54 protein-coding genes and 1 pseudogene (1 of these 55 only partly in view) are annotated in these 57671 nt (G+C 41.4%); 41 read left to right on the top strand and 14 right to left on the bottom strand.

All coding sequences use genetic code 11. The features are described 5' to 3' along the window. Positions 1-75: 75 nt before the first annotated feature. Genes ABWV45_RS12865 through ABWV45_RS12835 form a run of 7 tightly spaced genes read left to right on the top strand, consistent with a single transcriptional unit; the run spans position 76 to position 8470 of the window. Positions 76-1098 carry an efflux RND transporter periplasmic adaptor subunit gene (locus ABWV45_RS12865; RefSeq protein ID WP_353352115.1) on the top strand — a complete coding sequence of 341 codons (1023 nt, stop codon included), beginning with the start codon at positions 76-78 and terminating at the stop codon, positions 1096-1098. After that, positions 1095-4151 carry an efflux RND transporter permease subunit gene (locus ABWV45_RS12860; protein ID WP_353352114.1) on the top strand — a complete coding sequence of 1019 codons (3057 nt, stop codon included), beginning with the start codon at positions 1095-1097 and terminating at the stop codon, positions 4149-4151. Before ABWV45_RS12865 ends, ABWV45_RS12860 begins: the two co-directional genes overlap by 4 nt. Before the next feature lies 1 nt (position 4152). Further along, a complete protein-coding gene (locus ABWV45_RS12855) occupies positions 4153-4677 on the top strand; it encodes a sugar O-acetyltransferase (protein WP_353352113.1) in 525 nt (174 codons plus the stop codon). A 37-nt stretch (positions 4678-4714) separates the two neighbouring features. Next, on the top strand, positions 4715-7522 hold the full coding sequence (locus ABWV45_RS12850) for a CHASE domain-containing protein (RefSeq protein ID WP_353352112.1): 2808 nt from the start codon (positions 4715-4717) through the stop codon (positions 7520-7522). 50 nt (positions 7523-7572) lie between these two features. After that, positions 7573-7815: an RNA recognition motif domain-containing protein gene (locus ABWV45_RS12845; RefSeq protein WP_353352111.1), complete on the top strand. Its 243-nt coding sequence runs from the start codon at positions 7573-7575 to the stop codon at positions 7813-7815. A gap of 19 nt (positions 7816-7834) precedes the next feature. Continuing rightward, positions 7835-8053: a hypothetical protein gene (locus ABWV45_RS12840; RefSeq protein WP_353352110.1), complete on the top strand. Its 219-nt coding sequence runs from the start codon at positions 7835-7837 to the stop codon at positions 8051-8053. A 48-nt stretch (positions 8054-8101) separates the two neighbouring features. Continuing rightward, a complete protein-coding gene (locus tag ABWV45_RS12835; protein WP_353352109.1) occupies positions 8102-8470 on the top strand; it encodes a YkgJ family cysteine cluster protein in 369 nt (122 codons plus the stop codon). 46 nt (positions 8471-8516) lie between these two features. Here the strand turns inward: ABWV45_RS12835 and ABWV45_RS12830 are convergent, their stop codons facing one another. Next, positions 8517-10079 carry a sodium:solute symporter family protein gene (locus ABWV45_RS12830; protein ID WP_353352108.1) on the bottom strand — a complete coding sequence of 521 codons (1563 nt, stop codon included), beginning with the start codon at positions 10077-10079 and terminating at the stop codon, positions 8517-8519. 107 nt (positions 10080-10186) lie between these two features. Then, positions 10187-11164 (bottom strand): NAD(P)-dependent alcohol dehydrogenase, encoded by a 978-nt coding sequence (locus ABWV45_RS12825; protein WP_353352107.1) that lies wholly within the window; start codon positions 11162-11164, stop codon positions 10187-10189. Between the two features lie 64 nt (positions 11165-11228). Here ABWV45_RS12825 and ABWV45_RS12820 point away from each other — a divergent pair, with 64 nt between their 5' ends. The 3 genes from ABWV45_RS12820 (at position 11229) to ABWV45_RS12810 (ending at position 13599) form a co-directional block, all read left to right on the top strand. Beyond that, on the top strand, positions 11229-11915 hold the full coding sequence (locus ABWV45_RS12820) for a TetR/AcrR family transcriptional regulator C-terminal domain-containing protein (protein ID WP_353352106.1): 687 nt from the start codon (positions 11229-11231) through the stop codon (positions 11913-11915). A gap of 762 nt (positions 11916-12677) precedes the next feature. After that, entirely contained in the window at positions 12678-13172 is a 495-nt protein-coding gene (locus ABWV45_RS12815) for a hypothetical protein (RefSeq protein WP_353352105.1), read from the top strand. Between the two features lie 130 nt (positions 13173-13302). Beyond that, positions 13303-13599, top strand: coding sequence for a hypothetical protein (locus ABWV45_RS12810; RefSeq protein ID WP_353352104.1), 297 nt, complete (start codon positions 13303-13305; stop codon positions 13597-13599). Positions 13600-14106: 507 nt separating this feature from the next. Here ABWV45_RS12810 and ABWV45_RS12805 read toward each other — a convergent pair. Then, positions 14107-15102, bottom strand: coding sequence for an alpha-amylase family glycosyl hydrolase (locus tag ABWV45_RS12805; protein WP_353352103.1), 996 nt, complete (start codon positions 15100-15102; stop codon positions 14107-14109). A gap of 244 nt (positions 15103-15346) precedes the next feature. Here ABWV45_RS12805 and ABWV45_RS12800 point away from each other — a divergent pair, with 244 nt between their 5' ends. Continuing rightward, a complete protein-coding gene (locus ABWV45_RS12800) occupies positions 15347-16246 on the top strand; it encodes an HNH endonuclease (RefSeq protein ID WP_353352102.1) in 900 nt (299 codons plus the stop codon). A gap of 164 nt (positions 16247-16410) precedes the next feature. On the opposite strand, the gene yghU is transcribed toward ABWV45_RS12800, so the two are convergent. Together yghU and ABWV45_RS12790 are read right to left on the bottom strand one after the other, a co-directional pair. Further along, a complete protein-coding gene (gene yghU, locus ABWV45_RS12795) occupies positions 16411-17277 on the bottom strand; it encodes a glutathione-dependent disulfide-bond oxidoreductase (protein ID WP_353352101.1) in 867 nt (288 codons plus the stop codon). A 333-nt stretch (positions 17278-17610) separates the two neighbouring features. After that, entirely contained in the window at positions 17611-18240 is a 630-nt protein-coding gene (locus ABWV45_RS12790; RefSeq protein ID WP_353352100.1) for a carbonic anhydrase family protein, read from the bottom strand. Between the two features lie 332 nt (positions 18241-18572). On the opposite strand from ABWV45_RS12790, the gene ABWV45_RS12785 reads away from it, so the two are divergent. Together ABWV45_RS12785 and ABWV45_RS12780 are read left to right on the top strand one after the other, a co-directional pair. Next, entirely contained in the window at positions 18573-19109 is a 537-nt protein-coding gene (locus ABWV45_RS12785; protein WP_353352099.1) for a DUF924 family protein, read from the top strand. 4 nt (positions 19110-19113) lie between these two features. Beyond that, positions 19114-19719, top strand: a complete 606-nt coding sequence (locus tag ABWV45_RS12780) for a class I SAM-dependent methyltransferase (RefSeq protein WP_353352098.1) — start codon at positions 19114-19116, stop codon at positions 19717-19719. Between the two features lie 10 nt (positions 19720-19729). Here the strand turns inward: ABWV45_RS12780 and ABWV45_RS12775 are convergent, their stop codons facing one another. Further along, a complete protein-coding gene (locus tag ABWV45_RS12775; protein ID WP_502914680.1) occupies positions 19730-20395 on the bottom strand; it encodes a DUF2238 domain-containing protein in 666 nt (221 codons plus the stop codon). Positions 20396-20752: 357 nt separating this feature from the next. On the opposite strand from ABWV45_RS12775, the gene ahpC reads away from it, so the two are divergent. Together ahpC and ahpF are read left to right on the top strand one after the other, a co-directional pair. Beyond that, positions 20753-21310: an alkyl hydroperoxide reductase subunit C gene (ahpC, locus tag ABWV45_RS12770; protein ID WP_353352096.1), complete on the top strand. Its 558-nt coding sequence runs from the start codon at positions 20753-20755 to the stop codon at positions 21308-21310. A gap of 357 nt (positions 21311-21667) precedes the next feature. Next, positions 21668-23248: an alkyl hydroperoxide reductase subunit F gene (gene ahpF, locus ABWV45_RS12765; RefSeq protein ID WP_353352095.1), complete on the top strand. Its 1581-nt coding sequence runs from the start codon at positions 21668-21670 to the stop codon at positions 23246-23248. Between the two features lie 37 nt (positions 23249-23285). On the opposite strand, the gene ABWV45_RS12760 is transcribed toward ahpF, so the two are convergent. Continuing rightward, entirely contained in the window at positions 23286-23858 is a 573-nt protein-coding gene (locus tag ABWV45_RS12760) for a GIY-YIG nuclease family protein (RefSeq protein ID WP_353352094.1), read from the bottom strand. A gap of 320 nt (positions 23859-24178) precedes the next feature. Here ABWV45_RS12760 and ABWV45_RS12755 point away from each other — a divergent pair, with 320 nt between their 5' ends. From ABWV45_RS12755 to ABWV45_RS12740, 4 genes and pseudogenes are all read left to right on the top strand, one after another. Continuing rightward, positions 24179-27139 (top strand): sensor histidine kinase, encoded by a 2961-nt coding sequence (locus ABWV45_RS12755; RefSeq protein ID WP_353352093.1) that lies wholly within the window; start codon positions 24179-24181, stop codon positions 27137-27139. Then, complete coding sequence (locus ABWV45_RS12750; RefSeq protein WP_353352092.1) at positions 27127-27963, top strand: hypothetical protein; 837 nt, start codon at positions 27127-27129, stop codon at positions 27961-27963. The genes ABWV45_RS12755 and ABWV45_RS12750 overlap by 13 nt, the downstream gene beginning before the upstream one ends. A gap of 168 nt (positions 27964-28131) precedes the next feature. Next, a pseudogene (locus tag ABWV45_RS12745) lies at positions 28132-28718 on the top strand (IS256 family transposase); the annotation flags it as partial. Positions 28719-28824: 106 nt separating this feature from the next. After that, positions 28825-29058: a TIGR02647 family protein gene (locus ABWV45_RS12740; protein ID WP_353352091.1), complete on the top strand. Its 234-nt coding sequence runs from the start codon at positions 28825-28827 to the stop codon at positions 29056-29058. 53 nt (positions 29059-29111) lie between these two features. On the opposite strand, the gene ABWV45_RS12735 is transcribed toward ABWV45_RS12740, so the two are convergent. From ABWV45_RS12735 to ABWV45_RS12720, 4 genes are all read right to left on the bottom strand, one after another. Beyond that, positions 29112-30452 (bottom strand): outer membrane protein transport protein, encoded by a 1341-nt coding sequence (locus ABWV45_RS12735; RefSeq protein ID WP_353352090.1) that lies wholly within the window; start codon positions 30450-30452, stop codon positions 29112-29114. Positions 30453-30736: 284 nt separating this feature from the next. Further along, positions 30737-32377, bottom strand: a complete 1641-nt coding sequence (gene cysN, locus ABWV45_RS12730) for a sulfate adenylyltransferase subunit CysN (protein WP_353352089.1) — start codon at positions 32375-32377, stop codon at positions 30737-30739. Further along, positions 32377-33303, bottom strand: a complete 927-nt coding sequence (gene cysD / locus ABWV45_RS12725; RefSeq protein ID WP_353352131.1) for a sulfate adenylyltransferase subunit CysD — start codon at positions 33301-33303, stop codon at positions 32377-32379. The genes cysN and cysD overlap by 1 nt, the downstream gene beginning before the upstream one ends. 142 nt (positions 33304-33445) lie before the next feature. Next, positions 33446-33820, bottom strand: coding sequence for a ZapG family protein (locus tag ABWV45_RS12720; RefSeq protein ID WP_353352088.1), 375 nt, complete (start codon positions 33818-33820; stop codon positions 33446-33448). 129 nt (positions 33821-33949) lie between these two features. Between ABWV45_RS12720 and ABWV45_RS12715 the strand changes: the two genes are divergently transcribed. Both ABWV45_RS12715 and zapE read left to right on the top strand, forming a co-directional pair. After that, complete coding sequence (locus ABWV45_RS12715) at positions 33950-34588, top strand: alpha/beta hydrolase (protein WP_353352087.1); 639 nt, start codon at positions 33950-33952, stop codon at positions 34586-34588. An 85-nt stretch (positions 34589-34673) separates the two neighbouring features. Next, on the top strand, positions 34674-35786 hold the full coding sequence (zapE, locus tag ABWV45_RS12710) for a cell division protein ZapE (protein WP_353352086.1): 1113 nt from the start codon (positions 34674-34676) through the stop codon (positions 35784-35786). Positions 35787-36047: 261 nt separating this feature from the next. On the opposite strand, the gene ABWV45_RS12705 is transcribed toward zapE, so the two are convergent. The 3 genes from ABWV45_RS12705 to ABWV45_RS12695 all read right to left on the bottom strand — a co-directional run bounded on the left by ABWV45_RS12705 (position 36048) and on the right by ABWV45_RS12695 (position 38242). Next, a complete protein-coding gene (locus ABWV45_RS12705) occupies positions 36048-36620 on the bottom strand; it encodes a hypothetical protein (protein ID WP_353352085.1) in 573 nt (190 codons plus the stop codon). Between the two features lie 572 nt (positions 36621-37192). Then, entirely contained in the window at positions 37193-37327 is a 135-nt protein-coding gene (locus tag ABWV45_RS12700) for a hypothetical protein (RefSeq protein ID WP_353352084.1), read from the bottom strand. Positions 37328-37462: 135 nt separating this feature from the next. Then, positions 37463-38242 (bottom strand): inositol monophosphatase family protein, encoded by a 780-nt coding sequence (locus ABWV45_RS12695; protein WP_353352083.1) that lies wholly within the window; start codon positions 38240-38242, stop codon positions 37463-37465. A 174-nt stretch (positions 38243-38416) separates the two neighbouring features. On the opposite strand from ABWV45_RS12695, the gene ABWV45_RS12690 reads away from it, so the two are divergent. The 20 genes from ABWV45_RS12690 to der all read left to right on the top strand — a co-directional run. Then, positions 38417-39178 carry an RNA methyltransferase gene (locus ABWV45_RS12690; protein WP_353352082.1) on the top strand — a complete coding sequence of 254 codons (762 nt, stop codon included), beginning with the start codon at positions 38417-38419 and terminating at the stop codon, positions 39176-39178. A gap of 48 nt (positions 39179-39226) precedes the next feature. After that, complete coding sequence (gene cysE / locus ABWV45_RS12685) at positions 39227-39991, top strand: serine O-acetyltransferase (RefSeq protein WP_353352081.1); 765 nt, start codon at positions 39227-39229, stop codon at positions 39989-39991. A gap of 224 nt (positions 39992-40215) precedes the next feature. Further along, entirely contained in the window at positions 40216-40701 is a 486-nt protein-coding gene (gene iscR / locus ABWV45_RS12680; RefSeq protein ID WP_353352080.1) for a Fe-S cluster assembly transcriptional regulator IscR, read from the top strand. A gap of 36 nt (positions 40702-40737) precedes the next feature. Then, positions 40738-41874: an aminotransferase class V-fold PLP-dependent enzyme gene (locus tag ABWV45_RS12675; protein WP_353352079.1), complete on the top strand. Its 1137-nt coding sequence runs from the start codon at positions 40738-40740 to the stop codon at positions 41872-41874. A 21-nt stretch (positions 41875-41895) separates the two neighbouring features. Then, entirely contained in the window at positions 41896-43341 is a 1446-nt protein-coding gene (sufB, locus tag ABWV45_RS12670; protein WP_353352078.1) for a Fe-S cluster assembly protein SufB, read from the top strand. 187 nt (positions 43342-43528) lie between these two features. Then, positions 43529-44278, top strand: coding sequence for a Fe-S cluster assembly ATPase SufC (gene sufC / locus ABWV45_RS12665; protein ID WP_353352077.1), 750 nt, complete (start codon positions 43529-43531; stop codon positions 44276-44278). A 2-nt stretch (positions 44279-44280) separates the two neighbouring features. Then, on the top strand, positions 44281-45624 hold the full coding sequence (gene sufD / locus ABWV45_RS12660; RefSeq protein ID WP_353352076.1) for a Fe-S cluster assembly protein SufD: 1344 nt from the start codon (positions 44281-44283) through the stop codon (positions 45622-45624). Position 45625: 1 nt separating this feature from the next. After that, positions 45626-46843 carry a SufS family cysteine desulfurase gene (locus tag ABWV45_RS12655; protein WP_353352075.1) on the top strand — a complete coding sequence of 406 codons (1218 nt, stop codon included), beginning with the start codon at positions 45626-45628 and terminating at the stop codon, positions 46841-46843. A gap of 35 nt (positions 46844-46878) precedes the next feature. Then, entirely contained in the window at positions 46879-47238 is a 360-nt protein-coding gene (locus ABWV45_RS12650; RefSeq protein ID WP_353352074.1) for a HesB/IscA family protein, read from the top strand. A gap of 154 nt (positions 47239-47392) precedes the next feature. Further along, positions 47393-47926, top strand: coding sequence for a putative Fe-S cluster assembly protein SufT (sufT, locus tag ABWV45_RS12645; RefSeq protein ID WP_353352073.1), 534 nt, complete (start codon positions 47393-47395; stop codon positions 47924-47926). Positions 47927-48201: 275 nt separating this feature from the next. After that, entirely contained in the window at positions 48202-49923 is a 1722-nt protein-coding gene (locus ABWV45_RS12640) for an AMP-binding protein (protein WP_353352072.1), read from the top strand. A 106-nt stretch (positions 49924-50029) separates the two neighbouring features. After that, entirely contained in the window at positions 50030-50467 is a 438-nt protein-coding gene (locus ABWV45_RS12635; protein WP_353352071.1) for a SufE family protein, read from the top strand. A gap of 132 nt (positions 50468-50599) precedes the next feature. After that, positions 50600-51025, top strand: a complete 426-nt coding sequence (ndk, locus tag ABWV45_RS12630; RefSeq protein WP_353352070.1) for a nucleoside-diphosphate kinase — start codon at positions 50600-50602, stop codon at positions 51023-51025. A gap of 117 nt (positions 51026-51142) precedes the next feature. Then, positions 51143-52270, top strand: coding sequence for a dual-specificity RNA methyltransferase RlmN (gene rlmN, locus ABWV45_RS12625; protein WP_353352069.1), 1128 nt, complete (start codon positions 51143-51145; stop codon positions 52268-52270). Between the two features lie 11 nt (positions 52271-52281). Beyond that, positions 52282-53058, top strand: coding sequence for a type IV pilus biogenesis/stability protein PilW (pilW, locus tag ABWV45_RS12620; protein ID WP_353352068.1), 777 nt, complete (start codon positions 52282-52284; stop codon positions 53056-53058). Positions 53059-53069: 11 nt separating this feature from the next. After that, the gene (gene ispG, locus ABWV45_RS12615) at positions 53070-54188 is read left to right on the top strand and encodes a flavodoxin-dependent (E)-4-hydroxy-3-methylbut-2-enyl-diphosphate synthase (RefSeq protein WP_353352067.1); all 1119 of its coding nucleotides are present in this window, start codon (positions 53070-53072) and stop codon (positions 54186-54188) included. 36 nt (positions 54189-54224) lie between these two features. Next, positions 54225-55505, top strand: coding sequence for a histidine--tRNA ligase (gene hisS, locus ABWV45_RS12610; protein WP_353352066.1), 1281 nt, complete (start codon positions 54225-54227; stop codon positions 55503-55505). Positions 55506-55607: 102 nt separating this feature from the next. Continuing rightward, entirely contained in the window at positions 55608-56252 is a 645-nt protein-coding gene (locus ABWV45_RS12605; protein ID WP_353352065.1) for a YfgM family protein, read from the top strand. Continuing rightward, positions 56252-57460 (top strand): outer membrane protein assembly factor BamB, encoded by a 1209-nt coding sequence (gene bamB, locus ABWV45_RS12600; RefSeq protein ID WP_353352064.1) that lies wholly within the window; start codon positions 56252-56254, stop codon positions 57458-57460. The genes ABWV45_RS12605 and bamB overlap by 1 nt, the downstream gene beginning before the upstream one ends. 144 nt (positions 57461-57604) lie before the next feature. Beyond that, positions 57605-57671, top strand: the start of a protein-coding gene (gene der / locus ABWV45_RS12595; protein ID WP_353352063.1) for a ribosome biogenesis GTPase Der. Its footprint extends 1394 nt past the window's final position; 67 of the gene's 1461 nt are visible here — the first part of the coding sequence; its start codon is at positions 57605-57607; the stop codon falls past the right edge of the window.

Raw genomic sequence — 57671 nt, 5'->3', positions numbered from 1 at the left:
TGTATTCTAGTATCTTTTCACGGCGAACAAAATTCAGGGCAAGGACTTGCCTGTAAATACATCCAGAGGACTTCCATGGGTATATTCAAAACGATTTTAATCAGTGTTCTTTTCGGCTTAAGTCAGCAGGCTTTAGCGGATTCGGTTGTAGTGCGTGTGGCACCAGTGCTCTTTAGTAATCACGCTAAAACCATTGTTTCTAGCGGTGTTGTAAGACCTGTGTCAGAACAAACCCTGAGCTTCAGAGTCTCTGGTTTTTTAAAGAGTGTGCGGGTGCAAGAAGGGCAGCGTGTAACAAAAGGGCAGCTATTAGCCTCGCTGGAATTAGAAGAAATTGATGCTCAAGTAGCGAAAGCAAAAGCCATGTTAAAAGATGCACAGCGCAAACTTAATCGCCTTACTAAGCTAGAAAGCCAGCAACTTGCCTCTAACGAGCAAATTCGTCAAGCGAAAACCCAAGTAGATATTGCACAATCAGAGCTAACCATTGCGTCATTTAATCGTAAATATGCGCAAATTCATGCCCCGGCAAATGGTCGAATATTGTCACGCCATATTGAAATCAATGAGCAAGTGAATACAGGTCAACCGATATTTGTGTTTGCAGATGAAGAGCAAGGCTGGGCAGTACGCTTATCCGTAGCCGATGTGGATGTGGTAAAACTGAATATTAATGATCAAGCAGAAGTATTATTAGACGCATATCCGATGCAAGTTTTTAAGGCAAAAATTCGTGATATTTCAGGTAAGGCACATCCTATCAACCAAACTTTTCAAGTGGAGTTAGCACTGCAAAGTGAGCAAAAGCTTTATTCAGGGTTAGTGGCGCATACACAAATCACACCTAGCCTACAAAGCCATGTAGCTAAAATCCCCATGGGTGCATTGATTCAGGCAACGGGACTTCAAGCGAAGGTATATGTACTGAATTTCAATCAAGAAGCAGTACTAAAGGATATTCAACTGGCTTACTTTGATGAAGACAATGCCTATGTGCAACATGGGTTAAGTGACCACGATCAAGTCGTAGTAGAGGGTGGTGCATTTATTAGAAATGGCAAAGACATTGCTATCATTAACTTGCAGGAACTACGATGAAACTTCCTGAAATCGCCATCGATAACCATCAAATAACCTACCTTATAATCAGTATTTTAGTACTTTTGGGTGTGGTTTCATTTTTGACTATGCCAAGAGCAGAAGACCCTCAGTTAGATTTTCCTGCGGTTTCAATTGTCGTTGTTAACCCCGGTACAAACCCTCTGGACATGGAGTCGCTAGTAGTAGATCCAATTGAGTCTGCGGTAAATGAACTTGAAGATATTGAAAAAGTAAAAACTAATATTGAAGATGGTTTAGCGAGATTTGAAGTAGACTTTATATATGGCTCAGACCCAGATGAAAAATACGATGATGTATTAACAGCGGTCAATAATATTCGCAATCAATTGCCTAATGGCATAGTAAAACTAGATATTAAAAAAATATCCCCAAGTGAAGTGGGTATTTTGCAAATAGCATTACTTACCAAACAATCTAACTTCGTGGGATTACGACCCATTAGTGAACAACTTGAAAATAGATTAAAACGAGTTCCCGGTGTAAAAAGAGTTGATGTTGAGGCCATACCTGATTTAGAAGTACAGGTACTGTTACAGCCAGCTAAGCTTCATGCCTTAAATTTAAGCTGGCAAACGGTTTATCAAGCGGTTAATAGTGCTTCGCTTAATATTCCTGGTGGTCATGTGCATGCAGGAGAGCGTCGTTTTAGTGTGCTAACCAGTGGTGACTTTAAAAACCTTGAAGAAATTGAAAACATTGTTGTCGCGTCAATTGATAATCAGCCAATTTATTTAAGGAACGTGGCAAAAATAAAATTAGGTGAAGCGCTTCCTAGCTATCGTGGATTTTATAAAGGTCAGCCTGCTATCTTTTTAAGCATTATACAGCGTCATGGCAGTAATATTTTTAATGTAAGTGAGAAAATAAAACAGGAGTTAACCGATTTTGAATTAGATATGAACGAAGAGTTTGGTATTCAAATTGTTAATGATCAAAGTATCAGTGTGAAATCTCGAGTTGATGGGTTTTTTAATAATTTATTTCAAGGCTTAGTATTAGTGGCGCTGGCTTGTCTTTTAGTACTTGGTCGAGGTCCTAGTTTTGTTGTTGTGCTGGCCATACCTATTTCTATATTTATTGCTATTGGCTGGTTGGATTTATCTGGTTTTGCCATTCAACAAATGTCCATTGTAGGGTTGGTTATAGCTCTTGGTTTATTGGTCGATAATGCCATTGTTGTAATCGAAAACGTTATGCGTTTGCAGCGTACAGGGTTGAGCCCAATGCAGGCGGCTAAAAAGGGCAGTACCCAAGTGGCTATGGCTATTGTAAGTGGAACATTGACAACAATATTATCATTTGTGCCTATGCTTTTGATGCAAAATGGATCCGGTAGTTTTATTCGGTCTATGCCGGTGACAGTTGTATTGACTCTTATAGCCTCTTTATTTATAGCGCTATTATTAACGCCTTTATTAAGTACACGCTTACAATATAAAAAAAATACAACGACCAAAACTCAAACTCTATTAGATAAACTAAGTACAGGTCGTTATGCTCGCACATTGAAATGGTCGTTATTACATCGTAAATCTGTGATTGCAATGGCATTAGTTGTATTTATATTTGCTATTGGCTTGTTTCCGTTTATTGGCGTTAGTTTGTTCCCAAAAGCAGAAAAACCTATGTTGCTGGTGAATATTGAATTACCAGAAGGAGGTAGCTTTTATCAAACTCAAGAACATGCCATTCGTATAGAAGAGAAATTATTGGGTTATTCTATTGTTGATGATGTGGTAATGAATATCGGAAGAGGTAATCCTAGAATATATTATAATGTTAGCCCAAATAGGCAAACGCCTAACTTCTCTCAGCTATTTGTTAAATTAAATAAAAGTGAGCTTAATATTGTAGAGCCGTTTGTTGAGCGCTTAAGGCATGAGCTTAATCAACAAGCTGGTGTGCGGGTATTAATCAAAGAATTTCATCAAGGCCCCCCTGCCGAGGCTCCTATTACTGTTAGGGTGATAGGTGATGAATGGGAAAGCATTAGACACATAGCCAAACAAGTGGAATCTATAATGGTGAATCACGCTGGAACGGTTAATGTGGATAACCCAACAGGTAAAAACAAAATAGATATAAAGTTGAACATTAATCGCGACAAGGCTGCGATGCTGGGGTTATCAGTAAGTACCATAGACCAAACCGTTCGTTCAGCTCTGGTTGGTTTGCCTATGGGCACATATAAAGATCAACTTGGTGATGAGTTTATTATCACCTTAAAATCGTCCGATTCATTGGAGCCTCAGCTTAGGGCATTTGATACGATGCAACTACAGTCTCCGTCTGGAGCGATGATACCTTTAAATCAAGTAGCTTCATTGCAGATGGCAAATAGTATTCCAGGTATTCAACATCATAATTTAAAGCGAATGGGGCGAGTAACCGCTGATGTTAAAAGTGGGTTTAATATTGCTAATGTAACATCAGAGTTATCTCAAGAATTGAATTTACTATCATTACCTAAAGGTGTGTCGTTAAATTTTGGCGGTGAACAAGAAAGTCGACAAGAGTCTTTTGGTGGTATGGCAAAAGCACTGATTATTGCTATGTTAGGTATTTTTTCAGTATTAGTAATGCAATTTAAATCATTTAAACAGCCACTTATTATTTTTAGTGCAATTCCTTTTGCGGCAACAGGTGCTTTCTTTGCATTATTTATAAGTGGCCATACATTTTCATTTACTGCATTTGTAGGGCTAACGTCATTGGTAGGGATTGTGGTTAATAATGCAATTATTATTGTAGATTATGCTAATCAAAAAATTCATGAAGGGATCGATATCTTTGATGCTATTTTACAAAGCGCCCAAGTAAGGATGACACCTATATTATTAACCACTGTTACAACCATAGGTGGTTTATTGCCCCTGACACTGAGTGGCTCTAGTATGTGGTCTCCAATGGGGTGGGCTATTATTGGTGGGCTAATCGTTTCTACATTACTAAGTTTATTTGTGGTGCCCGTCCTATATGTGATTTTTACGACACAAGCGGATGTCGTAAAAAATCTGAAGGCGGCCTAAAGTGATAGCTGAAACATCAGAAAAGCAAAAAATGCTAAACGGCGATTGGTTTAATCCAGTGGCATTGGAATTGCGATTAATGCGCGAGCAAGCTAGGCAAGCGTGTGCAAAATTTAATGGTCATCCAAGTAAGGGAAACCTAAAGCATATTACTCGTCTTTTTAACGAAAAAGGAGAGCAACTTGTATTAGAGCCTGGTTTTCAATGCGACTATGGAACACAAATTACAGTTGGAGAAAACTTTTTTGCTAACTTTAATTGCGTATTATTAGACAGTGCTAATATTGTATTTGGTAATGACGTACTGCTAGGGCCAAATGTACACATTTATACAGTGGATCACCCTCGCGATACGGTAGCACGACGCAATGGGCTGTGCATCGCAAAACCAGTGGTAGTGGGGAATGATGTATGGGTGGGGGCAGGTGTTAAGATTTTACCTGGCGTCACGATTGGGGATGGTGCCATTATTGGCGCAAATGCCCTTGTTCGCCATGATGTCGCATCGAATGCCACCGTGTATTAGGCTATAAGAATTTAAAAACCGTCTACACTCAGACTATATGAAGGGGCTAAATCCATTTTATAGTGCGCTGAGTGTCTATTGCATCGCATTCATCAGTTACTACCTGTCAGGCTTATTTGGTTTGGGATTAGCTATACCCCCAGGTTTTGCTTCTGCCGTATGGCCTGCTTCGGGCTTGGCTCTTGCCCTTGCGATTATCTTCCCCATGCCTTGGATTGCTTTAGGCGTATTCTCTGGCTCATTTCTATTAAATTTTGGTCAGGCCACTAACCAATTTGAATTCTTACAATGGTCTATGACCGTTGCACCTATTAAAATAGCATCAGGTGCTACGTTACAATTAATAGCAGGTTATTGTTTATTTAAAAAACTAGTGGGCACCAGTAACTTGGTTGATGTTCCAAAGTCTATTGTTCGATTTTCCCTGATTGTTACGCCAATTAGTTGTTTAATCGCCAGTACCTTTGGAACAAGTGCTTTATTAATCAATGGAATAATCACCAACGAAGAAGTAATGTTTACTTGGTTAACATGGTGGATAGGTGACGCCATTGGTATATTATTATTCACCCCGATGTTGATTGTATTATTTTCATCGACTTCTATATTCTCTAAAAGACGTAAGTTACAAGTCATTTTACCTTCATCAATTATCTTCATTGCTACTTGTTTGTTATTTATCTGGTCACAAGAAAATAGAAAAATTCAAGTTGACGATGTTATTAGTGATTATGCAAATCAATATTCTCATAAAATTAATGAACAGTTATCTATATCAAAAAACAAATTATTATCATATCAAGCGTATTTTCAAGGCAGTAATTCAGTCACATTTAAAGAATTTAACAAATTTTCATCAGTGCTATTGGGTGGTAGTTCTATATTGCATGGAGTGGGTTGGACGGAAATAATTGAACATAAAGATAGAGCATCTAAGGAAAAAGAACTTCAACTACAAGGGTATAAGGACTTTTTATTTAAGCAGCCAAATAAAATTAAAGAGATGATTCCTTCGCAAATAAAAAATATTTATTACCCAATTATTTTTATTTTTCCATTAAAGACTAATGAAAAAGCACATGGCTTAGACTTGGGAAGCCTGCCTGATAGATTGAATATTTTGAAAGACGTTCAGCGTACTTCAAAAGGTCAGGCTACACCTCCCATTCAGCTTGTACAAGGTAATGAATCGCAAGCAGCCACTATATTGTATTTACCAGTGTGGAAAAAATATCCAGATAATACTCATTTATTGGGATATGTCAGTGGAGTGTATATTTTTAATAATATAGTAAGGCCAGTATTGGATTTAGCAGAAAAAGAAGAAATCACATTTAAAATGAGTGATATCACGAACGCAAGTGATGTCAAACCTATAATTCAAACTAATGTCGATTTACATCGGACTTATTCTGGGGTGTCAAAAACTGTTTCGTTTGCTAATCGTGATTATCTATTAGAGTTTTATCCCACAAGTCATTTTGACCTAGGATCAAAGGACTGGGTGAGCTGGTTGATATTAATTATAGGGTTTATTTTATCAGCACTTTTTCAAGCGTTTATATTAATGGTAACTGGAACAATTGAATACACTAGTCGTATGGTTGAGAAAAGAACTAAAGAATTGAGGGTTTCTAAAGAAAAATCTCAGTTTGCAAGTAAAGCAAAGTCCATGTTTTTAGCAAACATGAGTCATGAGTTACGCACCCCTCTTAATGCAATTATTGGTTTGATAAATTTGTGTTTAAAGACAAACCTTAATGATGTTCAATCTAGATATTTAGAGCAATCGAAATTAGCATCTGAAACATTGATGTTGTTAATTAATCAAACATTAGATTTTGCAAAGATTGAATCTGGTAAATTAGAACTTGAATCCATTGAATTTGATTTATCACTTTTACTTAGCAAACTTCATGCGATATTTAGTATTCAATCTAAAAGTAAAAATGTTGAATTCAATTTACAGGCAGATTCTAAGCTTCCAGTTACATTGGTAGGCGATGCCTTAAGGTTAGAGCAGGTATTACTTAATTTATTAAGTAATGCGTTTAAGTTTACAGATAAAGGCAGCGTCAGCTTAAGTCTTAGTGTGGATGTAGTGAATGATGTGGAATTATTAAATTTTTCTGTAAAAGACACGGGAGTAGGTATATCGTCTAGCCAACAAAAATATATTTTCCAATCATTTAGACAAGCCGATAATTCAACCACACGTAAATTTGGCGGAACAGGGTTAGGTTTAGCAATAAGCAAACAAATTATTGACTTAATGGATGGTTCTATTGAATTAATAAGTACAGAAGGACATGGATGCGAGTTCAAAGTCAGCATACCATTAATTACACCTAAGGCTAGTGCTGCATTTACCGTTGAAGATATGTTGGTGCAGAACACAGGGAGTAAAAAAGCAAATAAAACGATAATTCAAAAGGATTCGCTAAAGGGTATTAATATACTGCTAGTTGAGGATATACAGTTAAATAGAATGATTGCAACTGAGCTTTTAGAGAGCCATGGTGCATCCGTCACGCAAGCGGTTGATGGTCAAGATGCCATCAATAAGTTAGAAGCTATATTAGGGTTTAATATTGTACTCATGGATATTCAAATGCCTGTATTAGATGGTTATGCGGCAACCGCTATTATTCGCTCCAATGAAGACTTCCAATATTTACCAATCGTTGCAATGACCGCCAATGCGATGCAAGAAGATATTGATAAGTGCATGGCTGTGGGTATGAATGGTCATATAGCCAAACCCATTGATGAAGAAAACATGCTCCTTACCATTCTATCCGTAATAAAGTCCCATGCAATAGATTGGCATGGGGGAAACCATTAAAACCTGTTATTATAGTCCGAAAATATCTGCTCTATTCTACTGGATCTCCTATGAAATTACTTGTTCGAAACCTAGCTCGAACCACTACCCAAGATGAAGTACAAAGTTTATTTGAGCCTTTTGGGTCTGTTCAGTCTTGTACTTTAGTTATTGATAGCTCTACTGGCGAATCTAAGGGGTTTGGTTTTGTGGAAATGCCAAAGCCGGGTGAAGCCAAAGCGGCGGTTAAAAACTTAAATGGTTTAGAAGTGGCCGGTAACAAAATTCGTGTTAAAAAAGCCGAAGATAAATAGTTACATAACGAGATTATAAATGAGTATTCAAGAAATTAGTGTGAGTAATAATCAAAAGAAAGCACTGAAAAAAGCCTTAAAGAAGTCAAAAGCGCTAATTGAAGAAGAAAACGGAGACTTGGTGTTAGACCAAGATACTTATTACAATTGGTGCGATGAGTCTGGCAAATACCCTTTGGAAGATGTATTACCAGATGAAGACTTCGATGACGAAGCAGAGTTCATTGTATTTACCTAATGGCGAGAAAGCGAATTGGCTAAGGTAAAAAAGATTAAAGCTGTGAACGTGGATAATTTATCCACTTGGATTAAATATAAAAATGGCTTGTGCGATGATTGTAATGCTACCTGTTGCACGTTACCTGTAGAGGTAAGGCTGAGTGATTTGATTCGTATGGAACTCATTTCTGAGTTTGAAGCCGAGAATGAACCTCCAAAGCAACTTGCAAAACAATTAATGAAACAAGGAGTGGTAGAGCATTTCAACTTCAAGACAAGCATCTATACCTTAACACGGCTATCGAACAACGATTGCTTGTATCTACATAGAGAAACGCGTCGATGCACAATCTATAACAAGCGTCCAAAAACTTGTCGTGAACACCCAAGGGTGGGGCCAAAACCCAATCATTGTGCGTACATAAAGCGAGTATAAAAAAACGGAGCCATAAGCTCCGTTTTTTTATACTGAGATTATATGGTTATTTAGTTTTTGGCATATCCCAAACCGTTAATCCCGTTAGGTCTTTACTGGTTTTTAATATTTTGCTGGCTACTACATAAGTCACAATAAACATGATTACATTACCTACAAAGCCAGTGTAATACAGGTCAAACGGTACACTGATTGAATCGGGCAATAGTTGGTTTTTACTTAGAATTGTCCAGATAGTAAAAACCATGGTGCTAACTAGGCCAGCCCAAGCGGCTCTGGCATCGCCTTTTTTGGTGAAGAAACCAATCATGTACAAACCTAATAAGCCGCCGCCTAAAATGCTGGTTAAAATGGTGGCAGTATCTTGTAGGGTTTTTGTTTCAGCATTGGCTAAATAAATGGCTCCGCCGATCATTAATACTGCACTAATAGAAGCAATTACCCATGCCGCTTTCAAATAATGTTTATCGTTTTCATTGGGCTTTAAATGGCGGCGATAAATATCCACAACAGAAACCGTTGAAATAGCATTGATAGAGCTATCTAACGAGGACATGGCTGCAGCTAAAGCAGATGCAATGACAATTCCTGCAACTCCTGCTGGTAAGTGGTTACTAATAAAATAGGGTAAAATTTGTTCGGGGGCGCGTTCGCCATTAAGCATTTCAGTGGCTGCCACAGCAGGAAACTCTTGGAAGAATACAAACAGAGCAGTACCTAAAAACATATAAAATGCCCAAATAGGCAATGAACTACATACAGCCACTAACATGGCTTTACGCGCTTCATGGGTCGATTTAGATGCACAATAACGCTGTACTGTATTTTGGTTTGACGAGTACTCGGTTAACCATGCAATTAAACCAATAAACAGCATCATGCTTATGGTTTTTTCATCAAAGCGAATTTCCCAGCCCACCGCCTGTAAATTGCCGTTTTCTAACACACTAAACGATAGTTTATCGAATTGATTGGCCACTTCAAAAATTTGACCAAGACCACCGGGTAGAGCATCAATTATCACCCACAGGCACAACAACCCGCCTAAAAGCAAAACCATGGTTTGCATAACATCTGTCCAGATAACGGCATCAATACCACCCACTATGGTGTAAATGGCCACAATGATACCGCCAATTAAAATACAACTTGTGGCGCTTAATCCTGTCAGTTCTTGAATAACTAAAGAGAGTAAAAATAAAATCATACTAACACGCACAATCTGCGCGATGATAAAGGCAACGGCACCGTATACACGCACGCTAGGCCCAAAGCGATCTTCTAAATATTCATATGCTGAGGTGACTTTACCGCGACGAAAAAACGGTAAAAACAAATAAGCAGCAATGAGTATCCCTAAAGGCAGCATTAGGTTAGGTACAAATCTAAGCCAGCTGGTTTTAAAGGCATCCCCAGGGTAAGCCAAAAACGTAATTGAACTGATTGATGTGCCCACTAAAGATAAACCAATCACCCAACCACTAAAGCTGCGTCCGCCGACAAAGTATTCTTCTGTGTTGGTATTCTTGCGGGAAAAATAAAAGCCGATACCTGTGATGATCAGCAAATAGCCAAATAGGGCTAATAAGTCTAAGGGTTGTAATGACACGGCGGGACCTTCAATGGTAACTTTTGATTATTATAAGCCCCACACCCAATGGGCATGGTAGCCCGCCATAGTAGCAAAATTCCCCAAGATGCCCAAATGGAGCATACCTAGGAGGCTAAGTTAATCACCACACTGCCTTTTTTATGTTGCGTGTCTACATGGTCATGGGCTTGATGAATAGCATCAAGTGGGTAGATTTTTTCGACAAAAGGTGACAGTTGTTTTTTCTCGATAAGTGCCTCTAATTGAATAAGCCACTCATTTAATAACCCTTTGTCGGTCAATCCGGTCGCGGAAAATTTGGCCTTTTTATTCCCCCAAATTACGCTGAGTAACATATGCCCCAATAAAGAAAGGCTCAATACCGGCGATAAATACATTCCTGTTGATGTTAATGCGTGTTTACAGCATTTGAAGCTACGCTTGCCCACAGTATCAAATATTACATCGTACGCACTCTTGTTTTGAGTAAAGTCTTCTTGGTGGTAGTCGATCACTTGGTCGGCCCCCAGTTTGGTGACCCATTCATGGTTCTTTTGGCTGCATACGGCGATGACATTTGCTCCTTTGGCTTTTGCAATTTGCACCGCAGCGTGGCCAATACTTCCTGAGGCGCCATTGATCAAAACGGTTTGTTGAGGTTGGATATTAGCCATATGGACAAGAAAGTTATATGCCGTTAATGGGCCATCGCACAAGGTACTGGCTTGTTCAAAGGCGATGCTTTTTGGTTTTTTACGGATCAATGCATCGCTGGGTAGAATAATGTATTGAGCATGGCAGCCAAAAGAATCAGCGCTTTCCCCATATATCTCATCCCCTACATTCAAGTGAGTTACTTTATCCCCAATGCAATCGACCACACCCGCTAACCCAGTACCGGGAATAGGGTGTTTAGGCCGCAGCAGACCTAAAAATAAACGGGCAAACCTTGGCGTGCCTTGACGCATCATTGTGTCCGCTTGGCTTACTGGGCTGGCGTGTAGTTTTATACGTACTTCATCGGCTTGAGGTAAGGGAGTACTTACATCTTGAAGTGCCAGTACAGCACTGCTGCCGTATCCGTTTGCTATAACCGCTTTCATTAGTTACCCATCCGAGATTAATCTTTAACTTACAGTGTAAGTTAGCTTACACTGTAAGTATAAATTGTCAATAGATCAAATTCTAACCATGCCTGATGATGTAAAGCCCCCGTTAAGCCGAGAGAAAATTCTAGCCGTCGCCATGAATATGGCAGACGAACAGGGGTTGCAAGGTTTGTCCATGCGTAAGCTGGCGGATGAGTTGGGGGTTAAGGCCATGTCCCTTTACAACCATGTTAAAAATAAAGACGACTTGATTGATGGCTTAGTTGAGAAAGTAGTGGCAGAGATTCCAATCCCTGACATAAGTAAGCCTTGGAAAGCCGAGCTGGCTAACCGCGGGATGAAGGCTCACCAAGTGTTAATGCGACACCCTTGGGCCAGTGTCCCCTTAGTATCTCGCGCCAATGTAGGCCCCAATATGATGAGCTATGTGAATGCCACGTTAGGGTGTCTGATAGAGGCTGGGTTCAGTCCTGCATTGGCGGATCATGCTTGGAATGCCATGGATAATTACATCTATGGGTTTACGCTACAAAGTTTAAACTTTCCGTTTAAAGAAGGGGAATACCAACAAGTGGCCCAGCAATATTTACCCAGTTTACCTAAAGCGCAATGGCCGTATTTGTATGCGTTATCAGAAAAGGTGGCCATGGGGGAGCATGATGGGGTGAATCACTTTGAATTTGGGTTTGAGTTTATTTTGGATGGATTAGAGGGGTTGTTAAATAGGACGTTAAATTCGGAATGATGTTTTGTTACCGGACAGAGTGGCCCACGGGTTTGTTTTTTGTCGGTGCTGCAAAATTGTAGGAGCGTGCTCGCGCGCGATAAACGCATGTGCGTTATCTATACACCGCTAATTATTTAGATATTGGAATTCAGGCAAAATAAAGCCAGCACGGTTCTTTCTCTGGGGTACGAAGTACGCGAACGCAGTGAGATCCCGGACCCTGCTTCGCGGCAACCCACGAGCCGCTCGTTTATTATGGAATAATCGAGGCGCTTTGGTTGTAGCGGCCCGTGAATGCCGCATTTTTGTTATCGTTATCGTTATCGTTATCGTTTCGTGTCTGGTTTACGGTTGGTGCTGAAACATTCTTTAATAGCTAATTTTCGAAATCACTGAGCTTGCATTAATTGCCTAATACAATCTAAAAAAGGAGCTTTTAGATATGATCATTTCCCGCAGTAATTACACTGTATAAATAAGCAGTATATTTTCAATGAATTAAGGAATCCATGCGTGTTTTTACATTTAAATATAAAAATAGTGCGTGTTTTTACTGGTGCCCTGAATTTAAATCGTGCAATATCAACGACTTATAAAAATGAATACCTAGATTGCGAGAACCCGCAATTAGGGTAATACCGCGCATGCGCGTTTTTCCTGAGAAGCCGAAACGGAATTTGGTCTACAGCCCAGTAATGGCGAGTATTCCAGACGTTTTTCCCTTCAATATTAGAACTGCAAAAACGCGCATGCGCACGATTAAAATGTTATAGGTTCATTATGAAAACTCTACCAAGTATTTTAATATCGATGCTTTCTTTCTCTGCTTTTGGGGGCGAGATATCCATCAATACGTTGATCACTACGTTCGAAAAATACGGAGTTAAAGCAGCGAATGATTTTTCGGTAAGGAATTCAAATTTGGTAGAAGGACATGCTGTCGTAAACATCTCAGACCTGGCATATTCGATAGGTAATAGTGAAGTGGTAGATACGACTTGGTTCTATGCAAGTAAATCAGATAAGAGTTTTACCATTTACTCGCCAATTTCCCAAAGGTATTTTAAGGGAGCTGATTTGTTTTCTAAGCGCAGCTTTACTGAATGTGGCGGTAGTGGAGCTACTGCTGGGGCAATGTACCTCTCGTTTAAGAATGAAGATCATGTGTTCTATACGTACTCAAGTGGAAGTATGGGAGCGTCATATTCATTTGCATTTATTAACGAAAAATATGAATCTTTAGAGAAAAAATGTAAGGCTGCGTGGCGTTCATGAACTATAACAAATTGCTGCACGCGGACACATACTGCTACGCTCGTTTTAGTGTCTGTCGCTTCGCTCCATTTTTACACAAAAACGCTCTCCGCAGTATGTGCCGGTGAGCAAGGCGTTATAGGAATTAATTATGGAAATCGCTAAGTTACTTTTTATATTTGCCCCAATAGTATTTTGGTTTTTATATGCAATATACTTAATGCTGCGGGCAAACTACCGCAGAGAGTCAAACCTTTGTCATCATTGTGGCTGCCATCTCAGTGAAGGCAATAAAAACACGGATGACTTTGTAGATGGTTATGGCTCAAGTTATAGTAGATTCTCTTGCAATGATTGTGTGGGTAAAAAGTTCACGTTTACAAAATGGCTTTGGCCAATTGCAGGCTGGCAAAATAATTCAGACACCCATTATAGCGGCATTAAATAAATATTTGCGGATCGCGTAAATATCTAAATTGTTATTTGAGGTGAGTTTGGATGGCTAAAAAACGTGTACAGGTTGAATTTCAATACTTAAAGTAGAGATCACCGTTAATGACAGGCAGGGGGTTGCCGTTTGAGTTGGCATTTGCAGTGAAAACTCAGGTGGTTACCTAGGTTAAAAGCATTTCGCAGTTTTTGAAGGCGGGTCTTCGTTTTCGATTAAGCAACTTGGTCGCTTTATTAAGGATATTAGGTTCGCCCACCAAATCTTTAAAGTTCTTTTCAAGAAAAATTCAGACACCCACGATAAATCAGTCTTGTTTCAGTGCTCACATTTAAAATTCGAGGGTTCTAACTATTGCTTTTAGCTGTATTTGGGCGGAACCCTTTAGAAAGAGCCTGAATTTTCATAGTTGGAAAACCTACGTCGAAATTTTAAGGCATTTTCTTGAATAGCAGGCAGGAAGTTACCGTTTAGGTCTGTAAAGTGTTGAGTTTTTCACGTTTCGCTTTAAGCCAATAGCCTATCGCAGTTTTTAAACGCAGGCCGTCGTTTGCGTTGAAGTAGTTTGACGGTTTTATCCAGAATCGTTGGGCTTCCGACTAAATCTTTAAAGTTCTGTTCAAACTCTTGTGTCATGGTGAGCCAGTTTTCAGGTTCAATGCCTAAACGGTTGAGAATATCAGGTAGGTTCTTCTCAATATGGCCCCGTTTATCTTCACGAATGGCTCGGCCTGTTATATCAATTAAGGCTAAATAATCGGTTAACCGAAAGGGTAGTCCGTCAGGCATGTTGTTTCTGGGGTTGCCTACAAACGGCATGAGTTTAGATACTTGTTGTTTAGGGTGGTTAGGTTGATGGGCGAGTTTCGCATTTTCAGCTCGAGCTTTTACCGATGTATGTTCTGATGTTTCAGGTTTTTTTGCCATTTTAGCGCGTACGGGATTCAAATCGACATAAGCCATACAAGCGGCGAGGGCTTTTTCATCAAGTAGGGCTTGTGATTTAAAACGACCCTCCCAGAAGCGACCAGTACATCGATCTTCATAGTTGGCTTGCCGTGCTATTTTTTCATTAAGACGACCAATAAACCAACCAATGTCCATTAATCGCGCTCGCCATTTTTCTATAAATTCTTGGAGTTTTTCGAATTCCGCTTTTGAAAAATTAGGGTCACTTAAATAACGCTGGCTGAGGACATTGCCTTTGTACAGCTTATGCCAGCGATCAATAACCTCATCAATATCCCAGTGCTCAGCTTGTTTTTGATTTATGTGTAACACCACATGATAGTGATTGGACATGATGACGTAGGCTGCAATATCAATGGCAAAGACTTGAGATTGGTTTAATAACTCATTTTCAAGCCAAGCTCGCCTGTGTTCGTAGCTCACTTTATCATGGCTGTTATAACCACATAAAAATGCTTTACGTACACAGCGAGATACGCAGTGATAATAAGGCGTAGCCTCAAGGCTCACTTGTTCCTTCCTTGGTTTTGGCATATTCACTCCTCCGATAATTTAAATATGATGGAGCCGTTGATGATTGTGAATACGAAGTTTGTATGAATGATCAAATATCGGCCTATACGAACTAGGTATAATTTCTTATCATGGGTGTCTTGATAATTTTTGGTGTCTTGATAATTTTTTCTTGATAATTTTTTCGTGGCTTGGACGGCTTTTCCGCTCGTTCCTCGCTACAAAGCCGCCGCAAATGCGGGCGTTATGTGCCTAGAGAAACCATATGAAAATACTATTTTGCAATATTGGCTGGATGCAAAAATACAATGGAATTAAAGGCGATTCAATTGAGCGTGGTGGTTCATATAATAAAAATGAAATAGGCCACGAGGTATGTAATTTTAGCGCTATTCGAGGGAATGTTTATGGTTATGTTCAGCCAACTGGGCAAATAAAAATAGAAAAACTTGGCGCAGAAAAAGAAGATGAATACATTTCTGGAGTTACGGTCGTTTGGACAGCCGGCCCTGAAACTGGCGGAACGGCTGTGGTTGGGTGGTACAAGAACGCAACAGTTTACCGTGAGTATCAAGCATTACCAACACAAACAAAACTACAAAATGATAACGGCGTTAATGGCTACCGTGTAATTGCATTAGCTAGCGACGCAACGTTACTGCCTCCTGAAGAACGAACCCTCTTAATTCCAAGGGCAGTCAAAGGCGGTATCGGGCAAAGCAATGTCTGGTATGCGGATTCTCCTGAAAGCAAGAAGCATGTGGCTAGAGCTTTAAAGTTAATAGATAAGGGATTTCTTGATGAGTTGCCGGACGTTGACAGATACTTGTCAGGTCAAGAGGGAAATCCACGGCTTGTTACTCATTTAAAAAGAGAGAGAAATCCTGCACTTGTAAAAGCAAAGAAAAAAGAGGTTCTTAAAAAGTCAGGAAAACTGTGTTGTGAAGTTTGCACTTTTGACTTTAAAAAAACATATGGTGAATTTGGCGAAGGGTTTTGTGAAGTTCATCATTTAAAGCAACTTTCAAAAGCTGATGGCATAGTTGAAACAGAACTTAAAGATCTGGCTGTTGTTTGCTCAAACTGTCATCGCATAATACATAAAAAAAATCCAATGCTAACAATTGAGCAATTGAGGCAAGTAATAAATGCACATAACAAATAGCTCCAGCGGACAATTTAAAGTGTCTCTTGTTTTGCATTCGCAAAAACGTGCCACCTTAAATTACCGCTGAGCAAGGCGTTAATAGTCTCAAAACAAAAAACGCTCAACCAGTCCCCTGTCACAAATACGAACTTAGGTTGAGCGCACGTCTAAATCAAGAATAGCTAGCCATTGAGTTTATCTTGAGTCCTCAATTCAAAATCACTGGCATCATGGCGTTCATGTAATTGATTCTCGGGCTTGCCCCAAGTACAGTTCACTTTTTTTCCGCGTTGCACTGCGGGCCTTGCTTCAATGAGTTTTGTCCAACGTAATACGTTCTCGTATTTATGAGCCTCAATAAATTCAGCCGCTTCATACACGCGATTGGTTACAAGCATGCCGTACCAAGGCCAAATAGCCATATCCGCAATGGTGTATTCGTCGCCGGCAATGTATTCGTGTTTGGCCAGTTGTTTGTCGAGTACATCCAGTTGACGTTTAATTTCCATGGTGAAGCGGTCAATAGGGTATTGTAGCTTTTCAGGCGCGTAGGCATAAAAATGGCCAAACCCACCGCCTAGTATCGGCCCACTACCCATTTGCCACATGAGCCAAGAAATACACTCTGCTTTTTTAGCCGGATCAGATGGAATGAATTGGTTAAACCTTTCAGCTAAATATAAAAGAATGGAGCCCGATTCAAACACTCGCGTAGCTGGCGTGGTCGTGGTATCGAGTAGGGCTGGGATTTTGGAGTTGGGGTTTACATCAACAAAACCACTACCAAATTGATCACCTTCCATTATATTAATTAAGAAGGCATCGTATTCGGCTTCTTTAATGCCAATAGCCAATAGCTCTTCAAATAATATGGTGACTTTAACCCCATTAGGGGTTCCCACTGAATAAAGCTGAAAGGGATGCTTGCCCAGTGGCAGAGTTTTATCATGAGTAGCACCCGATACAGGGCGATTAATATTACTAAAACGGTTCTCAGACTGACCGTCATTGCTCCAAATTTTGGGCGGGGTGTAGTTATCGTTGCTCATTTAGACTCCTTAATATTCTATTCAGTGTATGTGACTATGTGCCTATTGTAGAGTATTAAGCCCTTACGAATTATATTGTTCCAAATAACCTAGTAGATTAGAGAATGGCAACGACAGGTATATTTTCTTATGGTTTTCTCAGTGTTTTATCTTTAATTTAATATCCGTATGAATTTAAATGAACGCTTAGATCCATAGGTTAGCCGTTCAGAACATGTTCCCCATATTTAGGTGAGTATTTCAGTAATGTACTATTGCCCCTATTACTTTGACTTCATAGCAAACTTTTTGGCAAAGGCAACTTCCTTGTAGCATGGTATTCCCTGTTTTGAATTATGGGTTTTCGTAAAAGGTCACTTCGCCTGTGGCAATATCATGCATGCCGCCTACTAGCATAATTTCGTTGTTCTCCATCATTTCTTTTAAAATGGGGCTGCGCTGCATGATGTTTTTCATAGTACGCTTAACATTGATGGATGTAACTTTATCCACAAATTCATTGTTTGACGATGTTCTGTTGTCCGTGATGGTTTTTTCATCGTCTACGGCTGGTCTGATTTTAGCTAGTAGATTAGTTAAGTTCCCCATCTCCACATGATCGCAAGCCCCTTTAATAGCCCCACAGTTGGTGTGGCCTAAAACCGTTATGATTTTAGAACCTGCTACTTTGCAGGCAAACTCCATGCTGCCCAAAATATCTTCGTTGACAATATTACCAGCCACACGTGCACTGAATATATCCCCAAGCCCTTGGTCAAAAATCAGTTCGGCAGAGGTGCGGGAGTCAATGCAGCTTAAAATAATAGCAAATGGGTGTTGGTTATCTGAGGTTTCGTTGGCTTGTTGTAATAAATTACGGTTGGCTTTTAAGTTGTTAATAAAACGCTTATTGCCTTCTTTTAAAATATCCAGTGCCATTTGAGGGGTAATGGCTTCTTGTAATTCTTTGGTTAAGGTTTTCATAAGCAATTTACTCACAAAGTAAAGGGGTTGTGCTTGTTATAAAAGCAGATTCTAAGATTGTCAGTAAGTATAAACTGAGTATTCCATTGGTTAAAAGATCAAACGGTAACAATGTGAATTGCCGCTGATACATAGAATCAAAGTACCTAAAAGCGCCCAGAGATGATGCGTTTTTATGGTGAAAACCCTATAAAAATCAGGGAGATAAATGTATTGGTAAGTCAACATGGTAACTAAGAGGGTATAAACTAAATCTGAGCTAAGAATTGAAGTGGCTGATATGCTAGGCTCAGTTGCATCATACTCCTTTTATTTGGAACGCGATTCTCATTATGCATAATATTATTATAGATTTTTGGTTTGACGAGATAGAGACAAGTCAATGGTGGAAAAAAGATTTAGAATTTGACGCTCTAATTCAACGCCGATTTGGAGAGTTACATCAAAAAGCCAAGGCAGGGGAGTTATTTAAGTGGCGAGAAACTGCTCTTGGAAGCTTGGCAGAAGTGATTATTTTGGATCAATTTTCACGAAATATGTTTCGTGATCACAAAGATGCATTTTCCAGTGACGAACTTGCACTGGCACTAGCACAGGGAGCGATTTCAAAGGGCTTCGATACACAAATCAGTTCTACCATGCGTAGCTTTCTTTATTTACCATTTATGCATAGTGAATCGGCCATTATTCATGCACAGGCTGTTAAATTGTATGAGTCATTAGGTAACCCCAATAATTTAGAGTTTGAACATAAACATAAAGCGATTATAGATCGTTTTGGACGCTACCCTCACCGCAATACTATTTTAGGTCGTGAATCCACCATGGAAGAAATAGAATTTTTAAAACAGCCTAATTCAAGTTTCTAATGTTATGAGTTTTTTTAGGGTTTGGTTAAAAGCGAATGCTGCTGATAAAGCGTTAGCAACATTGCGATATGAATTAGTTGAATTACTGGATGACCATTCCTGTGTGTTAGATGTCGGTTGTGGCACCGGTGACTTACTATTTAAAGCTGCTAGTAAGATCCGTAACGGTGTAGGTGTGGATTTAGATGCAGACTTAATTGCATATGCTCATAAACAAACCAGTTGCAAAGGCGTTACTAATTTAATATTTGAGCAAAGTGACATTTTAAATATCACGACCACAAATTTTGATGTGGCAACCAGTACCTTATGTATTCATGAGCTTGATAAACAAAAGGCGTGTGCCGTGTTATTGCACATGGCTCACACCTCTAAGCGTTTGCTGATTGCTGATTATGCCTCCCCAAAATCGGTGCTTTCCCGAATTGGGATTGAATTAGATGAGATGATTTCCGGTCATTATGGTCAATTTACGCGATATAGAAGGTCAGGACGAATACCCGCATACGCGCAATTGTGCGGTTTAGAGGTTGTTCAAGCGATACAAAGTTCAGTAGACGGCATTGTCATTTGGGAGCTCAAAGGAAAATCACAACACGCTAACGATTAATACAGGGTAGTTACTTTCGGTTAGGAAATAGCCGAGGATTTTTACGAATGAAATTATGGATACCTCGCTCTAAAAAAGATTTGTTTTTTGCTTTTTTTAAGTATCCATAGCCCATAATACTAATTATCAGAGCCCCAAGGCTGTCCACGATTAAATCCCACATGGTATCAGTTAGGCCAGATGGGTCACCCAGCATAGCTTTTTGCATGTTCATGCCAAACAGCTGGTCCATGGCAAATTCGTATATTTCCCAGATAGTGCCAATACCAATGGCAAATAAAAATGCAAATAGCGCCACAAAACCGGGTTTCATATATACGCCAATGTGTTTGGTTTCGTTAAGCACATAGACGAGTACAAATCCGATCATGCCCAATAGAAACCCTGAACTGGCGTGCAGTACTAAATCCCACCACCAAAAGCGGGTATAAAACCCACGGACTTCCCCTAAAAATAACGATGAAAAGACAAATAACATGGTCAGTAATACAAATTCAGATGGGATATAAACATGCCAAAAGCGTTGTAAAAAAAATGGAGCCAAGGTGATCACTAAAATACCAATAGTGACCACAGCGGTTAACCACTGCTGTTGAAAAATGGTCACTATTATCTCAAGTATCAATATTGCTTGAAGAATAAAGGTTATGCGTTGGTGAATCGAAAGAGATGCCATCTGAGTTTAATTATCTGAATTCGTTTTTAAGTGTACATGGATTAATCGAATTTATGAAAGAAGTTGTTTTTATGGGTGTTTATTGATCAATACAAGAGGGGATTATAGTCATTAACTTAGTATTATTTATCAAGACCTTTATTTTTTAGTAATAAGCCCCATTTAGCCTCTCGAAAGGAGGACAAATCCAGTTTTGCGGTTTAATCTCTCCTTACTATTTAAATAGTGTCCGATAGTATTTAGCTATTGTTATTATAAATATTATCAATTTCAACTATTTTTAACGGTGCAGCATAATACAACTATGAATTCGAAAGTGAATTCAACCTAGAAACCAACCATCAATAGGATAGTCAAATGATCAACACTGAAATTAAGCCGTTTAACGCCACAGCCTTTAAAGAAGGCCAATTTGTAGATATCTCTGAAAAAGACGTTAAAGGTAAGTGGGCGGTATTTTTCTTCTACCCAGCAGACTTCACTTTCGTATGTCCAACTGAGCTAGGCGACGTTGCTGACAAATATGAAGAGCTTCAAAAGCTAGGTGTTGAAGTATTCTCTGTATCTACAGACACTCACTTCACTCACAAAGCATGGCACGATGCTTCTGAAACCATCGCTAAAATCAACTACTACATGGTTGGCGACCAAACTGGCAACATCACTAACAACTTTGGTGTGATGCGTGAAGGTCAAGGCCTTGCTGATCGTGCTACTTTCTTGGTAGATCCAGAAGGTGTTATCCAAGCAATGGAAATCACTGCTGAAGGTATCGGCCGTGATGCAGACGACCTAATGCGTAAAGTGAAAGCAGCTCAATACGTTGCTAGTCACCCAGGTGAAGTATGCCCAGCTAAGTGGAAAGAAGGTGAAGCGACATTAGCGCCTTCTCTTGACCTAGTAGGTAAAATCTAAAATTCGTTAACTGCGTTGATGTAACGGCGTTAAAAATTGAATTTTATTGCTCATGTATAAACCACATACACTGCGCATCAAACTAAATTTTTGCCTTGTTCCATCTGCCTCGCTAACACGAATTGCTTGAATTGACGGTCTTGTTTAAACCGTTGATTGAAGTTGAGGAAATAAAGGTGTTTATTTCCTCTAGAAAACTTCTGTGATCTTGCTATTGCAAAAAATTGCGGAAGTTTTTTATTGCCTAAAATAAGGCGATATAGACAAGAATTGAATGAAATTTGGCCTCCACCTTAGGAGAGAACGTATAAAAGTGGGATCAGCCCCGATTGTTAATAGATTAAAGAAGGTATCACTATGTTAGATCAAAATATGAAAACCCAGCTTAAAGCGTACTTAGATAATTTGAAAAGCGATGTACATCTAGTATTAAGCCTTGATGAGAGTGATACCGCACAAAAATTGAAAGGTCTTGCGGATGACATTGCATCACTAAATGACAAAGTAAAAGTGATTGATAATGCAAATGCCTCAAGCCGTAAACCGATCATGCAGGTGGTTAATCCTGCGAAACAAACTGCTTTAGGGTTTGCGGGTTTGCCAATGGGCCATGAATTTACCTCACTTGTGTTGGCACTGCTTCATAGTGGTGGTCACCCAATGAAACTAGAGCCAGAGGTGATTGAACAAATTGCAGCCCTAGAAAGCGAAATGAACTTCGAGATATTTATTTCCCTAAGCTGCCAGAACTGTCCAGATGTGGTGCAGGCATTAAATATGATGGCGGCCATTAACCCTAACATTAAAACCACCATGATTGATGGCGCGGCGTTTCAAGATGAAGTGACTGAACGCAATATCATGGCGGTGCCAAGTGTTTACTTAAACGGTGAGCACTTTGCTTCTGGGCGTATTTCACTAGCCGAGATACTTAAAAAAGTAGACAGTGGAGCGGAGGCAAAACAAGCAGCTTTATTAAATGAAAAGGCCCCATATGAAGTATTAGTGGTCGGTGGTGGCCCAGCGGGAGCATCAGCGGCTATCTATGCCGCGCGTAAAGGCATTCGTACTGGCGTAGTGGCCGAGCGTTTTGGTGGCCAAGTTATGGATACCATGGCCATTGAAAACTTTATCTCAGTGAAAGAAACCCAAGGCCCTAAATTGGCTGCAGCACTAGAAGAGCACGTTAAAGAATACGACGTGGATATTATGGCTGAGCAAAAAGCGGATGCTGTGGTGAGTGCTGAAAAAACCGAAGACGGTTACATTCATGTCTCCCTTGAAAGTGGCGCAACGCTAAAAAGCCGCAGCGTGATTCTTTCAACGGGGGCGCGCTGGAGAGAAATGAACGTACCGGGTGAACAGGAATACCGTAACAAGGGGGTGGCGTATTGCCCACATTGTGACGGCCCATTGTTCAAAGGGAAAAAAGTGGCGGTAATTGGTGGCGGTAATTCCGGTATTGAAGCCGCCATAGACTTAGCGGGTTTGGTTGAGCATGTGACGGTTCTAGAGTTTGCGGACACACTTCGTGCGGACAAAGTATTGGTGGATAAAGCCAATAGTATGGGCAATATTGAGATAATCAAAGAAGCACAAACCACTGAAGTAGTGGGGGACGGCACTCGCGTGACGTCGTTGAAGTATACCGACCGTGCAACTGGAGATGCCAAAGAAGTCGAGCTGGCGGGTATTTTTGTACAAATCGGCTTGGTGCCAAACAGCGAGTTCTTAAAAGACAGTGGTATTGAATTGTCGCCACGTGGTGAGATAGAGGTATCTGCTAAGGGTGAAACTTCATTATCAGGCGTATTTGCAGCAGGTGACGTGACCACGGTGCCTTACAAGCAAATCATTATTGCCATGGGTGAAGGCTCTAAGGCCAGCCTAGGAGCATTTGATTACTTGATTCGTACTCCAACCCCAGTAAATGCATAACGATTAGCCCCCAGCATTTAAAGCTGGGGGCTACTGGTTATCTTTGCTTGTTGGCTGTGGAGCCGCGAGAATCTAAGCGGGCCATAATCGCGGCCATTTCATCCGCTTGCTCGCGTACTTGTTTTAACTTAGAGGCTTCTCGGTTGGCCTTTTCTTCGGCCAGCTTTTCTTTGATCAATTTTTCTTTTTTTACATTGCCTGTGCGACCGGATGCTAGCTTTTGAGTGGCGGCCGGTTTAGCGGCTATTTTAGCCCCAGTTGAGCTTGGAGCCGTCTTTCGTTTGACCCCACCAACGCTAGGCTTTAACGGTGATGCATTGGCAATACTGGTCTTGCCTAATGTGGTTTTTACACCCACAAGAGATTTTCCATTATAGGTCTCCATTGCATCTTCAAAGATGTCTTTTAGCTCTTCTCTATCATAAGCTAAGGCATAGTCTTCAACAGTGAAGTTTTCTACACCAAAGTCCCGTAAGTCTTTGTAAATCTGGGCTTTTATCCCTAAAGCCATGGCTTCTTGCAGCTGCATGAAACGTTCATCACTGCTGTCTTTACAGGTACCGACCCAAACGTCGCCTGTGATGTTATTGGTTAGGGTGTATACAAGCATGGATTACCTCTGTACAACTATTGGCAAAAAAATGAGTGGAAATAAACTGCCAAGGGCCGCGCATTGTAATGATGAATAATGAAATGTGTAGGCTTGATTTTTAGATATTTTTTTTAAAGCGGGCTTTTGGGAAAAAACAGCTGATATCATCGATATTCTGAAGATTGTCAAGGGGGGATAACGGGATTTTTTATTCCGATTCGTCACAAAAATGGAGTGAATAATGGCACGATGTTCACCTTGGATAATGTGAAATCCGAGCTTTATCTGTACATATTTGATCTACACTTGAAGTATATAGATCAGTAAAATGGATTGTTGTGTCAATCTTATCCAAGTTGAACTCATACTTTAATACATTAGCGTTTAAAGTCCCTATGCTATTTATCATCATGCTGCTATTGATGATAGGTGCTTTTCTGTGGGTAATGGAGAAAGAAGGGCGCCCTGCCATTAAAGAGGTAGAGCAGCAATCCCTAAGGCAAACTGGTGAGGCCACTATGGCATTGCTCACTGAGTACCTAGAAAACGCCGCCACCTTATCTATGTCTATGGCAAATACAGCTGAAAGCTTGCCATTGGATAAAAGCCTATTTAGTCGCGTATTCCATCATGCACTTGAACACAATAAAATCAGTGATTTTGTTGCAGGTGGAGGTATTTGGCCGGAACCGAATGCATTTAAAGCGAACACGGAACGTTTTAGCTTCTTTTGGGGGAAAAACCAGCACGGTAAGCTAAGCCCATTTGATGATTACAACAAACCTTCGGGCAGCGGATACCATCAAGAAGAATGGTATATACCGGCAAAACATATCCAGCCGGGAAAGGTATATTGGTCACGTTCTTACGTGGACCCATACACCTTAGAACCCATGATTACCGCAACATCGCCAATTTATCGAGATGAAACGTTTTTTGGCGTAGCGACAGTGGATATCATGCTGTCGGCCTTGAATAACCTACTTAAACAGCAGTCAAAACGATTTGGCGGTTACGCCTACGTCTTAGATCGAAGTGGCACGTTTTTATCATTTCCAGATGACGCCATCAGTAAACGAAAAGTGAAAACTGAGAATAATCAAGAAAAGCTACAGTATATTTCAATACAACAGGCGGCACAGGCAACACCATTTTTACCGGTAATTGATGATGCTTTAGCTGCAATGGATGGTATCTCTAGACTGAATCGAGAATTGTCCATAACAGCACAAACACTTGCCTTAGAGAGCTACCAAATCACGCTAGATGAAGGGTTTCGTATCGCCAGTGTTATTACAGACCCGCTGGCAAAGAAAAATATAGGTAACAGCTTCATAAAACAAATAGACCAAGACAATGACCCCATATTAAAAGAGCCTGTATCACTTCAGGTATTTCATATCCCTGATCTGTACGCAAAACTTATTTTAGTTGTACCTAAGCGTTTGTTGAATTTAAAAACCGATAACATCGTGGGTTCTGTATTGTGGGTGTTTACATTAGTCATTGTCTTCGGTTTGGTTTTAGGACTGTTATATTTGGAATGGATTCTATTATCGCCACTTAAACGGATGCGTGAACAGGTAATGAAGTTTGATCATTCACATGATATTCATGTTGATAACCAAGGTGAATTAGCTGATTTAGCTAAGCAGTTTAATCATCGAAATCAACAACTGCTTAATCTCAATTCAAGTTTAGGTGAGTCTGTAAAACTAGCTCAACAAGCAAGTCATTCCAAGAGTCAATTTTTAGCAAACATGAGTCACGAGATCCGAACACCTTTAAACGGTGTTTTAGGCATGATTGACATCGCTTTAAGAAAAGAACCCACCACTGAAATTAAGCACTTTTTAGGGGTAGCAAAATCCAGTGCAGAAAGTTTATTAGTGCTCATTAATGATATTTTGGATTTCTCAAAAGTTGAAGCCGGTAAGTTAGATATACAAAAAATTGATTTTAATCTGCGCCGTTTATTGTCAGATATTGTGGATACCATCCGTCATAATAGTAGCTCGTATGATGTTGAGATGGTATTAGATTTAAACGAATTGGAATCTAACTGGGTAAAAGGGGATCCTGCGCGTATTCGTCAAATATTCACCAACTTAATTGCGAATGCATTAAAATTTACCGAAGATGGTGAAATTGTCATAAAGGTAGGATTAAAAGATATTCCAGATAGAGGGTTTATTTTATATGGTTCAGTAAGGGACACAGGAATAGGGATTGCTAAAGAAAAAATATCGGAATTATTTCAATCATTTTCACAAGTTGATGTCGCATCAACAAGGCAATACGGTGGTACAGGATTAGGCTTGGCTATATGTAAACAGCTATGTGAGTTAATGGGCGGTTCGATAAGTGTACATAGTAAAATTGGAGAGGGGAGTCGATTTGAATTTACTATTCTGTTAGAAAAGAGTGAATATGACAATAAATCTAGATCAGTCATAGACCTTTCTGACTTAAATATACTCGTAGCGGATGATAACGAAAGTAGTCGGTTTGTAATTAGTGAATCATTAAAAATATGGAAAGTAAATGTTACTGAATGTTCTGATGGTGAGGAAGCTTATGAGGAAATATTAAGTAACTACCATATGTATGATGCAATTATTTTGGATATGTATATGCCAAGTATGACTGGCGCTGAGCTTGCTAAAAAGCTACGCAGTCAGCGACAGTTTGATGAAATACCATTAATTATGATTTCCTCATCTGATAACGAGGGGACAGCTGAAAAATATGCAGCGATTGGGTTTCAAGCGTTTTTAGTGAAACCATTCATGCCTGAAGATATTCACGATGCAATTAACTTGTGTGTTCAGAAAGACCCTATTTTAGATAAGGTAAAACCGCTATTAACAGTTCAGCACTTACAATCAATGAGATCGTCAAATGAAGATGAAAATATACCTGAAAAAAAATACGAAGGGCATGTGTTGTTAGTTGAAGATAATAAAATCAATCAAGAGGTGGCAGCTAATATTATTTCTGATTTAGGTTTAACGGTTGATGTAGCAAATGATGGTTTAGAAGCATTAAGTATGCTCCAAAAAGACATTGTTTATAAATGTATATTTATGGACTGCCAAATGCCAAATATGGATGGCTACTCTGCAACTAAGGCGATACGTCAATTGGTTTTTTTTAAACAAATCCCCATTATTGCTATGACAGCAAATGTTTTGAAAGGGGAGAAAAATAAATGCTTAGCAGCGGGAATGGATGATTATTTATCAAAACCAGTGAGTTTTGATGGAGTTAAATCCAAAATAGAGAAATGGATAAAATAGTCGGCTTATTGCTTCTGATCATCCTATCCGGTTGTACTGGACCAAAAACTAAATCAGATAATTTTCTGTTTGAATATACAATACCGCCGAGTTACCCTCTAACAGATCAACACAAGTTTATATATGTTCAGCTAAATGATACGTCGCTTGAACTTCCTGAAGAAAAATTAGAATTTGAAGCATTAACATTAAAAGATACCTCTGTTCGAAAAAAAGCACACATTATTGTTTATATTAACCTGTCTCCATCGTATTTAGTTCAACGCCAGCCCATCTCGCGAAGAATAGTAGAATACGATGAAAAAGAAAAAGGCCATGTTACCTATAAGGTAACAAATCGTGGATATGTCAGAACACGTTATACATTAGAAGTGGTTGATATTATTCAAGATACATTAATATATCAAACACAAGGCTCGAGCAATTACGCTATTAGTGCAAAACCTAAACCTGAAAAAAATCAGACAATAACTCAATTGAAATCAGCTTTTTACGAGAATCGAATAGTAGCAAGAGAAACATTACTGGCAGAAATTTGGAATAATATAAAGCAACACTATTTACAATCTATATCCGTTACGTTTGCCTCATCAAATTACAACTTACTAAGTTATCATGAACAGGAACCTGCGTTTGAAAAAGCATATAAATTATTACTTAAAAACGATAAAACAGCTGCTAGACAGGCCCTTAATATTTATGATCAGGCATTAAAAAAATACTCAGGAAAAGATAGCAACGACCCTTCAGATGAAAAGAAATTAATCACCACGCATTTAAATAAAGGAATTACCGTTGCTTTAGATATGGTCAATACGGATTAGTTTGCAGAGCAGCAATAAATGGCTTACTCATTATTTTAGTTGGGGAGGCTGTAGATAAATCTGTGTAACTGCTTATCATCAATGCCAGCAATGACTAAGGATGGGCAGTTATGAACAAAGAGACATTAGAGGCTCTAGCCCGCGAAGCGGCCAAGGGTATTAAATCCTAATAGTCGCAACGACTCCTCTAGCAAAACTCTGCGTACCGGAGATGGTCAATTCGAACTAGATACACCCTGTGATAGTAATGGGAGCTTTGAACCTAAGCTAGTGAAGAAGAGATAAATTCGCTTCACCTCAATGGGCGAGAAAAATTTATTCTTGTATGTCCGAGGTATGCACCCCGCGAGATCGTTAAAACGTTTAAAGAACTATGCGGAGCCGATGCTTCACCCAATTTAATTTCCAAGGTCACTGATGCGGTATTGACGAAGTGATTGAATGGCAACTCTGTCCGCTCGACCTTATTTATCCAATTGTTTATCTGGATTGTATCGCATTGAAAATCCGGTAAGACAAACAGGTAATCAATAAATCCGTTTATCTCGCCTTGGGCGTCAATATGGGAGGCCACAAAGAATTACTAGGGATGTAGCTATCGGAAAGAGCTGAAAAATAGAGGAGTTAAAGATATCTTGATCGCTTGGATCGATGGTTTGAAAGGTTTTTCAGATGCGATTAATACTGCATTCTCGGAAACGCAAATTCAGCTCTGTATTGTCCACATGGTATGGAACTCAATGAAGTATGTACCTTAGAAAGATTACAAGCCCGTCACATCTGATTTAAACCAAACTCCTAGCCAAACCCATTAATCAGGCATATATTGTTATGGTGTTCACCACAAAAAGAAGAAAAATAATGAAAATACCAGACGACACTGTACACGAATTATCCATGTTATCCCTTTTCGACCAGTCTACTTACCAAGAAGGCATTAAAGTGCATGCCCATGAGGCACCGGCAGAAGACATTGCTGCTACTAAGCGTTTATTTGATAAAGGTTTGATATCGCAAGATGATGGTGGTTATTTAACCACTTTAGGTAAAGATGCAGTAGAGAAGTTACAAGATTTATTAGTCATATTAAAGTAACGAACATAAAAGAGCCGGCCTCAGCCGGTTTTTTGTTTTCAACTCATCTGAAATCAAATCTCGTAGCTTAAACCAAGTTGAAAGCTGATCGCTTCCGTTTGACTAAATTCAGCCCGGAAGTCCCCTGAAGGGAGCTCTACTGTGTAGCCATCTATAAGGGTAAATCCAAGCCCTCCGTTCAGTTTTAAGTTCTTTATTAGCGAATATTCACCGCCAAACCCTAGGGTGTAAGACGAGCCATCAAGTAAATGAGAGCGAGTTGAATCACCTATCTTCGTTGAGCTTGTAAAGGTTGTCACTACAGAGAGTTGATCACTTACTCGATGTCCGATGCCTATGCTGTAATCAAACGTATCATTGGAGAACATGTCTAATTTTGGGTTAATCAACGGATCAAGTCGGTTACCTGAAAATTGATTTGCCTGTGCGATGGTTGCACGGTTGCCATCTATGGTTTTGGCGTCATCACCGATAACATGCAAAGCCGTAAGCTTGCTGTATTCACTCCAACGAAGTTTCACAAACCCAAGGGTGTCTTCGGCTATGCCTGATACAAGTGCAAGTTCTAAAGTCTGGGGGGTGAATGTTTTTGCTGTGCCTCTAGTGTTAAATGAAATAACGTTAGGGATTTTGGCTGTAATGGTGCCTTTAGCATCATAATCCACTTGGCTGTGATAGAGGAATGATGCCCGTAGTGCAATCTTGGGGATTTCGTATGCAATGCCAGCCACATACCCAAGTTCTGTGCCACCATCTAACACCACCGTTAAGTTATCGGCTTCTCCAATAGCGCTAGGGCTCGGTGTTAAATCTTGGTTAAAAGACCCTTTAACACTTTGAATTTTGGGCCCTGCAAATATTTTCACTTGGCCTTTTGGTAGAGCCATGGTGTACCCACAAGCCATGGTGAAGGATTCACTTTCGTATTTGCTATTGATAGGTGCAACGGCTGTATCCATACTGCTGGGGTCATACGTTGGATGACCATTAATATCCACAGGGTTGCCGCTTACATCGGTTTTGACATAGGTATATTGGTCGTCTGCAAATGATATTTGTGTGGCAAAAGGTTGCTCTATTTGGCCTGCGCAGGAGATATCATTAAGCAACTTATATCGGAAACCTACTTGGGGGCGGGTTAAGTTGCCGACGATGTCGCCAGATTTTACTCGTTTTGAATTGGCCTCCGCATTGCTGGTTTGAGCTCGCTTCATTTTGTTGACGTTTGCTTTCATTGGCAAAAAGGTCTGGCCGAATTGGGTTGTGATGATATTGTTATCCCCATAAATGATATCAAAACTGCGATTGGAATTGTCGAACCCACCGGCCATTGCAGGTGTCGCAGCGATAATAGCTGCACTTAAGGTGCTGATTTTAAAAAAGAAAAAATTCATATGTCGGCCCTTTAATTTTTATTTGCCCGCATAGTGAATGAAATAGTGGAATCAGAGTGAATAACGTGACACAGATACGCTCTATAGATGAAAACTCGCGTTACTTATATTGAGCTTGGTACGGTTTCGATAGTGACCATGAGTTAGAGTGAGCTTATCATCGGGTACTTATTATTATTTATGGGCTAAGAATACACCGATATACAACTCATGCAAAAGATACAAATGGATATAAAAAAACCGGCCTAAGCCGGTTTTTTTATTCAGTACTGCAAGATAAGGAATTAAATAATTCCTTTGTCCTGAATTTCTGCGATAGCAGCATCAATACTGGTTTTATCTGCATCAATGATGAGGTCAGCTTGCTCTGTTTCAAAGGTACACAGTGCAATTAAACCCGCTTGCTTGATGATACGTGCAATATCATTTGCATTATTTTCACCAAGGTCATCACGACTTACTAGAGCAGCCGCTTTACCTTGGGTAAATAATTTACGATCAACGGCACCGGCTAATACGTGTTTGTTGCTACCAGTAAACACAATAGAGGCTGCTTTCTGGTCAAAACGATTAGATTTTTCAGTGCTAGATACGGCGTTTAGTTGTTCATCGGCTTGTCCTTCGGCTTGACCAACAACCATACCAGCACCAACTGTAACGTTGGTCAGACGATCAATAACAATGAATGCGCCTGTAGCACGATTCTTTTTATATGGGTCAAATGCGATGGCTTTGTTAAGCGTTAGTTCACATAGGCCGATTTCGTTTAGCTTTAATTCGCTATCATCGTAATGTTCTAATGTGTTTACATCTACGCGGTGATGTACTTTAGAGAACGTTCCGGTGTTGGGTGTAGCCGCAAATTTTAGATCGTATTGCTTGCCCACTTTCATGGCGTCTTCACTCATCCAAACAATATCTGCATTTAGGCAGTTGCTGGTCTGAGGTAAGTCTTCAGTTTTAACGATCATGTCGCCACGACTAATGTCGATTTCATCTTCAAGGGTAATAGTAACGGCTTGATCAATGAAGGCTTCTTGCATGTTGCCATCAAAGTTCACAATGGACTTAACCGTTGATGTCTTACCAGAAGGCAGTGCGGTGATTGCATCACCTGGGCGCACGATACCAGAAGCCACTGTGCCACAGAAACCACGGAAGTCTAAGTTCGGGCGGTTTACGTATTGCACAGGGAATCGGAAGTTATCAAGATTTCGAGTGGCGTTGATTTCAACTGTTTCTAGGATTTCCATCAGCGTTTTGCCTTGATACCAAGGGCTGCGCTCTGAACGGTTCACCACGTTGTCACCATCTAATGCAGATAGCGGCACAAAGTGTACATTCTCAAGTCCTAACTCTTTACCGAAGGCTAGGTAGTCTTGTTTGATTTCGTTGAATTTGTCTTCACTGAAATCCATTAAATCCATTTTGTTAACAGCAACGACAATATGCTTAATACCTAGCAAAGAGGCAATGAAGCTGTGACGTTTAGTTTGTGTTTGTACACCGTAGCGAGCATCGACAAGGATGATAGCTAGGTCGCAGGTCGATGCACCTGTGGCCATATTACGGGTGTATTGCTCATGCCCAGGGGTATCAGCAATGATGAATTTACGTTTATCAGTTGAGAAATAACGATACGCTACATCAATGGTAATACCTTGCTCACGCTCGGCAGCTAGACCGTCAACCAAAAGTGCAAGGTCAACTTTATTGCCTGTGGTACCGTGTTTAGTACTGTCATTTTCGATGGCAGCTAGCTGATCTTCGAAGATCATTTTTGAATCATAAAGCAAGCGACCGATTAGGGTACTCTTACCATCATCTACGTTACCGCAGGTTAAAAAGCGCATGAGTTCTTTGTTTTCATGCTGTTTAAGATAAGCAAGAATATCTTCTGAAATTAAATCTGACTGGTGTGACATTAGAAGTAACCCTCTTGCTTTTTCTTTTCCATTGAGCCGGATGAATCGTGGTCAATAGCTCGACCTTGGCGTTCACTGGTAGTGGTTAATAACATTTCTTGAATAATATCCGGTAACGTTGCTGCTTCGGACTCAACAGCGCCGGTTAGTGGGTAGCAACCCAGAGTACGGAAACGTACCATTTTGTTCATTGGTACTTCACCTTCTTCTAATGGCATACGCTCATCATCAACCATGATAAGGGTGCCATCGCGCTCAACTACTGGGCGTTCTTTTGCTAGGTACAATTCTGGGATTTCGATGTTTTCTAGATAGATATACTGCCAGATATCAAGTTCAGTCCAGTTTGATATAGGGAAAACACGAATGCTCTCCCCTGGGTTAACTTTGCCGTTATAGATGTTCCATAATTCTGGACGCTGGCTTTTTGGATCCCATCTGTGGTTTTTGTCACGGAAAGAATAAACACGCTCTTTTGCACGAGATTTCTCTTCATCGCGACGAGCGCCACCGAAAGCAGCATCAAATTTATATTTGTTTAATGCTTGCTTTAATCCTTCGGTTTTCATGATATCTGTGTGTTTACTAGACCCATGAGTAAATGGACCAACACCTTGATCAACACCGTCTTGGTTAATATGCACCAGTAATTCCATGCCAGAGGATTTGGCCATGTAATCACGGAATTGGATCATCTCTTTGAATTTCCAAGTGGTGTCTACGTGTAATAAAGGAAAAGGAGGTACACCTGGAGCAAATGCTTTGCGGGCTAGGTGCAGCATCACGGCGCTGTCCTTACCTACTGAATACATCATTACAGGGTTATCAAATTCCGCGGCGACTTCACGAATAATGTGAATGCTTTCCGCTTCTAGCTGTTTTAAGTGTGTTAAATTATAGTCCGACATGCCAAGGGCTCTCGAGATCGTAGAAAATTGCAGATTAAATTTTGGTGCTACTATACCAGTGTATAGTTGGCATAAGAAGAGGTTGGCTTATATCAAAGCATAATATTGATATAGCCATAATAGGACATTAGGTTGTATAGCCCAAAAATGCCCTAGGGAACTAGGCTTCTGTTTTGTTTGGGTTTGATTCAGGTTTATCCGCGGACTCTTCTATTTTTTCAGGTTCGGGCTTTAAGTCTAAGGCTTGTTTGAGATCCGCTAATGGTTTTTCGGTGAATTGGTCAGCACCTTTGGCAAGGTGTTCGTATAAGTCTGAATAACTTTTAGTCAGGTTCTGAGCTAAGTCAGCTGTTTGGGAATAGTGCTGCTGTAGGGCATCCTTCATGGAAAGTTGCTCGCCTTTTACCTTATTTAACTCTTTTTCTAGTAACGCTACATGAGTGCCGCGGCTAAGAACGTAGCGTTGAACTAAGATGCCGATGCCGACTCCGACTGCAAAGATAAAAATACTGGAGATTAATTGTGCGCTTATCATGGGACATCCTTGCGTTGTGCTTACTGGACAAGACCAGTTTAGCCAGTTCTGTTGGGGAATCATAGGGACATAACAGCAGAAAATAAAAATCACCTATCAAAAGCTAGTACTCAGGAATGAGGAGTCATTGTGGCGAAACAATTAATTAAGGGGGTGATTGGCTCCCTAGAAATTGCCGTTAATGAAATAAACCCAACAGCACCCTATGTTGTGGTGTGTCACCCGCACCCCTTATATGGGGGCACTATGGATAACAAAGTGGTGACTATGACAGCCAAAGCCTATGAGGATTTGGGTTGTAACTCGATACGCTTTAATTACCGAGGAGTAGGTGAAAGCGATGGTATATACGGAAAAAGCCTCGGTGAGGTAGCTGATGCACTGGCCATCGTGACATGGCTGAATAAAGAAAAAGCGGTTACAACCTTATATTTTGCGGGTTTTAGTTTTGGCGCCTACATAGCGGCTCAAGCGGCCAGCGATACTCAGGCACAATCACAAATGGAAGTTAGGCATTTGCTGATGATCGCACCATCCGTGCTTAACTCTCCCTTTGAAAACGTCACGCCTATCTCTCTAGATACCACTATCATCATGGGGGATGCCGATGAAGTGGTTCCGTATGGTGACGTCCGCGCATGGGCTGAACAACAATACCCACCTCTGGAAATGATTACTATGGAGGGGGCTGGCCATTTTTTTCATGGGCGCTTAACTGAGTTAAAGCAGCAAATTAAACGCTTATTCAATACAGAAAAACTAGGCTAAATTTGCCTTTAGCCCCCTTAAACTGTACATTGCGCACCCATTGAACCCCTTATTCTTACCTTAAATACTCAGGTACAAGCTGGCCATGACGCCCTTAGAACTCTATCGCAAAGATCTTGAACGTGACGACTTTTCCTACGATGCTGCACAGGAAATGGCTGTAAAGCATTTACAGCGTTTATACGATGATCTGGTAGCGAAATACGAGTCAGAGCAAAATCAATCAGCTCTTTCTAAGATGTTTTCCAAGTTGGGTAAAAATAAGCCTAAGCGCCCTGTGCAAGGGATTTATTTCTGGGGTGGCGTTGGCCGTGGTAAGACCTATCTGGTTGATACTTTTTACGATGCACTGCCGTTTGAGCGTAAAATGCGTACTCACTTTCACCGCTTTATGCAGCGCGTACATCAAGACCTAACCAAATTAGCCGGTGCCAAAAACCCACTGACCATAGTCGCCGATCAAATTGCTGATGAAGCTGTAGTGATCTGTTTTGATGAGTTCTTTGTGGTCGACATAGGTGACGCTATGATTCTGGGTGGCTTGATGCAAGAATTGTTTGCCCGTGGTGTAACTCTAGTCAGTACCTCGAATATTATTCCAGATGGCTTGTACGAAAATGGCTTACAGCGTGACCGCTTTATTCCTGCTATTAAACTATTAAACGAATACACCGATGTGATCAACGTTGATAGTGGTGTGGATTATCGCTTACGCACATTAGAGCAAGCTGAGTTATATCACTATCCATTAGACGACACAGCCAATGCCAGCTTGCAGAAAAGTTTTGACAGCTTAGTGCCGGACGCCGCTCATATCGAAAAAAACACAACCGTAGAAATACTCGGGCGTAATATACCGGCAAAAGCAGTATGTGACGACGTGGCGTGGTTTGAGTTTGAGGCTCTTTGTGATGGCCCACGTTCACCTAGCGACTACATAGAACTGGGTAAATTATTCCATGCTGTCATCATCTCCAACGTGCCACAAATGGGTGTGAAAAACGACGACCTTGGGCGACGTTATATTAACCTTATCGACGAGTTTTATGATCGTGGTGTGAAGGTGATCATGTCGGCGGATGCGCCGATTCCTGATATTTATTCGGGCGGTAAGCTGGACTTTCCTTTCCAGCGTACAACATCACGGATGCTGGAAATGCAGTCACACGAATATCTTGCCCGCGAGCACAAGGCCTAATTCTTTTTAAAGCTATTGCGCTTAGTAATATTGCGTTATTTTTTTGCTCGCACTCCTCATGTAAGACTACTACACTCCGGGTGCTCGCAAAAAAAATGCCTTATCTTACTTGCGCTCATGACGCTTTAAAGCTCCTATATATTATCTTTGTTGAAAGCATTTTTTTATATCGTTGTGTAAGAAAGACTACACGCCTCAATAAAAAGGTACTTTCGCCTCGATCTAACTTCGCCGCTGACTTTCAAGAATATCTTGTAATAATTAAATATTTTCTATCAATGAGTTTGATATATGGCACTCATTGATTATTTTATTCAAAATAGTTTCATGTAATAAATCGAGTTGCCTCAAATAAGGTAATAACTCGAATAGATATATATGAGTTTTATCCTCTATCTTTATTGCCTTTTTAAGTTGTGATGTTTCTTGTGCAAGCTTTTCAGTTTGACTACACAAGGAGTCAATTTTCTTTAGTGAACACCATAGTTCAATGCTTTTATCTTGTTTAAAATTTGAGATTAATAGTAGTAAATCGGCAGGTGTAGGAGTGAAGCTTGCTTGGGGGTCTAATGTGAAATCTTGTTTCTCTAGTCCTTTTATTTCATTTTTTATAATAGAAAGGTTTTGACTAGCAACTCTGTGAGTATCTTGAATTGCAGATATTATCATGGTGATTACTTGTTTGTTTTTATGTTTTTGTTCTTCGGAATATGTAATGCGGTACCATATTGCACTACTTGCCACACCGATAAGCATGCCTATGATTTCTTTTTGCCCGAAGAAGGCAATTATTGATGATAGTGTGGTTATGGAGATGTTTAACAGTTCTTCCAATGTACAAGTCCTTGTTTGTTCAATATTACAGAAAAATGTATTTATAATGATGAGATATGAAAGATTCACAATGCCTCAGAAACTACGGGAAACCAAGTCCGTACCGATAACAATATGCGATTTCTGAGCACCGCTACAACCAAAATGTTCGATCACCCATAAGAGACGAGCGGTGTGAAGTATGAGCGGAGAGGGGGGTGGGGATACTTCCCCACAAAGAAAACCGTGCTGGCTTTAACTATCCAGAATACGAAGACTTGGATAATTCATCATCTAATTTAAACGCACTTGCGCATTGAGGGCGGCGTAAGACTCGGCGCGAAGCGGGTATGGGTGAAACCTCGAGAAAAGAAACCATGCTGGCTTTCACTTTCCAGAATCTAAAACCCTAGATAATTAACACAGTCAGCAAGCGCACATGAGTAAAACAGGATGGGTTAGCGAAGCGTAAACCATCAATATGCTAATGACTTACTGTTTACTACGCACAATCCTAATCAGACTCAACGCCTCTCATATCAAAAACACGCAGACACAAAAAAAGGCCCTTGGGGCCTTTTGGGTAATAACGATTAACGTCTACGACGTCTCTGCACAACACGAGCACGCTGCTCTTGTTCTACTTCAATCTTGATAGGCTGCAACGTTTGCTGCGGTTCAAACAATTGTTGAATCATTGCCTTCAAGGCGATTAACCATGATGTCATTGGCTGACTCCTATGTGACTGTTTTCAGTATAGTCATTAAAAAACATCAAAACCAAGGGCTTTGTGTACTTTTTTACGCAAATAAAAAAGGCCGTGATCACCACAGCCTTTAGATAGTCACGCTAACACCTTGAATTACAATGAGCTTTTCAACACGCTTTTAAGTAATTTAGGGTTAGAAGCAATCAAGTCACCTTCTTCATAAAGTGCACCGCCGCTTAGGTCGGTGATTAGACAACCAGCTTCTTTGGCAATCAAGGCGCCGGCTTGGATGGTGGTGTTGTCTACATTGGTCAGCCATAGTGCGTCTAGGTGACCAGCGGCTAGGTGAGCTAAGCTCAGTGCGTCGTCACCTAGTGCGCGAATCATACGTGACTTACTAGTAAGGTTAGAAACACGGGCACGTAAGCGGTCATTGTGATCATTATCAGCAATACCTGGGTACGTTACCCCAATAATAGACTGGCTGACTTTAGTTTTGTCCTTAGTACGAATACGGCGTCCACTCATTTCAGCACCACGTCCACGGGTAGAGGTGAACTCTTGTCCTGAGGTTGGGTTTACAATTAATGCATGCTCGGTTTTACCGTTGACTTGGCAAGCCAGTACTAGGCTGTATAAAGGTAAACCAGAGCGGAAATTGTCTTGGCCCTCTAGTGGGTTAATTAACCATACTGTACCGGTTGGTGCTTCGCGCTCTTGGCGACCAGTTTCGCGGCCTTGAAAGGTATCATCAGGGAAATGTTTACGTAGCTTAAAGATGATTTGTTTCTCAGTGCCAATGGCACAATCAGCAATGAACTTGCTAATTTCTTGGTCTGAGGATCGTTCAAAGTCAAAGCGTTCTACTGCGTGTACCAGTTCTTCACCAGCTTCCCGTAATACGCGTAGGGCAAGATTAACCATTGGCTGCATAGGAATGAAACACTCAGTAAATTAAGGGCCGCATATTTTATGGTACAGATAGTGATTACGCAAGCAATGAAGCCCTGCTTGCGTAATAGAATTCATTAAATCGGTGGGGTGTTGGATTAAAAGTCGTTACACTTAGGCTTCTTTTATCTGACAGAACCTAATTGCGTCTTATTCATGCTGCAAAATATTCGAATTGTTCTTATTAATACCAGCCATTCTGGCAACATAGGCTCTGCTGCGCGGGCCATGAAAACCATGGGGTTGAGTGACTTGGTGCTGGTGGATCCTGTGTCGTTTGACCCAAAGAGCCCATCGGATGAATCCGTTGCTATGGCCAGTGGTGCAGGAGACGTTTTACAAGGGGCGCGGGTTGTTGAAACCTTTGAGCAAGCAATTGAAGATGTTTCCGTGGTGATGGGCGCCAGCGCTCGCTCTCGACATTTGCCTTGGCCATTAATGCATCCGCGTAAAGCCACAGCTAAGGCATTAGAGGTTCTACCTTCTGGTCAAAAAGTGGCGTTAGTCTTTGGTCGCGAGCGAACCGGTTTGACCAATGATGAATTAGCCATGTGTCAGGTGCATATTCATATTCCAACTAATGAAGAATACGCGAGCCTCAATGTGGCCAGTGCGGTTCAGGTTTTGGCCTACGAAATGCGTATGGGGATATTGGCCCATCAAGGTGAATTAGATGCACAATATGATGGTAATTGGGGGGTGAACTGGGATAATGAGTTGGCTAATCAGGGCGAAATTAATGGTTTTATTGCTCATTTAGAACAAACTCTAGTTGATATTGAGTTTTTAGATCCAAATAACCCAAAGCAGTTGATGCCGAGATTGCGCCGTTTATTCCAACGAGCCATGCCGGATAAGGTCGAGATTAATATATTACGCGGTATCTTGAAAATGGTCGGCCGTTCGCGCGATAAATAGATTAAGCGATATGATGTAGTACACCCTTCGTATGAAGTAGGAGAGATTGTGTTTAAACACATACGAGAAGATATAGCCTGTGTTTTTGACCGCGACCCAGCGGCAAGAAATACATTTGAAGTTCTTACCACTTACCCCGGTTTGCATGCTCTGTTGCATTACCGCGTGGCGAATTGGTGTTGGAGTCATGGCTTAAAGTATCTTGCTCGAATGATTAGCTTTTTTAGCCGCTGGTTTACTGGGATTGAAATTCACCCTGGGGCCACTATTGGACGCAGCTTTTTTATTGATCACGGGATGGGAGTGGTCATTGGTGAAACCGCTGAGATTGGCGATAACGTGACCTTGTATCATGGTGTTACCCTTGGTGGTACTTCATGGAATAAGGGTAAGCGTCACCCTACATTGCGCGATGGTGTAGTGGTGGGTGCGGGTGCTAAAGTACTTGGGCCAATCGAGATTGGTGAAAATGGGCGTGTGGGCTCAAACGCGGTTGTCACCAAAAATGTGCCCGCAGGGGCAACGGCTGTGGGTATTCCGGGCCGTATTATTGTTAAAAATATTGACCCTGAAGTGAATCGCCGTCGTCAGGCTATGGCCAGTAAAATGGGCTTTGATGCCTATGGTATGACAGATGAAATGCCAGACCCTATTGCGCGTTCAATTCATAGTTTGCTGGATCATATGCATGCAGTGGATGAAAAAATCGAACGCATGTCCACGGCTTTAGGGGAGTTGGGGCATCAGGAGTGTACAGGCGAGCTGCCTAAGCTTGAAACTGAATTGGATGATATTCAAGCCAGTAAAGATTAATCCAGGTGCTGTTTAGCCACATCTATTAACCCAGCTTGTCTGGGTTTTTTTGTGGCTTTTTTAGGCAAATGACCTCGTATTCTGATAGAATTTGCCGCCAAAATTGACCTTCATGTGTGGTTTTTCTAAAGCCCAAGTAATTTACTCAAGTAAATAGTTGACTGTTTTAGTCGGGTTTAAGATAATTCACCCTATATTCATGACTGTACATGAGGGGATGGGCAATGAGGCTAACCACGAAAGGCCGTTATGCAGTAACAGCCATGCTGGACTTGGCAATACATGGGCAAGCAAAGCCTGTGAGTTTGAATGATATTTCAAGTCGTCAGGGCATTAGTTTGTCTTATTTAGAGCAATTATTTGCCAAGCTTCGTCGCTGTGAGCTGGTGTCTTCGGTTCGTGGCCCCGGGGGCGGTTATCGACTTTCTAGGGCTGAAAGTGAAATTAGCATTGCTCAAGTGGTGGATGCAGTGAATGAATCCATGGATGCCACCCGTTGCCAAGGCAAAGGGGATTGCCAAGAAGGGGATCAATGTTTGACCCATCATCTTTGGCAGAGCTTAAGTGAGCAGATTCATGCCTTTTTAGATGACATCAGTATTCACGATTTAGTCAGTCGCCAAGAGATCCGTGACGTGGCAAAACGCCAAGACGAACGAGCGCAGGAGAAAGTAGAGGTCGACTCACTTATTTCGTTGACATCAGCCTAGGCGCTATCGGCAAGGTTTAAAGCAGTAGAGAATAGAATGAAACCGATTTATCTGGATTATGCAGCCACTACACCAGTGGCACCTCAAGTAGCTGAAAAAATGGCTGCCTGCTTAACTCTGGAAGGTAACTTTGCTAATCCGGCTTCACGCTCCCATCGATATGGCTGGATGGCGGAAGAGGCAGTGGAAAACGCCCGCAACCAACTAGCTCAAGCATTACATTGCGATTCGCGAGAAATCGTTTGGACATCGGGTGCAACCGAAGCAAATAACCTTGCAATTAAAGGTGTATGCGAAAAGTTAGACGGTGGCCATATTATTACCACGGCTATTGAGCATAAAGCGGTGCTGGATGTATGTGGGTATTTAGAAACAAAAGGTTTTACCGTTACCTATTTAACGCCTGACAGCAGTGGACGCATTTCAGTTGCACAGGTTGAGCAAGCATTGCAAGACGACACTTGTTTGGTGTCGGTGATGTATGTAAATAACGAGCTGGGAGTAATCAACCCAGTTGCCGACATAGCGGCGCTTTGTAGAAGCAAAAAGATCACTTTTCATGTGGATGGTGCTCAAGCTGTTGGTAAGGTGGATGTTAATTTAGAGCGTGATGGCATTGATTTACTCTCCATCAGTGCTCATAAGTTTTATGGTCCAAAAGGAATGGGAGCATTGTTTGTGCGTCGTGGTGTAAAAGTCGATGCGCAAATACACGGTGGTGGCCATGAGCGTGGTATGCGCAGTGGCACCTTGCCGACTCATCAAATAGTGGGTTTAGGCTTGGCCGCAGAAATATCAGTTCAAGAACTTAAAGAACAAGAAGCACGCTTGAGTGCTCTGAAACAAAGCTTGATAACGGGTTTATCCCAAGTGTCAGGCGTAACGGTTAACGGTGAAAATACCGTTGCCAATATTGCCAATGTCAGCTTTTCCGGCGTAGATGGCGAGTCGCTTTTGTTGTCGCTGCATGATTTAGCAGTGAGCTCAGGCAGTGCGTGTAATTCGGCCACCATGGCCCCGTCATACGTTTTAAAAGCAATAGGCTTAGATGATGAAACAGCCCATGCCTCCATTCGGTTTTCCATGGGGCGTTTTACCACAGCAGATGAAATTAATCAGGCCGTGAACAGTGTTGTTACGGTTGTACAAAGACTGAGAGCCATGACCGCATAGGTTGTGACTAGGAGCAGTTTGATGAGCGAAGAAATTAATCAATATATCAAAAATGAATACGCAGCAGGATTCATTACCGATATAGAAAGCGACACCTTACCACCGGGTTTAAACGAAGACGTTATTCGTTTTATTAGTGCCAAGAAAGGCGAACCTGAGTGGTTGCTAGACTGGCGTTTAAAAGCCTTTGAAATGTTTAAGGAAATGGAAGAGCCAACTTGGGCTCATGTGCATTATCCGAAAATTAATTTTCAGGATATATCCTATTACAGTTCGCCAAAAAGCATGGAAGACAAACCTCAGTCACTAGATGAGGTAGACCCAGAATTATTGCGCACCTATGAAAAGCTGGGTATCCCATTGCATGAGCAAGCGGTGCTGGCGGGTGTGGCAAATGTCGCTGTGGATGTAGTCTTTGATTCTGTATCGGTTGCCACCACCTTCCGCGAAAAACTATCTGAAGCGGGGGTGATTTTCATGCCTATCTCTGAAGCCGTGCACAAACACCCTGAGCTTGTGAAAAAATATATGGGCTCGGTTGTCCCTCAACGTGATAATTATTATGCCGCGCTTAATTGTGCGGTGTTCTCTGATGGTAGTTTTGTTTACATTCCAAAAGGGGTTCGCTGCCCAATGGAATTATCAACCTATTTTCGCATTAATGAGCAAAACACAGGTCAGTTTGAACGTACATTAATTATTGCCGATGAAGGTTCTCACGTTAGTTACCTAGAAGGTTGTACAGCCCCCATGCGTGATGAAAATCAATTGCACGCAGCCGTGGTTGAACTGGTTGCCCTTGATAATGCAGAAATCAAATATAGTACGGTACAAAACTGGTATCCAGGGGATGAAAACGGCAAAGGTGGTATCTATAACTTTGTTACCAAACGTGCAATTGCTCATACCAATGCAAAAGTATCTTGGACGCAAGTTGAAACCGGTTCTGCTGTTACATGGAAATACCCAAGCTGTATTTTAAAAGGTGATAACTCAATTGGTGAGTTTTATTCAGTTGCATTAACCAATAATTACCAACAAGCGGATACGGGCACAAAAATGATTCACCTTGGTAAAAATACCAAGTCGACCATTATTTCAAAAGGCATCAGTGCAGGTAAAAGTCAAAACGCTTATCGCGGATTAGTGCGAATGAATCCAAGTGCGGCCGGTGCCCGTAACTTTACTCAGTGTGACTCGTTGTTGATTGGCGACAAATGCGGTGCTCACACGTTTCCATATATTGAAAGCAAGCACCCAAGCGCAGTGATTGAACATGAAGCCACAACATCAACCGTAAGTGATGACCAAATGTTCTTGTGTCAGCAGCGCGGTATTGACCCAGAAAAAGCGGTTTCTATGATAGTGAATGGCTTCTGTAAAGAAGTATTTAAAGAGCTGCCAATGGAATTTGCCGTAGAGGCAGGAAAACTATTAGAGGTGTCCCTCGAAGGCTCCGTGGGCTAAAACGCTACTTTACTTAATCTGGCGGTGTTAAAACATTTTTTTATCAATACTCAGGTAGTAACCGATACATTCCGTTTGATAAAAAACATTTTGCCTTGCCATATTTGCGTTAGTAACGCGTTTAATGTGTAAAGAAAACGAATTTAAAATTGTAGGAACGGGCATAGCTCGTAAATGGTTAAACAGAATGTTAAGCATCAAGAATTTACATGCAAGCGTTGAAGAAAAAGAAATCCTAAAAGGTTTGAATATTGAAATTAAGCCAGGAGAGATTCATGCCATCATGGGGCCAAACGGTGCAGGTAAAAGTACATTGGGTAATGTGCTTTCTGGTCGTGAAGGCTATGAGGTAACCGCCGGTGATGTTAATTTTGATGGTAAAAATATTCTAGATATGGACACAGAAGAGCGTGCCCGTGAAGGTTTGTTTTTAGCATTCCAGTACCCTGTTGAAATCCCAGGTGTGAGCAACTTAGAATTTTTAAAAGCTTCGGTTGATGCTGTACGTGCTCATCGTGGTGAAGAGCCAATGGACAGTGTTAGTTTTTTGAAACTGGCTCGTGAAAAATGCAAAGCGGTCAATTTAGATCAAAACTTTTTAAAGCGTGGCGTCAATGAAGGCTTTAGTGGTGGCGAGAAAAAACGTAACGAAATCATGCAAATGATGTTGCTTGAACCAAAGCTTTGCATTTTAGATGAAACCGATTCAGGTTTGGATATTGATGCATTACAAGTGGTTGCAGAAGGCGTGAATTCTCAACGTGACCCTAATCGCTCGTTCATTGTGGTGACGCATTATCAGCGTTTATTAGATTATATTATCCCTGATTACGTTCACGTACTGGCTGACGGTAAAATTGTAAAATCCGGCGGCAAAGAATTAGCCCTAGAGCTTGAAGAAAAAGGCTACGGCTGGATTGAAAACGGAGCGGTTTAATCATGGGTGAAGCAGTTTCAGATTTCAACCAGCAGGCATTATCGTTAACACAAGCCCGTCAAGCGGGCGGTGTTTATCAGGCGATTAATCAGTTAGGCGCCAGTGCGTTTGAAACAATGCCGTTTCCTACTCGTAAAACCGAGTCTTGGAAATACACCAGTTTACACGCCTTAACGCAGCAAAATTATAACCAATCCCCAAAGGCCGTTTTATTGGATGGAATTGATGCGCAGTATGAGGTGAGCGGATTAGAAGTAGTTAACCTTGTATTTGTTAATGGCCAGTTCCAAGCAGCGCTTTCATCCAATGAAACATTAGCAGGCTTACAGTTAGTACGCTTTAGTGAAGCAACTAGTGAGCAACTTGCTCTAATTGAAAAACATTTAGGGAAACTAGCAGAAACCGAACGTAACTTGTTTACGGCATTAAATAATGCTCAAGTGAATGATGGCGTATTTGTGTTTGTGGATAAAAACACTCAACTAGCCAAACCCATTCAAATTACCAATATCAGTATCAAAGACGAGCAGCCAGCCACCGCATTTAATCGCTGTTTGATTGTACTGGATACACATGCTCAAGCCACAGTCATTGAGCAATTTGTATCAAGTGATACTGAGCAAAACGTGGTGATGAATCAAGTTACAGAAGCCGTTATTGGCGATGGTGCCCATTTGCAGCATTATCGTTTAAATAAAGAACACGAAAGCAGTATTCATTTTGGTGGCATGTATGTGGACTTGAGCCGCGACAGCCAATTCACCAGCTATCAAATTCTGTTAGGCAGTAAAATTAAGCGTTTTGATGTGCTGGTCAATCACAATGTGAGTGGTAGTCACTGTGAAATGAAAGGTGTTTACTTGCCGAAGAATGAGCAGCAAGTGGATATTCATAGCTATATTGAGCACAAGGCACCGAATTGTACCACTAATGAAGTGTATCGCGGCATCATGGCGGACAAGTCTAAAGCCGTATTTAATGGCCGTATTCATATCCATCCAGATGCACAAAAAACCTTGGCTGAGTTAAGCAATAAAAACTTATTGCTAAGTGATAAAGCGCAAATTAATACTAAACCAGAATTAGAAATTTACGCCGATGACGTTCGTTGCGCCCATGGCGCAACCGTAGCGCAACTAAATGAAACAGCGAAATTTTATCTGCAAAGTCGTGGTATCAGCGCGCAAGAAGCCGACATAATGTTGAGTTTTGGTTTCATTAATGAATTGTTAGAAAGTATCCCGCTGGAAGCATTGCGAGTTTCTTTACGTCCATTACTGGCTGAACAGTTTAGTAGTGATAAGTCGTTAACTCAGCATTTAATTGCGGATGAGGCGGAGGCGTAATATGGCGTTTGATCCACGCGCCATGCGCGAGCAGTTTCCTATTTTACAACAAAGCGTTCACGGCAAGCCTTTGGTGTATTTGGATAACGGCGCAACCACTCAAAAACCAAATGTGGTAATTGAGGCGATAGATAATTATTACCGTAATGATAATAGTAATGTGCATCGTGGTGCCCATACCTTGGCTGATCGGGCCACTATTAATTTTGAAAATGCTCGCCAATCCGTGCAGCGCTTTATTAATGCCAAACACAGTGAAGAAATTATTTGGACTCGCGGTACCACAGAAAGTATCAACTTAGTGGCGCAAAGTTTTGGTGGGAAATTTATAGGTGCGGGTGATGAAATCATCGTCAGTGCTATGGAGCATCACGCTAATATCGTGCCTTGGCAAATGTTATGTGAGCGCACTGGGGCCACATTAAAAGTGATTCCTGTTTCCGATGCTGGTGAGTTAGATATGGATGCATTTGCAAGCTTACTTAACTCAAAGGTTAAGCTAGTGAGTGTTGTGCATGTGAGCAATGCGCTGGGAACGGTTAACCCTGTTGCGGATATTATTCAGCAAGCCCATGCAGTGGGGGCGAAAGTGTTAATTGATGGGGCTCAATCGGTTGCGCATTTTAACGTGGACGTACAGGCGTTGGATGCGGATTTTTATGCCTTCTCTGCTCATAAGGTATTTGGTCCTACTGGCATTGGTTGTGTGTATGGCAAAAAAGCATTATTAGATGACATGCCCCCTGTACAAGGTGGCGGTGAAATGATTGAGAAAGTGAGTTTCAATGGCACTACTTATCAAGGGCTGCCATTTAAGTTTGAATCAGGTACACCGAATATCGCAGGTGTGATCGGATTTGGCGCTGCTGTTGAGTTTGTCATGGCCCAAGACCGAGATGCCGTTCAAGCTTATGAAGATGAGTTGCTGCAATACGCTCACGAAAAAGCAGAGCAATGTGAAGGATTGAGAATCATAGGTACTGCTCGTAAAAAAGCAGGGGTGTTAAGTTTTTTATTAGATGGTGCGCATCCAGCAGATGTGGGGATGTTGTTGGATCAGCAAGGGGTGGCCGTACGCACTGGGCACCATTGCGCGATGCCGATTATGGATCAGTTTCAAATTCCGGGTACTGCTCGTGCCTCATTTTCGATTTATAACACCAAGGCCGATGTAGACGCTTTATTTGCGGCCATCGAAAAAGTGAAGATGTTTTTATAAGCGTAATCTTAGATTGTGCTAAATAGGAGGTTGTAATGAGTGATGTAAATACGTTCTCGCCTAATGACATTACTGTCTCCATGACAGAAAAAGCCATTGCATATGCGCGAAAGCAGCTAAAGAGCAGCACTGATGCAAAAGGTATTGTGTTAGGGGTTAAAAAAAGCGGTTGTTCTGGCTTTAAATACGACCTGCAATTGTTGGAAGTTGTAACCGGTAATGAGCGTAGCTTTCAGGTGGCAGACGATGTGATTCTTTATGTCACAGCCGAAGCGTTACCCTATGTAAACGGTACTGAAATCGATTACACCACAGAGGGTTTAAACAGCACTATGAAGTTTAATAACCCTAATGCGAAAGATGAGTGTGGTTGTGGTGAAAGCTTCAATATTTGATGGGTCGCTATTGCGCTTGGTAATACCGCGTTAGAAAACAAGCTCGGCAACATCATGTATAAAACATACACTCATTTGCCTCGCTTATTTTCTGCCTTGTCTTTCCATCGCTCATGACGCGACTGGAAGATTATATAGATCAAAGAGTTTATATATGGAAAGAAGAATGGTAGTGGCACAAAGTGATGTGCCAGCCCGCTTAGTCCCTGTAGGGACAAAAATCACCATTCCATCGGGTAGCTTTGTCACATTGACTCAAGCACTGGGTGGTAACTATACCGTTGTATATAACGGTAATATGGCCCGTGTAGACGGTACTGATGCGGCGGCATTGGGTTTAGAGTCTGAGGTGCTGAGCTTTGAGCCCGGAGAAGGCCTGACAATTCGCGAAGATGACGTTTGGCAAGCACTGAGAACCATTTATGACCCTGAAATCCCAGTAAACCTTGTGGATCTGGGATTAATCTATCGGGTTAATATTGATCAGTCAGGGCAAAAGGTGTCCATCGATATGACATTAACGGCCCCAGCATGTGGTATGGGGCCGGTTTTGGTGAGTGATGTGAAGTATCGAACGGCACTGGTTCCAAATGTTAAAGAGGTACATGTGGAATTAGTATTCGATCCGCCGTGGTCTCGTGAGATGATGAGTGAAGAAGCTCAATTAGAAACGGGCATGTTCTTTTAGTAAAAAGCCTCTAAAAAACAACACAATGTAAAAAACGTTACATAGTGCTTTTTAGTAATGCTTTAGTATCAACTAAAATTCTGCTTATTGTTTGATAGTACTTGGTGCCGGCGTCGTATTTGGGTCTTTTAAAATGCCTTGAATTACGTCATAGTGTGCCTCGAATTTTGAACAACAATAAAAAAAGCGTACGTCTAAGCTTGGTAAATATCCAAACCTAGTAGACTCAAAAGGTCGGCGTAACGACAATCTATTCTTTTAGAGGTAATGACAAAATGGAAGCATCTTTTTGGGATGGTAAGCGCGCACCAGGCGTTGTAGATAGTATAGAAATCAAATATGACAGTGCAATTGATGCTATCGAAAAGTCTTTCAAACAGTATGCAGATCGCCCAGCATTTACTTGCTTAGGCCACACGCTTACCTATCAAGATATGGATGTACTTTCAGGTGCATTTGCAAGTTACCTGCAAAATCATACGAATCTAAAGCCCGGTGATACCGTTGCTGTACAAATGCCAAACGTGCTGCAATACCCAGTAGTGGTATACGGAGCATTACGTGCAGGCATGCGCATTACCAATACTAACCCAATGTATACTGAGCGTGAAATGCTTCATCAGTTCAACGACTCAGAAGCGAAAGCTCTAGTATGTATGGACGTATTTGCACACTCTGTTCAAAACGTAAAAGATAAAACGGGCTTAGAAAACATTATCGTTACCAGTGCTGCGGATTTACTGCCATTTGTGAAGCGCTCTTTAATTAACTTTGTTATGAAGAAAGTTAAAAAAGCCGTTCCTGCATATTCACTACCAGAAGCTACGTCTTTCCTTAAGGCCTTGAGTTTGGGTAAAGGCAAGCCTTTTAAAGATGCACATTTATCTGATCCACAAGACACTATCGTTCTTCAATATACTGGTGGTACAACTGGTGTAGCAAAAGGGGCTGAGCTGACTAACCGCAACATAGTTGCGAATATGACAATGTCTCAAGCAACGATTCATCAAACCACAGATGACGGCAAGCTGATCCGTGGTGAAGGCGCCGTCACTGCCGTTGCTCCATTGCCGCTTTACCATATTTATGCGTTCTCTATGCATATGATGACTTACTTTGAATGTGGCGATCACACATTATTGATTCCAAACCCTCGTGATATTGATGGCTTCATTAAGTCTATGTTGCCACATAAAGTGGGGGTTTTAGTGGGCTTAAACACCTTGTTTGTCTCTCTAATGAACAACCCAAATTTCAAAAAAATCGACTTTAGCCATATGTACCTGACACTTTCAGGTGGTACGGCATTAATAGAAGATACAGCGAAGCGTTGGAAGCAGTTAACAGGTTGTGCCATTACAGAAGGTTATGGTTTAACAGAATGTTCGCCAACAGTATCGGTGAACCCATCAAATGGTCTAGAGCAGCTAGGCTCTGTAGGTCAAGCCATGCCGGGTTGTGCATTGAAGTGTATTGATGCCGAAGGCAATGACGTTGCAGTTGGCGAACGTGGCGAGCTATGCGTGAAAGGTCCACAAGTCATGAAAGGTTACTGGAAGCGTCCAGACGCAACCAAAGATGCTTTCACTGAAGACGGAGAGTGGTTCCGTACTGGCGACGTTGCAATCATCGCAGAAGATGGCTTTGTACGCATCGTGGATCGCTTAAAAGACATGATCATCGTATCAGGTTTCAATGTATTCCCTAATGAGATTGAAGCCGTTGTAGCTGACCACCCTGATGTTGAAAACTGTGCAGTAATTGGTGTACCAGATGAAAAATCAGGTGAAGCTGTGAAATTATTCATTATTTCTAGTAACCCAAGCCTTTCTGTTGAAGAGGTTAAAGCCTTCTTGAAAGAGAAGCTAACAGGTTACAAAATGCCTCGTCACATTGAGTTCCGCGATGAGTTACCTATGACTCCGGTTGGTAAAATCTTACGTCGTGAGTTGAAAGATCAGGAAGATGCCAAGCGCGCACAAGCAAGCGCCTCTTAATTATTAGGTGCTTGCAAAGCCGCCCGAGGGGAACCTCGGGCGGCTTTTTTGCTTTTAGGCAGGCCTATCCGTAAAATGCGACATATTCACTTTATGAGTCCACATTATGGCAAATCCGGTAGATAGCCCATTTGGTCGTAAAATCACCCCAGAAGAGATTATCGATACCTTGAGTTTCTTCGATGGCTGGGAAGAGCGCTACAAATACATTATAGATTTAGGTAAGCAATTACCCGCAATGGATGACAGCTTAAAAACCGAAGAACGGCTTATTGCCGGCTGTCAAAGCCAAGTATGGATTGAGCCCTATAATATTGAGGGTAAGCTATATTTTGATGTGGCCAGTGATGCATTTATTGTATCTGGCTTATTAGCTGTGGTGGTATCAGCCTACAATGGAAAAACACCTGAAGAGGTGTTGGCCTTTGATATGAATGGTTTTTTTGCTGAATTAGACTTAATCAAGCACTTAAGCCCAACCCGTGGTAATGGCCTGCGCAGCATGGTTGCAAGGATTCGTCAGGTAGCTGAAAACGCCCAATAAAGGCTTATGGCAAAAGCCTCTGAAGGTTCTTGGGTAATAGCCTGTGATAGTGTGAGTATCAGTGGCATTTTGGTCCAAATACCGTATAATCCGCGGGATTTTTGACTCATCCTATTTTATTGGAGATTTATCATGGCCGTTGAACGTACTCTATCTATCGTTAAGCCTGACGCAGTTGCTAAAAATGTAATCGGTAAAATCTACAGCCGTTTTGAAGATGCTGGCCTACAGGTTATCGCTTCTAAAATGGTTAAGCTTTCTGACGAACTAGCTGGTGGTTTTTACGCTGAGCACAAAGAACGCCCTTTCTTCAAAGATCTAGTAGGCTTCATGACTTCTGGTCCTGTAATGATTCAAGTACTTGAAGGCGAAGGCGCTGTTCTTAAAAACCGTGACCTTATGGGTGCAACTAACCCTAAAGAAGCTGAAGCTGGTACTATCCGCGCTGACTTCGCTGAAAGCATCGATGCAAACGCTGTTCACGGTTCTGATTCTACTGAATCTGCTGCACGTGAAATCAGCTACTTCTTCAAAGATGAAGAAATCTGCGCACGTTAATATTAACGTAATGCATATCGTACCCATGTAAATGGGTACATGAAGGGGCGGAAAGGGACATTGTTTCTCTCCGCCCTTTTTCCGTATTTAAGCAAGCCACGTTTTATAGGTGACCACATGACTGACGAACAAAAAAAGGTGAATCTTTTGGGTTTAAGCCCACAAAAGATGAAAGATTTTTTTGTGGAAATGGGCGAAAAACCGTTTCGTGCTCAGCAATTACTAAAGTGGATTCATCAAGTGGGCCTTGAAGACTTTGATGACATGTCCAATGTTAGTAAAGTCATGCGAGAAAAGTTAAAAGAAGTAGCGTGCGTAGAATACCCAGAGGTGATCTACCACGACATATCTAAAGATGGCACCCAAAAATGGGTGATGAAGATGCCCGGCGGTTCCAGCATCGAAACCGTGTATATCCCAGAAGGGGATCGCGGTACTTTATGCGTGTCTTCACAAATTGGTTGCTCGTTAGATTGCAGTTTCTGCTCAACGGGAAAACAAGGCTTCAATCGAGACCTCTCAGTGGCCGAAATCATTGGACAAGTTTACGTAGCGGCTAAAAGCTTTGATAAGCCCGGTGAAAAGCGTGAACGTAAAATTACCAACGTGGTGATGATGGGCATGGGCGAGCCTCTCATGAATTTCGACCATGTCGTAGATGCCATGGCATTGATGATGGATGACTATTGTTATGGTCTATCTAAGCGTCGAGTGACGTTAAGTACCTCTGGTGTAGTACCCCGCTTATATGATTTGGCCAAAGTGAGTGATGTATCGTTAGCGGTATCTTTGCACGCGCCTAATGATGAATTGCGTAATGTATTGGTGCCTATTAATCGCAAGTATCCAATTAAAGAATTAATGGAAGCGTGTAATCATTACATGAGTTCATTGCCCGATCGTCGAAAACTCACCATTGAGTACACCATGATGAACAAGGTGAATGACGAATTGGAGCATGCGGAACAATTAGCCAAGCTGCTAAAAGACACACCTTGTAAGATTAACCTCATACCGTTTAACCCATTTCCACAATCGGGTTATGAACGTCCAAGCAATAATCGTGTCTATAAATTCCGTGATTATTTACACAGCCAAGGCTATATCGTCACCATTCGTACTACGCGAGGAGATGACATTGACGCTGCCTGTGGACAGTTAGTAGGCCAAGTAGAAGACAGAACCCGTCGTAGTGAGCGTTATATAAAAATTCGTGAAGTAAACGAGCAACCATCCATAAAATAATAAGAGCGCATATGAATATTGTTAGAAACTTCGTTTTATCGTGTTTAGCGCTGATGTTAGCCGGTTGCGTAACGGTGACGGATAGCCGCTTCACTAAAAAAATTGACAACGACAAAGCAGTGGAGAATTACGTTGCATTAGGTGTGGCCTATATTCAAAACGGTAATATGGCGCTTGCTCGTAAGAAAATAGAACGTGCTTTAGAAATTTCACCTGAAAGTGCTTCAGCTCATAGTGCCATGGCCACCTACTGGGTGGAGCGTGGTGAATATGAACTTGCTGAAAAAGAGTTTTCAATCGCTTTGAATCATAATAGTCAGCACAGTCCTACAAATTACCATTATGGGCGCTTCCTATTTTCAGTTAAAAATAAAAAAACAGGTTGTGATTACATTAAGCGTGCGGCCACAGATGTGGATTACACAGCAAGAGGGATTGCATTTGAAAATCTTGGTTTGTGTCACGAACACTTTGATGAAACAAGATTGGCAGTAGATGCTTTTGAAAAGGCATGGTCGTTAGATACCAATAGTACAGTTTCAAGCTTGAGTTTAGCGGGTATTTACTTAAAGCGTAAACGTCCAGATATTGCTAAACGCTGGTTCGAGCGTTTTGAACGTACCCTAAAAGATCAAAACTTAAATCATACGGCCTCAAGTTTGTATGTGGGTGTGATTGTATTCAGAGCCATTAATGATAAAAACGCACAAGCCAGTTACGCGTTTAAACTTAAAAAGCGATTCCCTCAATCTGGGGAATACAAAGCTTATCTGGCCAGTGAGCGCTAGGACAATTAATCATGAATAAACAAGGTCAATCACCGATTAAGCGTCGAATTTCTCGCCAAATAATGGTGGGAGATGTACCTGTCGGTGGCGACGCACCTATTGCTGTTCAAAGCATGACGAATACAGAAACCTGCAATGTGGCAGCCACGGTTGCGCAAATAAAAGCGCTAGAAGACGTAGGTGCAGATATTGTGCGTGTAAGTGTGCCGTCTATGGAAGCAGCCGAAGCGTTTGGTGAAATTAAAAAGCTAGTTAATGTTCCACTTGTTACGGATATTCACTTCGATTATAAAATTGCATTACGCGTAGCTGAGTTAGGCGCGGATTGTTTGCGCATTAATCCGGGTAACATTGGCCGTGAAGATCGTGTACGAGCAGTGGTCGATGCGGCGCGTCATCATGGTATTCCTATTCGCATTGGTGTGAATGCAGGCTCTTTAGAAAAAGATTTACAGAAAAAATATGGCGAGCCAACACCTGAGGCTTTGGTTGAAAGTGCCATGCGTCATATTGATATTCTCGATCGCCTTAATTTTCCTGATTTTAAATTAAGCTTAAAAGCGTCAGACGTATTTATGACCGTAGCTGCTTATCGCCAAATAGCCACACAAATTGAACAGCCTTTGCATTTAGGTATTACCGAAGCGGGTGGTTTAAGAAGTGGTACGGTTAAAAGCTCGGTAGGCCTTGGCATGTTATTAATGGAGGGTATTGGCGATACTTTACGTGTTTCGTTAGCGGCTGATCCAGTTCAAGAAATAAAAGTTGGCTTTGATATTTTAAAAAGTCTGAAACTTAGAAATAAAGGCATTAACTTTATTGCTTGCCCAAGCTGTTCTCGTCAAAACTTTGATGTAGTAAAAACCATGAATGAACTTGAGTCGCGCGTAGAAGACATATTAACGCCACTTGATGTGTCAGTGATTGGTTGTGTGGTCAATGGCCCAGGCGAAGCAAAAGAAACAGATTTAGGTTTAACCGGAGGCAGCCCAAATAACTTAATGTATGAAGACGGGGTGCCTAGCGGTAAGCTAGAAAATGAAAACTTGGTGGATAACTTAGAAAAAATGATTCGCCGTAAGGTTGCAGAAAAAGAAGCGGCCGAAGCCTTAATTATCGCTAAAAATTAATGCGATATCGATTTAAAAGAATTTAAGGATAGTATTTTGGCGCAGAAAAATATTCAAGCCATTCGCGGAATGAACGATATCCTACCTGGGCAAACTCAGGTATGGCGTTACCTAGAAGATCAAGTGAAAGCCGTTTTAGATGGCCATGGCTATCAAGAAATTCGTATGCCAATGGTGGAAGAAACTCGTTTATTTAAGCGTTCAATCGGTGAAGTCACTGACATCGTTGAAAAAGAAATGTACACCTTTGACGATCGTAATGGTGACAGCTTAACTCTTCGCCCAGAAGGAACGGCCAGTTGCGTACGCGCCTGTGATGAGCATCAGCTTATTGCCAATAATGCGCGCCAACGCCTTTGGTATATGGGCCCGATGTTCCGCTACGAGCGCCCACAAAAAGGCCGTTATCGTCAGTTCCACCAAATAGGTGTGGAAACCTTTGGTATGGCAGGCCCAGATATAGATGCTGAATTAATTGTGATGACTCACCTGCTTTGGCAGCGTTTAAATATTCGTGACAAAGTGACATTACAACTTAATACCTTAGGCAGCAACGAAGCCCGTGCTAATTATAAAGCCGCTTTGGTTGAGTATTTGTCTGTGCGTAAAGATGAGTTAGATGAAGACTCTTTGCGTCGCCTAGATAGTAACCCTCTGCGTATTTTGGACTCCAAGAACGAGCAAACACAAAGCTTGCTAAATGATGCGCCGGATTTCTTTGACTACTTAGATGAAGAATCTGCGGAGCATTTTACTCAGCTAAGGGCACTTTTAGATACCGTTGGCGTCGAATACGAAATCAATCCTCGTTTGGTTCGTGGTTTGGATTACTACAGTAAAACAGTATTTGAATGGGTGACTACGGAATTAGGTGCTCAAGGCACCGTTTGTGCTGGGGGGCGTTACGACGGTTTGGTTGAACAGCTAGGGGGTAAAGCCACACCAGCGGTTGGATTTGCCATGGGTATCGAGCGTTTAATCTTGATGCTAGAGGCGTTAAATGTGATACCTCAAGCAGTGCATAATTACTTAGATGTGTATCTTGTGGCGGTCGGTAATGTGACCTCCGCAGCCATGCAGATTTCAGCACAGCTTCGTGAGCAACTACCCAATTTACGCTTACAAATGCATATGGGTGGCGGTAACTTTAAGAAGCAAATGAAAAAAGCCAACGAAAGCGGCGCTCAGTTTGCGCTGATTTTAGGGGAAGATGAAGTGGCAAATGGCCAAGCCGCTATTAAGCCGCTGCGAGATCAATCTGATCAAGTGAGTATTGCCCAAGAAGAGCTTGCACAATGGTTTAATGAAGCTCTGTAAAATCGTGCAAAATTACTATAAAGTCGATGCCCTTAATCGACTTTAAAACCAGTTAACAGGCATAAATAGAGCCTTAATTAGAATAATAATCGGAGCCAAGTCATGACAGACATGCGTACAGAAGAAGAGCAAATTGAAGCCATAAAAACGTGGTGGAAAGAAAACGGCAAGCAAACAGTAGTTGCCTTAGTCGTTGTCGCAGGTGGCTGGTTTGGTTATCAAGGCTATCAAGGCCAACAACAAGCCACGGCACAAGCGGCATCATCGGTTTATCAGCAAGTGCTACAACTAGAAACCGCTGAAACCGAAGAAGACAAAGGCCGTCGAGAATTATTGCTTGATCAACTGCAAAAGGACTATGCCTCAACTGTGTATGCTCAATTTGCTGGTTTAATTAAAGCCAAAGATGCTGTTCAGGCGGGAGATTTAGATTTAGCAGTCACAGAGTTAAGCATGGTTAAAGACAACGCCTCAACTGATGAATTGCGTCATTTAGCCACGGTTCGTTTAGCTAGAGTGTTAGTCTCGCAAGAAAAATCTGATGAAGCTTTGGCTTTGTTGGCCGTTGAAGAGACAGGCGCATTTGGCGCTGAGTACTTTGAAGCCAAAGGCGATGCTTTACAGCAAAAAGGTGAACAAGACGCCGCACGTGATGCATATACTCAAGCAATGGCTGAAACACAACGTCTGGGCACCAACAACCCAGTATTAAAAATGAAACTAGATGATCTGGCGGTGGCAAACTAATGCGTCTATTGGTTGCAATGATGTTTTTGGGTCTTGCGGCTTGTTCGAGCAATGACACAAAAGAACAAGAAGAATTAGGGCCTAAGGCATTAACGGGTATAGAAGAAGAACTTCAATTATCTCAACAGTGGCGCTATCAGGTTGGTAGTGGCATGGGGACGGGATATGCACGTTTGCAACCGGCGTCACAGGCAGGTCAAATTTACGTAGCCAGTGCCAATGGTTTGGTTGAGTCTCTTTCTCTTGAAAGTGGTTCAGTTAATTGGTCTACCGATGTAGAGGCCCAATTAACCGCAGCTATCTCAGTTGGTAATAGCAAAGGGTTTATAGCTACTGATGATGGTGATGTAATCGCTCTTAATCTGGTTGATGGCGAAGAAGTATGGCGCAGTGAGATTAAAGCGGAAGTCCTGTCGGTTCCGGTTGTGCATAACAACCAATTAGCCGTACAAACCGTGGATGGTCAATTGTATTTACTCAGTACGGATAACGGCAAAGTATTGTGGAGCTTTGATAGTAATTTACCAACGCTTTCAATTCGCGGAACCTCGCAGCCAGTGTTTTATCAAAACATGTTGCTAGCCAGTTTTGCTAACGGCAAAGTTGTCGGGTTGAATGCTAAAAATGGCGCAATCCTTTGGCAAGAACGTGTAGGTATTCCAGCAGGTCGTAGTGAACTAGAGCGTTTAGTAGACGTTGACGGTCGGCTGCTAGTGAAAGACGACATGTTATTTGTAGTCGGTTATCAAGGTCATGTAATGGCCATAGACCTTCGTAGTGGTAAAGCTAAGTGGAAGCGCGAAGCCTCTAGTTACCATGGTCCTTTAAGTGGCCTAGGTAATATTTATATGATTTCTGACAATGATCACATTGTTGCCATTGATGAGCAAACCACTAACGATGTTTGGTCTCAAACGGACTTAGAAGGTCGCCAATTAAGCGAGCCAGTATTATTTGCGAACCATATTGCGTTCACTGACTATGAAGGTTACATCCATTTAATTAAACAAGTGGACGGCATCATTGTTGGGCGCGAACAACTTGTACGACCACCTATTAACTGGGTACGTACAGGGACCTATGAGTTAAAACACCCTTCTCGTCAGTTTGCTTATGACGATGGTATTCGAACTAAGTTAGTTGTTGATGGTGATCACTTAATTACGATTAGCAACTCAGGTTATTTGAGCGTCTTTACGCTTAATTAGCCTAACCCAGCAAAAATGCCCCCATAGGCTAGCCTTTGGGGGCATTTTTGTTTTTTAATCAAACACTGTTGAAGATTTGCATAACGCTTTCCTAGGCAAAAACTGCTATCATACGCTCATATACACCATAGAAACGCACGTCTAATGAATCCTGTAATTGCCTTAGTGGGGCGCCCAAATGTGGGTAAATCCACTCTATTTAATCGTTTAA

The organism is Oceaniserpentilla sp. 4NH20-0058, assembly GCF_040371755.1.
Taxonomy (GTDB): Bacteria; Pseudomonadota; Gammaproteobacteria; order Pseudomonadales; family Oceanobacteraceae; genus Bermanella.
Note: the sequence above shows the minus strand (reverse complement) of the source record. Positions and strands in the feature narration are given on the sequence as shown.

What these genes read in the sequence shown, in the direction of transcription:
- sufT (WP_353352073.1), top strand. Translation starts at nt 47,393, where the DNA reads ATGGAAAGAAGAATGGTAGTGGCACAAAGTGATGTGCCAGCCCGCTTA.
- ABWV45_RS12840 (WP_353352110.1), top strand. Translation starts at nt 7,835, where the DNA reads ATGAGTATTCAAGAAATTAGTGTGAGTAATAATCAAAAGAAAGCACTG.
- pilW (WP_353352068.1), top strand. Translation starts at nt 52,282, where the DNA reads ATGAATATTGTTAGAAACTTCGTTTTATCGTGTTTAGCGCTGATGTTA.
- ABWV45_RS12800 (WP_353352102.1), top strand. Translation starts at nt 15,347, where the DNA reads ATGAAAATACTATTTTGCAATATTGGCTGGATGCAAAAATACAATGGA.
- ABWV45_RS12860 (WP_353352114.1), top strand. Translation starts at nt 1,095, where the DNA reads ATGAAACTTCCTGAAATCGCCATCGATAACCATCAAATAACCTACCTT.
- ahpC (WP_353352096.1), top strand. Translation starts at nt 20,753, where the DNA reads ATGATCAACACTGAAATTAAGCCGTTTAACGCCACAGCCTTTAAAGAA.
- bamB (WP_353352064.1), top strand. Translation starts at nt 56,252, where the DNA reads ATGCGTCTATTGGTTGCAATGATGTTTTTGGGTCTTGCGGCTTGTTCG.
- ABWV45_RS12850 (WP_353352112.1), top strand. Translation starts at nt 4,715, where the DNA reads ATGAAGGGGCTAAATCCATTTTATAGTGCGCTGAGTGTCTATTGCATC.
- sufB (WP_353352078.1), top strand. Translation starts at nt 41,896, where the DNA reads ATGAGCGAAGAAATTAATCAATATATCAAAAATGAATACGCAGCAGGA.
- ABWV45_RS12605 (WP_353352065.1), top strand. Translation starts at nt 55,608, where the DNA reads ATGACAGACATGCGTACAGAAGAAGAGCAAATTGAAGCCATAAAAACG.
- sufC (WP_353352077.1), top strand. Translation starts at nt 43,529, where the DNA reads ATGTTAAGCATCAAGAATTTACATGCAAGCGTTGAAGAAAAAGAAATC.
- ABWV45_RS12750 (WP_353352092.1), top strand. Translation starts at nt 27,127, where the DNA reads ATGGATAAAATAGTCGGCTTATTGCTTCTGATCATCCTATCCGGTTGT.
- ABWV45_RS12865 (WP_353352115.1), top strand. Translation starts at nt 76, where the DNA reads ATGGGTATATTCAAAACGATTTTAATCAGTGTTCTTTTCGGCTTAAGT.
- ndk (WP_353352070.1), top strand. Translation starts at nt 50,600, where the DNA reads ATGGCCGTTGAACGTACTCTATCTATCGTTAAGCCTGACGCAGTTGCT.
- ABWV45_RS12785 (WP_353352099.1), top strand. Translation starts at nt 18,573, where the DNA reads ATGCATAATATTATTATAGATTTTTGGTTTGACGAGATAGAGACAAGT.
- ispG (WP_353352067.1), top strand. Translation starts at nt 53,070, where the DNA reads ATGAATAAACAAGGTCAATCACCGATTAAGCGTCGAATTTCTCGCCAA.
- ABWV45_RS12845 (WP_353352111.1), top strand. Translation starts at nt 7,573, where the DNA reads ATGAAATTACTTGTTCGAAACCTAGCTCGAACCACTACCCAAGATGAA.
- ABWV45_RS12760 (WP_353352094.1), bottom strand. Translation starts at nt 23,858, where the DNA reads ATGCTTGTATACACCCTAACCAATAACATCACAGGCGACGTTTGGGTC.
- cysN (WP_353352089.1), bottom strand. Translation starts at nt 32,377, where the DNA reads ATGTCACACCAGTCAGATTTAATTTCAGAAGATATTCTTGCTTATCTT.
- ahpF (WP_353352095.1), top strand. Translation starts at nt 21,668, where the DNA reads ATGTTAGATCAAAATATGAAAACCCAGCTTAAAGCGTACTTAGATAAT.
- ABWV45_RS12790 (WP_353352100.1), bottom strand. Translation starts at nt 18,240, where the DNA reads ATGAAAACCTTAACCAAAGAATTACAAGAAGCCATTACCCCTCAAATG.
- ABWV45_RS12735 (WP_353352090.1), bottom strand. Translation starts at nt 30,452, where the DNA reads ATGAATTTTTTCTTTTTTAAAATCAGCACCTTAAGTGCAGCTATTATC.
- ABWV45_RS12815 (WP_353352105.1), top strand. Translation starts at nt 12,678, where the DNA reads ATGAAAACTCTACCAAGTATTTTAATATCGATGCTTTCTTTCTCTGCT.
- iscR (WP_353352080.1), top strand. Translation starts at nt 40,216, where the DNA reads ATGAGGCTAACCACGAAAGGCCGTTATGCAGTAACAGCCATGCTGGAC.
- sufD (WP_353352076.1), top strand. Translation starts at nt 44,281, where the DNA reads ATGGGTGAAGCAGTTTCAGATTTCAACCAGCAGGCATTATCGTTAACA.
- ABWV45_RS12640 (WP_353352072.1), top strand. Translation starts at nt 48,202, where the DNA reads ATGGAAGCATCTTTTTGGGATGGTAAGCGCGCACCAGGCGTTGTAGAT.
- ABWV45_RS12635 (WP_353352071.1), top strand. Translation starts at nt 50,030, where the DNA reads ATGGCAAATCCGGTAGATAGCCCATTTGGTCGTAAAATCACCCCAGAA.
- ABWV45_RS12810 (WP_353352104.1), top strand. Translation starts at nt 13,303, where the DNA reads ATGGAAATCGCTAAGTTACTTTTTATATTTGCCCCAATAGTATTTTGG.
- ABWV45_RS12700 (WP_353352084.1), bottom strand. Translation starts at nt 37,327, where the DNA reads ATGACATCATGGTTAATCGCCTTGAAGGCAATGATTCAACAATTGTTT.
- ABWV45_RS12740 (WP_353352091.1), top strand. Translation starts at nt 28,825, where the DNA reads ATGAAAATACCAGACGACACTGTACACGAATTATCCATGTTATCCCTT.
- ABWV45_RS12825 (WP_353352107.1), bottom strand. Translation starts at nt 11,164, where the DNA reads ATGAAAGCGGTTATAGCAAACGGATACGGCAGCAGTGCTGTACTGGCA.
- ABWV45_RS12720 (WP_353352088.1), bottom strand. Translation starts at nt 33,820, where the DNA reads ATGATAAGCGCACAATTAATCTCCAGTATTTTTATCTTTGCAGTCGGA.
- ABWV45_RS12775 (WP_502914680.1), bottom strand. Translation starts at nt 20,395, where the DNA reads ATGGCATCTCTTTCGATTCACCAACGCATAACCTTTATTCTTCAAGCA.
- ABWV45_RS12780 (WP_353352098.1), top strand. Translation starts at nt 19,114, where the DNA reads ATGAGTTTTTTTAGGGTTTGGTTAAAAGCGAATGCTGCTGATAAAGCG.
- rlmN (WP_353352069.1), top strand. Translation starts at nt 51,143, where the DNA reads ATGACTGACGAACAAAAAAAGGTGAATCTTTTGGGTTTAAGCCCACAA.
- ABWV45_RS12675 (WP_353352079.1), top strand. Translation starts at nt 40,738, where the DNA reads ATGAAACCGATTTATCTGGATTATGCAGCCACTACACCAGTGGCACCT.
- ABWV45_RS12695 (WP_353352083.1), bottom strand. Translation starts at nt 38,242, where the DNA reads ATGCAGCCAATGGTTAATCTTGCCCTACGCGTATTACGGGAAGCTGGT.
- ABWV45_RS12650 (WP_353352074.1), top strand. Translation starts at nt 46,879, where the DNA reads ATGAGTGATGTAAATACGTTCTCGCCTAATGACATTACTGTCTCCATG.
- zapE (WP_353352086.1), top strand. Translation starts at nt 34,674, where the DNA reads ATGACGCCCTTAGAACTCTATCGCAAAGATCTTGAACGTGACGACTTT.
- yghU (WP_353352101.1), bottom strand. Translation starts at nt 17,277, where the DNA reads ATGAGCAACGATAACTACACCCCGCCCAAAATTTGGAGCAATGACGGT.
- ABWV45_RS12805 (WP_353352103.1), bottom strand. Translation starts at nt 15,102, where the DNA reads ATGCCAAAACCAAGGAAGGAACAAGTGAGCCTTGAGGCTACGCCTTAT.
- ABWV45_RS12690 (WP_353352082.1), top strand. Translation starts at nt 38,417, where the DNA reads ATGCTGCAAAATATTCGAATTGTTCTTATTAATACCAGCCATTCTGGC.
- ABWV45_RS12655 (WP_353352075.1), top strand. Translation starts at nt 45,626, where the DNA reads ATGGCGTTTGATCCACGCGCCATGCGCGAGCAGTTTCCTATTTTACAA.